The organism is Rickettsia aeschlimannii (genome assembly GCF_047973405.1).
GTDB lineage: Bacteria > Pseudomonadota > Alphaproteobacteria > Rickettsiales > Rickettsiaceae > Rickettsia > Rickettsia rickettsii.
The window spans coordinates 115,344-173,014 of the sequence record NZ_JBFQGO010000004.1 but is presented as its reverse complement, the minus strand read 5'-3'; the positions used below and the strand labels follow the sequence as shown (position 1 = coordinate 173,014).

Below are 57,671 nucleotides of genomic sequence, written 5' to 3'. Positions count from 1 at the left end.
ATCAATCAACATTATAAATTACCTGAACCACCTAAATTACCTGATATAATTGATAATCTTAGAGAATTAGTAAACAATGATGATATTATAGCTCATTTGAAACAAAGTAGAAAACACATTGAATTTAAAGAAAAAGTAAATAATATTATTCAGATTTATGATGATAATAAACATAATCCAGCTGCTATAGCTAAAGTTGAAGCAAAACTGAAAGAGGTAGGTAAATGGTGTGAAGAAACTACAAAAATGGATAATAATCCTATTTGGAAAAATATTGGTAATTTTATAAAATATTCTTTTACCGGAGATAAAGCTAAAGCTGCTTTTTATAAAGATGCTATAAAAAATTCTAATCAAAATACTAAAAAGGCTATAGCAGAAATACAAAAATCTCTTACCAATCCTTCTCCTCATTCATCTAATATTCCACCGTCGAAGAATAAAGGAGAAAGATATAGAAGCTAATAAGAACTTTTAGGATCTATATCTATTTTTAGATGGCAAAAAGAAGGAATTTTTATAAGGCTTAGCCAAAATTTTAAATATTTCTGCAAATTAAATTTCTTATCGGCTATAATAAGTATCCGGTAACGATATTTACCAGCGAGCTTTGACATTAATGAGCTTGCTGGTCCTAAAATTTTCACGTTTGCTTTTGGTGCAATTCGGACCATATCCCTAGCAATTTCTAGAATTTTAGCCTCTCTGGAACCTGATAAAATTACCGATGCTGTTTTGGAAAATGGCGGCATATCTGCTGATTTTCTTATTTCAAGTTCATTTGCAAAAAAACTATCTTCATCACCGGCTTTAACATAACTAAAAATTGTATTATCAGGATAATAGCTTTGTAAATATACTACACCTTTACTATCTCCTCTACCCGCTCTACCACCTACTTGATGTAGTAGCTGAAAAGTTCGCTCAGATGCTCTAAGATCAGCATTATTGCTTCCAAGATCGGCATCTATTACTCCAACTAAAGTAAGATTCGGAAAGTGATAACCTTTTGTTATTATTTGCGTGCCTATTAAAATATCAATTTCTAAATTTTCCATTTGATGTAGAAGCTGTGCTATTTTTTCTGGGCTTTTAGCATGATCTTTACTTATCACCGCAATTTTACTCTCAGGAAAAAGTGCTTTTGCTTCTTCCTCTATTCTCTCTATACCTGGACCACAGATAGTTAATGTTTCATCCTCTAGACATTCAGGACAAGAACTAAAAATTTTACTTTGATAACCGCAATGGTGACATTCAAGTTTTTTAGTCGCTTTATGTACTACCATCCAAGAAGAGCAGAATTTACAGGTAAATCTGTGACCACAAGCTTTGCATAGCATGAGCGGAGCATAACCACGCCTATTAAGAAATAATAAGACTTGCTTTTTATTATCTAAATTACCTTTGATAGCTTCTATAAGAATCTTGGATAAATAGGAATTCTTAGATAGCTTTTCTTTAGTCATGTCGATTATTTCTATATTTGGCAAATCGACATTTTTGTATCTATTAACCAATGTAACCAATTGATATTTACCAATTTCTATATTATGTATCGTTTCAATAGACGGTGTTGCCGAACACAAAACAATCTGTGCTTTATCAAATGTACCTCTTACGATAGCCGTATCCCTAGCATTATATAATATACCGTCATCTTGTTTATAGGAATTGTCATGCTCCTCATCTATAACTATTAAACCGAGATTTTTAAAAGGTAAAAACAAACTACTTCTAGCCCCAATTACTACTTTAACTTTATCGCTTAATATACCTCTTAAAATCATTTTCTTGTGAGCTTTGGTAACGCTTGAGTTCCATATGATAGGCTCAAAACCGAATCGCTCTATAAAACGATTAATAATTTGTGTACTTAAAGCAATTTCAGGCAACATAACAAGCACTTGTTTACCTTTTGCTAAGTAATCTGCTATTAGATGAAAATATATTTCTGTTTTACCTGATCCCGTGACACCTTTAACAAGTGTTGGCTTATTACTTTCATTTAAAATTGTTACTGCTTGTTTCTGCTCTTCTGACAAATCAGGTAGCACAAAGTTATTATTGACTTTCTGCTCCTTAACTTTAATCGGTTTTTCAGCAATATCTATAGGTAATACTAACTTGGCTATGCTCCCAAGCTCTGACATATAGTAGCTACTCATCCATTTAATTAATTCTAAAACTTCTGAAGTAATATTTAAATTTAACGGTACTTTCGCTCTAATAGTTTTTATTTTTTTTGCCTCGGAACTTGAAACAAGTTCCCATACTATGCCGGTTAATTCCTTATTTCTAAAAGGCACTACAACAAGATCACCTATGTTTAGCTCTAAATCTTCAGTTATTAAATAATCTAGCGGAAATAATTTTGCTACCGGTAATAATATTTTTGCTATTCGCATATATAATGTATTTTATAATTTTTTTTTTATTATATACTAAACTGATAAATTATAGAAACCTAGATGAATAAAGAAACAAAAATTGTTATAGCAATTTCTGGAGCTTCAGGAGCAATATACGGTATTCGTTTGCTTGAAGTACTAAAGCAACAAAATATCGAAACTCATTTGGTTATTTCAGAGGGAGCAACTCTTACTATAAAGCTCGAAACTAAATATTCTATAGATAAAGTTAAGCTACTGGCTAATTATTATTATGACGATAAAGATTTAGGTGCTACTATTTCAAGCGGCTCTTTTAAAACTTCAGGCATGATAATAGCCCCTTGTAGTATGAAGACCTTAGCAAGTATTGCTCACTCAATGGAAGATAATTTAATTAGTAGAGCGGCAGGTGTTGTACTTAAAGACAGAAGAAAACTTATTTTAATGACCCGTGAAACTCCTTTGCATATCGGACATTTAGAAAATATGTTAAAAGTAGCGAGTTACGGCGGCATTATATCGCCGCCCGTGCCGGCTTTTTATAATGACCCTGTAAGTACAGATGATATAGTGAATCATTCTATTACTAGAGTTTTAGATTTTTTCGATATCGAAACTAATTTAATTAAACGCTGGGATAGTTATGAGCAATAAAGTATCAACTTTACTATTAAAACTTGTATTAAAAAAAGCCCGTAATATCATTAATAAATATTTTTCACCGGAAGAAAATTTAGTAGATAAATTAATCGCTGAACGTAGAAATGAAGCAAAGAATGAATAATGTAAAATGTTCTGTTTTGGGCTTTGTTGTGTGGATCGGTTTTAACGTCATTGCGAGGAAATTACATAAGTAATTGACGAAGCAATCCAGTAAAAATTCTGATTTACAGAATTTTTTTATTATTCTTCTAGATTGCCACGCAGCCTACGGCTGCTTGCAATGACGACTCGGTATCCACGAAACAATACCTCGTGGGAATTAAAGGGCTTCTTTTTTCAAACCATATAATAATTATTAACACAATGGCACGTAATAAAATAAATAACGAAACAAATAATATATTAGCTGATAACGAAGATAATTTACCTATACCAAGGGTTTTACCTTCAAATGTTCAAGCAGAGCAAATGCTACTTGGGGCGATTTTAACCAATAACGAATTACTAAATTACGTATCGGAATTTTTACGTGATGAACATTTTTTTGAACCTATTCATCAAAAAATCTATAAGGCAATTGAGAAAATTACTGAAAAAGGGCTGACAGCTACACCTATTACTTTACGTAGTATGTTAACTCAAGATGAACTATTTCAAGAAGCAGAAGGAGCGGAGTATTTAGCAAAATTGATAACTATGTCAATGATGGTAATAAATCCGGTTGATTATGGTAAAATAATATATGATTTAGCAATAAAGCGTAATTTAATAAATATCGGTGAAGAAGTAGTAAATAATGCCTATAATTCTTCATTAGAAGTTGAAGCAAAGGAACAGATTGAACATGCCGAAGCTAAACTTTACGATTTAGCTAGCGAAGGCTTAAATGAAAAAAGTTTTACCAAAATCGGTATATCTATTTCAGAGTCACTAGCTAGTATTAATAGGGCTATGAAAAATAATGATCATGTAATTGGTATATCTACCGGTTTGATTGATCTAGATAATAAATTATGCGGCTTTCATAATTCCGATCTTATAATTCTTGCAGGACGTCCGTCGATGGGTAAAACGGCATTTGCTATAAATCTTGCACTTAATGGCTGTAATAATATGCGTCTTAAAAATATTAGAGATAATCAAGAAATTCAGTCAGTAGGTTTTTTCTCTTTAGAAATGTCCTCAGAACAGCTAACCACACGTCTACTTTCAATGTGTGCAGAAATTGATTCTACTTCTCTTCGTACGGGGATTCTAGGTGAAGAAAAATATAACCGTCTTCGCAAGGAAGCAAATACTTTATCGGAATTACAATTTTTTATCGATGATACCCCTGCTCTATCTATTTCCGCTATAAGAACAAGAGCTAGAAGAATGAAACGCAAGCATAATCTCGGTATATTATTTATTGATTATTTACAATTAATTAGAGGAGTAAGTAAATCTGAAAATAGAGTTAGCGAGATTTCAGAAATAACCCAAGGTTTAAAAGCAATGGCAAAAGAGTTAAATATTCCGGTTATTGCGTTATCTCAGCTTTCAAGAGCGGTAGAACTACGTGAGGATAAAAAACCTATGCTATCCGATCTTCGAGAATCGGGAACTATAGAACAGGATGCTGATATAGTAATGTTTATTTATCGTGAAGAATATTATTTAACTAGAAAAGAACCGGCAGCAGGCGATGCTAAACATGCCGAATGGTTAGATAAGCTCAACAAAGTATATAATATTGCCGATATAATTGTTGCAAAACATCGTAACGGACCAATTGGAAATGTTCTGCTTTATTATGATAGTCAATTTTCTAAATTTGGTAATTTGGAGACAAGAACTTTTAACTCTAATTAAATCAGAATTGCTTTACGTCATTATTGCTTGGATACCAAATCGTCATTACGAGCGAACGTTAGTGAGCGTGGCAATCTCAGGAATTCCCCCGAGATTGCTTCGTCAGTTACTTCGTACCTTCCTCACAATGACGATGTTTATCTTTTATTTTTTTCTGTCCATCCTATTGCTTTATCAAGCATCTCGTTTGTTCCTATAAAGAAGCCACATCTCATTATCAGGAATGAACTTACCGGACTTTATTATTTTATAGTACCGTCACTTAAGGTTAAAACTTGTATCTATTTTCCTGCATATTTCTTCCCCAGGGATATTTGTCCGTTATTTCCTACATGTTTGATTATTTCTATATTATTTCCTATTATCGTAATATTTATATTTACAAAATTCCTATTTTTCAATATTACTAGTATTAGTATTTTATAAATAATAACCTTACTATTTAGTTACTATATTAACAAGTTCATAGCTCATTATAAGCATTTCGACAATCACACACATAATAATTAGATATTGTTTTTGTAATTCAAGATAATAAATTATTTATCTTTGCTTTATATAACAGATAAACCGGTAATAAAATTGCAATAATTACAATAATCATACCAGCAAATCCTAAAATTGTAATAAAAGCATTAGGTACTTACTACTGCTACAATATAAGCTGGTAATTATAGTAACGATAGAAGCGGTCATATTACGTATTACTACATTCGGTATCGAATTCATAAACATAGTTTTAAGGGAATCACATAACTCCTACTCCGAGTATTGATGTAACGATAGCAAGAGTTGAAATTATCTAAACTAATAATTGTACGATCGGCCATTTTGCTATATTACTTAATTCCTTAATTAAATCTCCAACTTGTACATTACTGGTAATCATATTATGATGTGCTACAATAAGAATACCACAAGTCCAAATTATATATACTATTCCAGGAATTAAGCTTCCAAATAAAAACATCGTTTTTAGCATTTTTGTTACAATAATTAGTTAAGGTATGGAAGATTACTTGGAAACCAAATGAAGTAAAAACTGCCGGAGTTACTACACTCCATATAGATATTTCTTTATGATTTGGTGAGAATAACGGTAAATTATCCCACTGAATCATAGAACCAAGTCCAATAACTAAAATTGCAATTATTATAAGCAATCCGATTAAATAGTACCCGATTTATATAATCTACTAACTTTAGAGGTAATAATAATATTAGAATACTAATAATAATACACCATGCTCCTATATTAAGTTATACTTGTATTTAAAGCTAATAACTTCTATAATATTGAAGAGCCTCAGTATATAAATGCTGCAAGTAAAGCATATGAAAGGAGCTTAAGGCTTACCGTACCGATGATTTGAGCAGTATGTCCTGAAAAATATTTTTCCAATGCCCAAGTGTTAAGCCTTTACCAGCTTGAAGATTAAACTCTAGGTTAATTAAAGAAGTATAATACATTATAAACCAAATTATAAACATCAATATTATACTAGGTATTATGCCTAATTTGCTAATACCATGGGTAGTGCTATCATACCGCTACCTATTATATACAAGGACCTGAAATTAACAGGATTGAACCAATAAGTTTTTGCATAATTTAATGAAGTTTAGATTAAAGCAAAGGACTTAATTTTTGCTAAAAAGAAAATCAGCTAAAAAAAGAAGATAAGAATTTTAAAGAATAAAAAGTTTTGATAAGTAAAATTAACATTCGTATAATTTTGTTAAAACATATGTAGCGGTATAGTATAATTATATAATAATTTATGTAATAATTATTAATATTGCTTCTTAAGGGTATTTTTATATATTCTTATTAGACCTCTTCCCAAGCGTCGCTTCTAGAGGTAATTTATACATCGATCCGGTACTCGCATCTTCACGTATTTCTATATATGCTGTGGTGCTGTATTCCGTGTCTCCTTTAAATTCCTCTCTATAAGCTGGTTTGAGAAGAGGTCTATTGAAATTTACTATATTTTAAAATGCATAGATTAGCTAAAATAATTAGTAATGCAGGAGTTTGTTCTAGGCGTGATGCTGAAAAGCTGATAGTTGAAGGACAGGTAAAAGTAGACGGCATTACAATTTTATCACCGGCTACAAATGTTGATATTAGTAATCAAATTGAAGTATCAGGCACATTAATCAATAATATACACAAACCAAGGCTTTGGATTTATTACAAACCTGTTGGTTTAATTACCACTCATAAAGATCCTTTATCTCGTAAAACGGTGTTTGAACAGCTAACCGGTTTACCTCATGTTATTTCAATAGGTAGGCTGGATTTAAATAGCGAAGGTTTGTTATTACTAACTAATAGTGGTGATTTAGCTCGTCAGTTTGAGCTCCCCTCAAGTAGGTTAAAGCGAGTATATCATGTTAGGGCGTATGGGAAGTCTGATATTCTACTAAAAAGCAATTATAAAAATTTAGAAATTGATGGGATATTTTATAACCCTCATTCGATAAAATTACTTAAGCAAAATAAGAGTAATTCTTGGTTTGAAGTAGTTTTATTTGAAGGAAAAAATCGTGAAATTAGAAGAATATTCAAGTATTTTGGACTAAAAGTTAACAAATTAATTAGGATTCAATATGGTAGTTTTACAATAGATAATCTAAAACCCGGAGATTATAAAGAAATAAATAATAAAATACTGGAAAAATAATTAGTAATGTGTTTTAATGTATTTTAACTAATCATATAGAATACATATGACAAATCTTAATATATATAAATGTGAAGAAAAAGACCTAAACGATTACCTTGGTTATATAAAAGATAACCCTAGTGTCTCGCTAAATGATTTTATCAAAAATAAATATTTCGCTGAAGATAATGATAAAATTATCATTACTAGTTTAGAAAATATGGAAATTAACGCAGATTTAGCCAATGCTAATTTCCAAGGTACAATACTAACAGATGCCGTATTTAATAATTGTGACTTAACAAATACCATATTATGTGATTCAGATTTAACAAATGTAAAATTTAATGATTGTACATTTATCGGTACCGACTTTAGAGGAGCAAATCTTCATTATACAGATTTTAATTATAAAGACTATGATTATGATAACTATAAAATTCCCAATCTCAAAGATAAAATACGAGATATAAAACTATCTTTTTCAGATCTTGAAAGATTAAATCAATATATAGATAAAGATTTAGAAAAAGAACATATCAAAGAAATAGTGATAGATGAAGCTACGAAGAAAAAGAAATATATTTTGGCTGGCGAAGACGAAAAAACTTTATGGGAAATCAAATCAAAAGAGCTAAAGACTAAGCAAGAAGAGTTAGAAACTCTAAAGCAAAATTTAGATAATCCTGGGATTACTACCAATCTTTTAAATGCTTTTTGGAATAGTGCAGAAACTATTGCTAGAAACCGACAAAACGAACTAGAAAAAATCAACAAGTTACAGCATGAAGTAAATAAATTAGAAACTGAAGTATATGCTTTAGATAATCTTAGAATGTTCTGCGGTAAGGGTTTAGATGGTATTTTTGAGCAGTTAAAAGACGAAGAAATAGAAATAAAACTAGACCCATCATATATTATAGGTTCGACTGCCAAAGAGCGAGATATACCGAAAGAATATATAAAATTAACTTCTGCCGAATTTGATCTATATTTAGCTGAAGCAGCAAAACAATCCAATACAAAATTATCTCTTACCGAATTTGTTAGAAAGCAAAAAAATCTTTCAGAAGATTTAAATATAGTTCCTGATCTTTCAGCGATTAATTTATCAGGTAAAACTCTTATTAATCTTAACCTGAAGAATACATTATTTGCTTCAGCCAACTTAGAGAATATCAAAATCTCAAATTGTAATTTAGATTTTACTAATTTTGAAGGAGCTAATTTACAAAATGCCGTTTTTCAAAATGTTACGGCTCGTAACGCAGGATTTCTTTTTGCTGATCTTAAAAAGAGCAAAATTGAAAATAGTGATATGTCGAGATCTTACATGCCTAAAGTAGATTTATCTGAAGTAGAGGTAACAAATAGCAAATTTAATGCGGTTATGATGGTTAATGCCGATGCCGAAAAGTTAATTATTAAAGATTCAGAATGGAAAAATTCTAATCTTACCGGTATATCGCTTGCTTATGCAGATATGCAAAGAGTTCAAATGCAGGGGGTAGTTTTAAATAATGCACTTCTAGATCAAGCAAATATTGTTTCTACTGATCTTGAAAATGCTTTTATGAATAAAACACATGCATTAGAAGCAAAATTTAAAGAGCAATGTAACATGCAAGGCATAACTGCAAGAAATGCCTATTTTAGCGATGCTGAATTTGAAAATATACTATCTTTAAAAGAAGCTGACTTAAGAGAAGCTATAATGCAGCGTGTTAAACTTAAGAACGCTGATTTAACAAAAGCACAGCTTGATAAAGCAAATCTTGAATATGCCGATCTTACAAACGCTACGCTTACTAATGCAACTGCACAATTTGCTAAGTTAAGTAATGCTACTTTAAAAAAAGCAGAAGCCGAAGGATTAAATATTTTGGATGCTATTGCTAAAAATATTAATGCTAAGGAAGCTAACTTTAAAAATGCAATTATGCAGCGTGCCGATCTTACTAAAGCCAATTTCACTAAAGCAGTGTTGGAAAATGCCGATATGCAAGCAGTGGAAACAGCCGAGGCTATATTTAAAGAAGCAAATCTAAAACAAGCGAATCTAAAAGCAGCAAATCTAGCTGGAATTAATAAAGAAGGAGCAGATTTTGATAAAACAAAAATCAACAATGCTACAAAGATGCATGATACTAAAGGTGAGGCTAAAGGGAATTTAGATCATCAAGATAAAGACGGTAAAAAAACATCTGTCAATGTTAACGAACATGCTAAATTACAAGATAAAATTCATGCAAGAGAGAAAAGCGGTTGGTTTCTGAAAACCGGGGTGGGACAGCTTTGTACAAAACTTGCTAAAAGTACTACATCAGGAATTAGCCGCATAACAAATTTTTTAGCAAGTAAAAAATTTTTAGTAGGACTTGCCATAGTAGCTGGTCTTGCAGTAGCAGCTGCACCTTTCGTAGCAATGCCTGTGTTATTGGTCACCGGCACGGCCCTTACTACTAAAGCTGTCATTCTAGGGGCAGGTATTTTGGCCGGAGGGCTAATCACTACCGGAACTTATAAACTTACTCAAAAACCTTTACGCAATCTTCAGAAGTCATGTGAAAACTTAACTAGTAGTATAGATAAATATATCTCACCGCCTCCTGAAAATATTGATGAATTAGTAACAGAAAAACAACAAGCAAGACAAAAATCTGAGACAGAAAAATCTAAAGAAAGGGAAGAAAATTTAAATAATGTAAATAACAATATTGATAAAGCTAAAGAACAAGATCTTTTAAAACAAGCACAAAATAATTTAAACCAAGAAACGCCAAAAGTAGAAATAAAAGAAAAGAAAGATAAAACTGTAGAAAAACAACAAGCAAAATCTAATACATTCGCAGCAAAATTTAAGCCTAACACTAAAGGCAAAGGATTTGCCACAAAAATAAAAGACGAAAAAAAATTAAGCTTAACAAAAGAAGTATATAACTAAATAAGTGTTAAAAATAATATCCGGTAAATATAGAAACCAAATTATACCTACCGCTAAAAATATCAAATATCGACCTTCCACCGGTAAGCTCAAAGAGGCAATATTTAGTATATTAACCTCCGGTGAGTTTACCGGTAATAAATTATTTAACGAAAATACTCACATTCTCGATTTATTTGCCGGTAGCGGTAGCCTTGCTTTTGAGAGCCTATCAAGAGGAGCAGGTTTTGCTACCTTAATTGATATTGATACATCCTCATTAAAAATAGCAGAAGGATTTGCTAAATCTCTAAACATTGAAAATAATGTTAATTTCCTTAATATTAATGCTTTAAATCTACCGAAAGCTACTAGATATCTTTTTAAACCAGCTTATAGAGAGGGATCTAAAGGAGACACGGAACACAGCACCGCAGCGTACGCACTAGTACGTGAGGATGCGAGTACCGGATCGACGTCTAAATTACCTCTAGAAGCGAAGTTTGGGAAGATGTCTAATAAATCATTTGATCTTGTCTTTATAGACCCTCCTTATCATAAAAATATAGTGCCTAAAGTAATGAAACTGCTGATAAAAAATAATTGGCTCAAAGACGGTGTTGTTATAGTTATTGAGATGGCTAAAACAGATAATTATGTTTTAGATGAAAATATTGAAATTATACGTGAAAAACTATATGGTAAGAGTAAGCTGTTGGTTTTAAGCTTTACCGTCATTCCAACTTTCGTGGGAATGACATAGAACCGCGTAACAAGACATTAAAAAACAAACATGACCAAAAAGCATTACATATGTTCTAACTGTGGAAATATTAGTTCTAAATGGTCAGGGCAGTGCTTTGATTGCGGTATATGGGGTAGTATTGTCGAAGAGATAGTAAGTGCAAATCAAGCGATTGTTAAAGTCGGTAGCAAGCAAGACTTCGATAAGCTTTCAGGACATGTAACCGAGCAGTTACGCATCCCTACCCCTATAGGTGAATTTAATAGAGTACTAGGCGGCGGTTTAGTGCTTGGTTCTGCTATATTAATAGGAGGAGACCCTGGTATAGGTAAATCTACTTTGTTACTACAGCTAGCAGCAAGTAACTTTGCATCAAAGATGAATTGCTTATATATAACGGGCGAAGAATCGTTAGACCAAATAAAATTAAGGGCCACAAGGCTAAACCTAACTAACTATAATACTGATATTTTAGCAACTAGTAATTTGGAAGATATTATTGCGAGTATAGAAGCTAATAAAAATAATATTGATTTAATAGTGATTGATTCTATTCAAACAATTACCACAAAAGAATTATCATCGCCTCCAGGCACTGTTACGCAAATTCGTACATGTGCAAATGAGCTTGTTAATTATGCTAAGCAAAACAATATAATTATTTTATTAAGCTGTCACGTTACTAAAGACGGACAACTAGCAGGTCCTAAGATACTTGAACATTTAGTTGATACCGTGCTATATTTTGAGGGAGATCATAATAATCATTTCCGTATTTTACGCTCATATAAAAATCGTTTTGGCGGTGTGGGTGAAATAGGAGTATTTGAGATGAGCGGCAGCGGGCTTATTGAAGTAACAAATCCGTCTGAACTATTTTTAATGAAGCGAGAACAGAACGTTATAGGTACGTCTATTTTTGCAGGAATCGAAGGTTCAAGACCGTTACTTATGGAAGTACAAGCCCTTATAGTACCCTCAAATATGGTAACTCCTAGACGCTCTGCGGTGGGCTGGGATGCTAATAGGTTATCAATGATACTTGCCGTGCTTAGTAGTAGGATAGGACTTAATCTTGCTAATTATGAGGTATATTTAAGCATTGCGGGGGGACTTAAAATTGCCGATCCTGCTTCTGATTTAGCAGTAGCAGCAAGCTTAATATCTGCTGCAACCGGCAAACCTGTACCCGAACATAGCGTCTTTTTCGGCGAAATAAGCTTATCGGGTGAAATAAGAAAAACTGCAAAAACAGAAACAAGAATAAAAGAAGCCGTAAAACTTGGATTTAATAAGATTATCTGCTCTAAATTTGAAAATTTAACGTATGACTTTATATCTTCCGTCTCACATTTAAAGAACCTAAAAGAGATAATTAAATGAGTATAGTTTATGAAATAAGAAATTTGGAAGAAGCACGTAATTTTTTATCTAGTGTAGAAGAGCAGCTGATATTAACAAATCATGCCTCTAGCGTAAAATATTATGGTATACTAGCAATTGATTACATGTTTAAAACTCTAAGTAAAGAATTTCCGAAAAAAGTTTTAGATCTTACCGTAAATGTAGGAGAGGATCACGCCGCTTTATTTACTGCAATCAAACTAGGCTATAAGAATATATCATATACAGGGAATTCTGATGAAGCTAGGGGATTATTGTACGGATATCAAACCGTCATTGCGAGCGACTGAAAGGAGCACGGCAATCCAGAAAATAATTAAAAAAATGCTAAAAATTAGCATTTTTAACTGGATTGCTTCGTCAATTACTCCGTAATTTTCCTCACAATGACGGATAAACCTATCCATGCAACAAAGCCTACATTTCCTCATAATGACGAAAATTTAATAATAAAAACCATGAATATTAAAGATATAGGAGTAATAATTGCTAAAAAACCTTTGAAAGAAAATACATTTATTATTACGGTTTTTACTAAAAATCATGGTTTATATTCGGGAGCTGTAAAAGAATTTTCTAGAAAAAGTAAATTTATATATCAAGAAGGGAATATTGTAGATTTTCTTTGGCAGGCAAGATTACATGAACATATTGGCATGGCTAAATGTGAACTCATTAAATCTTACACCGGTTATTTTATCACAAATAAAGCTAAATTATATGCCTTTAATTCCGTTATATCTTTAATCAAAGAGTTATTTCATGAAAGAGAAAAACATTCTAAATTTTTTTCATTTCTAATTAACTATTTAAATAATTTATCAAAGAATTTTTGTTTTCGTGATTATATTAATTTTGAGCTAGCTTTACTTGCCGAGACGGGTTATAAGCTTGATCTTACCAAGTGCGGCGTGAGCCATGTTACAACTGATTTAATCTATGTATCACCTAAATCAGCTAGAGCATTATCATATGAAGTAGGAAAACCTTATAAAGATAAATTATTGATGTTACCAAGATTTTTACTTTCAGATAATAGTGAAATTACATTAGAAGAAAAACAGCAAGCTTTAGCTCTAACAAACTATTTTTTTAATAGATATTTATTTCATAACAATAGGCAGGTTGAAGCACGCCAAACTTTTATTGAATATACTTTAAATAATTTTTAGAGACTATATTTTATTTTTCTTATTTTATGATATACTTACTTAAGTAAGTATGTAATATGACTAGACTAAGCATAGATATACCAAACGAATTACATCATTTTCTTAAAGTTTACACTGCACATAAAAATGATACTATTATTTTGTAAGAGAAGCGATATATCATAAAATAGAACAGGAAAAAGAATTAAATGCAAAATCAATAAAAATATTAGAAGAATCAGCAAAAGGTTTAAATATTAATAAATATTCTTCGTATAAAGAAATGTATAAAAAGCTTAATTTTTTATTCCATGTCATTCCTGCTTTCGCGGGAATGACATAAGGGCTTTTCAAAAATTTCGGTACACTATATACATACTGGTACACATAGTGACTTATTCAAATAATAATCCATGAAAATACTAGCATTTGACACAGCCAATAATACTGCATCAGTAGCAATATCCGAAAATGAGAATATCCTTGCATGTATAGAAGAACTACGTCCTTCTATGCAAGCAGAAAATCTAATGCCGATGATAGAAGACGTGATGAAATCAGCTAAATGTTCATATGATGATTTAGATTATTTAGCGGTAACTAACGGACCAGGTAGCTTTACCGGCATTAGAATAGGACTTGCTAGTGCTAAAGGTATATTATTTTCCAAGGAGAATATTAAAGCAGTAGCGGTTAGCAATTTTGAATATGCTTATTTTAGAGCCATAACTCAAGTTAAAGATTATGATAAAATATATGTCTTTTTAAACGCTTATCGCTCACAGCTTTATATGCAAGTTTTTCATAAATCAAGAAAAATAGAAGAGCCGTTATTGATAGATTTCGAGTATGCTATAAAACTGCTTACAAATGAGAAAGGGAATATAGTTTGTTGCGGTAGCGGACTTGAATTTATATATCACCAAATTATGCATTTGCCGAATATAATAACCTTGCCACGTTTTGCACGAGTTAAAGCTTGGGTTACCTGTAGATACATTGCTAGTAGATTGTCGAGCGATATAAAATTAAACAGCTCTATCGAACCACTATACATACGCCCTCCTGATGCTAAAATCGCAATCAATTATGCCATTCCTAGTAAAAAGTAGGAATCCATTTACTAGATTTCTGTAATCAACGAAATGACATAAGAGCTTTATTATACGTATACTACATCATCTTCATAATTAAAGACTCCAAAATAATTATAAGATAATTCCACCTGATAACTTATAGTAAAATCACTATTAGAGTGTTCTACTTGATTATCTGATACTTCTATTTCATCTTCACAATCAGAGAATCCCGAATCACTATCAGATACTGCACCTGATTCTTGCTTTACACACTTCTTGTCGTGTATTAAGGCTATTATTTGCCCAACTGATGATTTCGATAAATCATGATTATCCGAGTCAATAATATCAATGATTCTTACTAGGCTTTCATCTGAGGCGTGAGAAATTATTGTTGCTCGCTTATCATTTGAAATATTACTCATGATTCTTACTAAATTTTTATTTGGAATAATATCAAAATTTTCTGCAAGTGTTTCTTCTCCTGCTAAAATAATTATATTTTCAAGCTGTTCATCAGAAATATCCTCATCTGATAATTTTTTTAGTTCCTGCTCGGTAAGCTCTTCTAAAGAAAGGGTCGTATCTATATATGTATTTAATTTATCTAATGGAATAAATTTCATTAATTTTTCAAAATGCTCCGGCAAAATATAATTAACTAATTTTTGTGCTTGTTCATCGGAAATATTATTAATTAATTCTACCAATTTTTTATATGTCATCTTTTCAAAAACTTCATCTAATTCATTTTCAGACGTGTTTAAAATTTCTTCTACTAACTCATTATCAGAAAGAGTTTCAAGTTGATCTAAGAGATTAAATGTTTCTTCAGCGTTATTATTTAAATAAGAAAAAACTTTATTACTCACAAAATTAAAAGTTTCAGCAACTTTAGAAGAAAGAACACTAGATGTATTTTTTATAATATTAAAACTCTTTACTCCAAAATCATAAACTATTTTTAATGATGAACTAAATGTACTAAAAAAACCTTTACTTTTAGGTGTGTTAGTTACTTTTTCACTACCATCAAGCTCATTTAAAATATCTGTAAATCTGATTTGAGAGATACCTAGAGTATCTGGCTGACCTTTTACTGCTTCTTGGAAGATTATTTTAGAATTTAAAAAAGGATATTTAGCTTGAGCTTCTACTATTTTTTTATTACATCTTGCACTTTTTTCGTCATACTGCTTAATTGAATTATCTAACGCTGCTAAAAAATCAGTATTTTCTTCTTGATTAGTAGTTTGCTTTGGAGAAGTTATAAACTCAAATTCATTGTTAGCAAGATAGGAGGCTGACTTTGGAGCAGTATTATGTGGGATTAAATTTTGTAACTTATTAAAAATTGATGTTATTGCCATAATTCTTCCTCATTTCTAATTATAATAATCAGCGTTGCATTATAATAGAAATTATGAGGAGGTCAAGACAAAGGCTAATAATTATTAACTTTTTATTATATTTTACTTAAAAGGGATATTCTACTAAATGTCATGCCCGCGAAAGTAGGAAGTTATTGCGTGGTTCTCACTTTTCGTCATTGCGAGGAAACTACGAAGTAATTGACGAAGCAATCTCAGGAGTTTATTATTATTTCATGAGATTGCCATGCAGTCTACGACTACTCGCAATGACGATTTAGTAGTATCCATGCAACAACGCCACAGTACTTGTATGATAATGTAGCCAATTTTTGAAGTTCAACGAGTATATTATAATTGTCTTTGTTCTTGAATTAGCTCAAAAACTTCAACTGTGTCTCCTTCTCTAATATCTTCGTAATTTTCAAATGCTATACCACATTCATATCCTTCTCTAACTTCTTTAACTTCATCTTTAAAGCGTTTTAAAGTTTTGAGTTTTCCTTCATGAATGACTACATTATCACGTAATAAGCGTACGCCCGCTCCTTTCTTAATAATTCCTTTAGTTACATAGCTACCGGCGATTTTGCCGACTTTGATAATATTAAATATTTGTCTAATTTCTGCGCTTCCGATATACTGCTCTCTAACGATCGGATCAAGCATACCGCTCATAATGGCTTTTATATCATCAATTAAATGATATATTATACTATAATATCGAATATCGACTTTTTCTTTTTCTGCGGCAGTTAAGGCATTTGCCCCTGCTCTAACGTTAAAGCCAACAATAATAGCCGAAGAAGCATGTGCAAGAGATACATCGGATTCCGTTATCGACCCTACGCCGCTATGAAGTATACGAAGCTTTATCTCATCACTCGGTAACTTTAATAAGCTACCTGAAATAGCTTCAACCGACCCTTGAACATCACCCTTAATAATTAAAGGTAATTCCTTAATTTTACTATTACCGGAAGCTTTTAAAAACAAATCTTCTAAACTTGAACGCGGTGCAATAGATATTTTTTTTTCTTTAGCAAGACGCATTCTATATTCGGCTATATCTTTTGCTTGTTTCTCATTTTGTACTATGTTAAATTTATCGCCGGCAAAAGGCACTTCATTTAAACCCTGAATTTCTACAGGAACAGACGGAGTTGCTTCTACTATTTCTAGTCCCTTATCATTAGTCATCTTTTTAACTTTACCATAAGAAGTACCAGCTATTATAATGTCACTGTTTCTTAAAGTACCTCGCTGAACTAATATAGTGGTTAGCGTTCCTCTTCCTTGTTCAATTTTTGACTCGATTACAACACCGGCAGCTGAACCGAAAGGATTTGCCTTTAAATCCTGCATTTCTGCAATTAATAAAATTGCTTCTTCAAGTTTATCTAAGTTAATTTTCTTTAGTGCCGAGATAGGAATAACCATAACGTCACCACCTGCATCTTCGCCGATAATTTCGTGGACATATAATTCGTTCTTTACACGCTCAATATCAATATCAGGCTTATCAATCTTATTAATAGCTACAATTATAGGAACGCCCGCTGCTTTCGCATGATTAATTGCCTCAACAGTTTGCGTTTTGATTCCATCATCTGCTGCGACCACTATAATAACTATATCCGTTACTTTAGCACCTCTTGACCGCATTTCCGAAAAAGCTTCATGCCCCGGAGTATCAATAAAAGTAATTGCTCTACCGTCTGCAAGAGTTACTCTATAAGCTCCAATATGTTGTGTAATTCCGCCTAGCTCACTTGCAGCAATATCTGTAGACTTAAGAGCGTCAAGCAATGAGGTTTTACCATGATCGACATGACCCATTACCGTCACAACCGGAGCACGCGTTCTTAAATCCTCAACCTTATCATCACTAATTAAAACATTTTCAACATCTGACTCTTGGACTCTTTTTACCGTATGCCCTAAATTTGTTGCAACTAGTTCTGCCGTATCGGCATCTATTGTTTGGCTAGCATTTGCAAGAATACCGAGTTTCATTAATTCTTTAATTACATCAGCCACTCTTTCAGACATAGCGTTTGCAAGATCGCCGACTCCGATAACTTCTGGGATCGTCACTTCTCTATATACTTTCTCAGGTGCTTGTGATACTAATTTACGCTTTTCTTTTTCTCTAGCTCTTTTTATAGAAGCAAGACTTCTAGTTCTACCGCTGCCGCTTTCGTCGTCGCTACTAAGCATATTAAAAAGATCGGCTTTTTTGAATTTTTTTGGCTCTTCTAACTTAATTTTTGGTGCGACTATTTTACTATCTGCTGTTTTATCTAATTCTTTCTCTGATTCTATACCGTAACGTGTTCGCATTCCTACTAAAGGAGACTTTACAAAAGCTTCTTCTTTCTTTTTAGGTATTTGTGACGGTATATCTTCATCATCTACGATTTTAGCACTAACTTCTACTTTATTTTCTTCGGTATTTTGCTGTTTTTGTTCAACTTCTTTATCAGTTTCTAGCGGTTCTATTTTTGAGTTAGCAGACTGGTTAATACTTGCAAGTTTACTTAAAGTGCTTATTTTTGAAGGGTCATTTAATTTAGATTGCTCAGCAGCTTTTTTAAGAATAGATAAACGTCTGTTAAATTCTTCCTTATTAGCATCAATAACAGTTTGATCTAAGCTATTCCTTCCTTTATTTAATGAAAGGGTAGTAGCACTACCAGTAGAGCTTTTTCTAACTTCTACTAGCGTTTTAGATTTAGCATTAACAAAGCTCTGAGCTCCTGTAAGAGAGTTAAAAGACTTATTAAGCGATAATTTTGAATTGCCAAGTGTCAACTTTTTGGGTTTGATTTCCTGGTTATCCGTCATATTTAAAACCTTTGTGTTTCTGTTTTTTCCGTCTACTACTTGATTATGTCATTCCTAGCTAAAAGCGGCGTTGCTCGCATGGCTCGTGTATGTCATTCCCGAGAAAGCGGGAATCCACTAAAATCTATAAAAAACTTGTTTTTACAGGTTTATTTTATCAAGGACGCCCTAAAATTACTAAGCTATTTATTCTGGATGCCTGCTTTCGCAGGAATGACATACACCCTACATTCAACCCACTAACTATCCTTCAATTCACCATGCTGTCTAGCAGTTTTAATCAGCAATTTAATATTTTCGTCCGTTATATTAGAATTTGGAGCTAAATTTTTAAATTCATTTACGCTCATCTCTCCTAAATCTTCTATGGTCTTTATACCATATTCAGCAAATTTTAATATTAATTCAAGCGATAATTCTAATATATCTATTAATTCTTGCTCAACTCCTAGATCCTCTAGCTTTTTGATAATCTTTTCATTCTTAAGGTCGACGTAATTAATAGCTCGATTTTTAATCTCTACAGCAAGTTCTTCCTCAAAGCCTTCGATTCTTGTTAAAGTACTAATCTCACTACTAGCAATTTGTTCTACTGAATTAAATCCCGTTACCGATAAAAGCTGACCTATAACTTCTTCAACATCTAAAGCTTCCATAAATAATTCCGTAGAAGTTAAGAACTCTTCATTTCTTCTTTTTGATTCTTGCTCTTCGGTCATTATATCGATATTCCAACCTGTAAGCTGAGAAGCTAACCGAACATTCTGCCCTCTTCTACCTATTGCAATACTTTGATTTTCTTGCGAAACTACTACTTCTACCTTATGCCTATCCTCATCAATCAAAATTTTTGTGATTTCCCCAGGTGCAAGCGGTGCAAGAGCATTAACTATAAACTGTGCAAGATCATTACTCCATAATACTATATCAATTTTCTCTCCGTTTAATTCATTTGTTACAGCTTTTACTCTATTACCTCTAATACCTACGCATGAGCCTACGGGATCTATACTACTATCGGAAGCAAATACCGCTATTTTTGCTTTTGAACCGGGATCACGTGCTACTGATTTTATTTGAATAATAGCTTCAAGAATTTCAGGTACTTCTAGCTTAAATAGTTTAACTAGCATCTGGTTATCTACTCTAGACAAGAAAATCTGCGGTCCTTTTGTTTCTTGCCTTACATCCTGTACATATGCTTTTATACGATCATTAGGTTTAAAATTCTCACCCTTAATTAATTGATCTTTTTTTATTATTGCTTCAGCACGACTCAAGTCAACTATTATATCACCGTATTCTATTCTCTTAACTATCCCGTTTATAATTTCGCCTTTTCTATCTTTAAAGTCATGATATTGTTTTTCACGTTCAGCTTCTATAACACGTTGAGTTATAACTTGTTTTGCAGCTTGAGCCGATACTCTAGCATGATCAATCGGCGGTAAATATTCATATATCTCATCACCGATTTTAGCTTCTGGATTCTTTATTAAAGCTTCTTCAAGTGAGATTTGCGTTAAGTAATCTTCTACATCTTCTACTATTTTTAAGGTCCTTAAAAGATTTATCTCACCGGTTTTCCTATTTATCTGAGCTTTAATATTATATTCATTACCGTATTTTTTCCGTCCTGCTGCTTGTACCGCTTGTTCAACCGTTGAAATCAAAATTTCTTTTGATATTCCTTTCTCACGGGCTACAGAGTCTATAATTTGTAAAATTTCTACATTACCTATATTAGACATACATTATCTCTTATTGCTTTAGCAATTTTTTAAATACTTCTTCAGTTAAAACTAGATTAGCATTTTTAATTAAATCATAATCAATTAGTACTTCTTGTTCTTCACATTTTAAATATATTTTATTATTTTCGGCTTTAATTATTTTACCCTGATAACGAGTTTTGTCGTTCAATAATTCTTTAAGTTTGATTTTAACTTCTCTTTCTAAAAATCTATTATAATTTTCAAACTTTACTAACGGACGTTCAAGACCGCTTGATGCTACCTCTAAAGAATATGCAGCTTCTATTAAATCTTCAATATCTAGAATAGCGGAGATAGTCCTACTTGCTTTAGTACAATCTTCCACAGATATTCTTTCGCCGTTTAAGCTATCAATCAATATCTCGACTACTTTAGGATTAACACCTTTAAACTTAACAAGAACTAACTCAAACCCCATATCCGTCAAGGATTCTTCTATTACGTTTGTTATTTGTTGTTCAATAGTTTGCATATTTGATATTTATAACAAAAAAGGTGGGATAAACCCACCTATCTATAATTTTTATAATGCTTATCCGTAATAAAAATATACTAATTAGAATATATAAGCAATATTTAACTTTATATTTTTGTAAAACTACATATTCATAAATGGGCAAATACTCGATAATCCCTCTTGTCCGCTTAGAGATGGATCATAGTCTCCTCCTGATGAACAAAATGCTTCTACATGAATCTGAGTATACATAACCCCCATTTTCGCTTCTAATATATGCCGCACATGATCGTTAAAAGAATGAGGACCACAAATTTCATCAGTTTCACCTTTTAAAATGCCTAATAAAAATTCTTCAGCTATTCACCGGTATGATAATGTATCACTGTTTTTATTTCTAGTAGAGTGAATAATGTGCATAACGGCGGGAAACTTAACATTTTCTTCATTTGTTATACTATTAATTCTAGAAATAGAATGGCTTTCTCCCGACCCGCCGCTGATAAGAGCGAGATCTTTATTATTTTCTATATCTGATTCAATATATGAAGGGTGTACTTTTACCAGCTGATTTTCAGAATCAAATAGATAATTTGTTACAGTTCCATTAGGATTTTTCTTTATTAAGCATTCATAATAATGACCTTCTTCATCATGACCGGTTTTTATAACTGTAAATTCACTGTATTTTTCTCCTACTTTAACAGTAATAATTTGCCCATGTTTGTGCGGTATTACTTTTTGTTCATTTTGTCTATAAAATTTTATTTTTGCCATATTTTTATCAGCACTTTCTATTTCGATTTTTATTTTATGACTTTCAAAACTCTCTATATTATACTTTGCTTTTAATTCATCATATTGCTTCTTTTCAGCACTTACAAAATGCTTTCCTATTATATTTAATATTTCCGTTACCAGCTTGTTACCATCATCTACATTTGATATAAGCTCTTCAGCAACAGGTTGATATAACGCTGAAGGAATATTACGCCCTACATGTATACCAACAATTTTTGATACCGCCCTTTTAAATTTATGATCATTCTCTAATGCTGATTGGATCACTTCTAAAAGATCTATTTCATCTGTTTCGCTATATGAACTTAAAAACTTTAGAATACTACTGCCGGTAAGATTTAAAAAATTTTTCATTGCATTTGGCTGTATTCCTTTCTCAGGTTTTTTAGTATTAAAACTATTACTATTAAAAAATTCATTTACCACTGCTTCATATCTAGTTGCTAAATTTCCATAAAAATTTAAAGATTTAGTAATATCAAAATTCTTAAATAGCTCATCAGCTTTTCTTATTTCTCTCACTATAGTTGTTCCAGACATGATTACTCCTTTTTTAATAATATAACTTTTACTATAATATGCATTTAAAATACATATTATAGTAACTAGACTTATATAGACGTTTTTTTATATATTCAAGGTAAAAATAAATAAAATTTTTATGCAGTTAACAAGTTTTACCGACTACGGGTTACGTAGCCTTATATATCTTGCTTCAAAACCGGAAAGAATTTGTAGTGTAAAAGAGATATCAGAATACTATAATATTTCCCTTAATCATTTGATAAAAGTGATTCATAGATTAGCACAATTAGGATATATTAATAGTAGTAAAGGAAAAGGAGGAGGAATTAAGCTAGCATTTAGCCCTTCTTCCATGAAGTTGGGAGATATAATAGAAAAATTAGAACCTAATATGGATATAGTAGAATGTTTCAATAAAAATACTAATAGCTGCAGAATTACAAATTCATGCCAATTTAAACATTTTATTAAAGAAGCAAGTGAAGCATTTATAAAAACATTGAATAATTATACATTAGAAGATGCAATGATTACTAAAACAATTCAAATTAAGGATAAACTATAGAAAAATAACCGTTTTTCTTTTTCCGCATATTAAAAACTCTTGATTCCCCTTAGCTCCCAGTATTGGACTTGCTATTATACCGAATATTTTAAAATTATGCTCTTTCTCAAGCCAATCTTTGATTTTATCGCATACTTTTTGATGTAAGAGAGGATTTTTAATAATTCCTCCCTGCTCTACTTCATGCTTTTCGACCTCAAACTGCGGTTTTATTAAAGCAATAAGCATGCAATCTTCTTTAACTAAATTTAGTGCAGTCGGTAATATAGTAGTTAAACTAATAAAGCTGGCATCACAAACAATTAAATCAGGCTTCGTTATTATTTGTTTATCGGTCAAATATCGTGCATTAGTCTTCTCAAGCACCTTAATGTGTGGATTGTCGCGTAATTTAGGATGAAGTTCGCCATAACCGACATCTACGGCAAAAATTAATGTTGCTTTACGCTCAAGTAACACTTCTGTAAAACCGCCGGTGCTACTACCGATGTCAATACAAACTAAATTTTCGGGATCAATTTTAAAATAATCCAAAGCGGCAATTAATTTTAATGCCCCTCTTGAAACATAATTATGCTTCGGTAGCTTTACCTTAATGTCGGTGTTATTTATATTAACCTGTATCCCAGACTTAATTAATTGCTCATGCTTATTATGTACTTTACCTTGGATAATCAAGCTTCGTGCTATGGTAATATCTGTTACAAAACCTTTTTGCAGCAAATATTCATCAAGCCTTATTTTAGTCATTACTTGTTTAAATTTGAATTTAACTTATGTTATAAGGGCTCATGAGATAGAAAATATACAATTTGTCTAATTGAAAGTTACAGTTTCAATTAGACATAATATATTTGAGCCATACAATAATGCTGCAACTGAAGGGAGCATGGTAATCTAGAAAAACATTCAAACCCTAACCAATATATGTCTTTTCTTACCGGCAGAGAGCTTTATAACATTTTTATCGAGTAAGAAATTAGTGTTAATTATCATATTTTCATCTTCGACTAATCTATCATTTATCTTAGCACCATTCCCTCTTATAAGCTTGCGTGCTTCCGATTTAGAAGTAGCAAGCCCTGCTTCATGAAATAATTCATATGCACTAATACCTACTTGTAATACTTCCTGCTCTAAAACAACGGTAGGTAAATTCTCATCAATTTGTCCTTCTTCAAATATCTTTACTGCAGTTTCTAGAGCTGATTTTGCTGCCTGCTCCGAGTGACAAAGCTTAGTTAGCTCATAAGCAAGCTGTTTTTTAGCTGCATTAATATCTTCTGCCGCTAAACTCTCAAACCTATTAAGCTCTTCTTGAGTGAACTCGCTATATAATTTGGCAAATCTAACTATGTCGGCATCTTCGCAGTTACGCCAATATTGGTAATAATCATACGGGCTTAGCAAATCTTCATTAAGCCATACCGCTCCCGCAGCAGTCTTGCCCATCTTAGCACCGGAACTAGTCGTAAGTAGCGGTGTCGTCATACCGAATACTTCTTTGCCGCTTATTTTACGAATTAAATCTACTCCCATTACGATATTGCCCCACTGATCACTACCGCCAAGCTGCAAGCTGCAATTGTAATACTTGTTTAAATAGTAAAAATCATAGGCTTGCAATAACATATAGTTAAATTCTAAGAAGCTTAAATGCTGCTCACGCTCAAGCCTTAGTTTTACCGAATCCATAGTCAGCATACGGTTTACCGAGAAATAGCTACCGAAATCCCGTAGAAAATCTAGATAATTGAACGAATCTAACCACTCTGCGTTATCCAGCATAATAGCATCACTTTTACCGTCACCGAATTTGATAAACTTCGACAAAGATTTTTTAATACCTTCGGCATTTTTAGCTATATCTTCTTTGCTTAAAATTTTGCGCACTTCGTCTTTCCAAGTAGGATCACCGATTTTACTCGTACCGCCGCCGATAATTACAATAGGCTTATGCCCGTGCTGCTGAAGCAATCGCAGAATCATTATCTGCATTAAACTACCGATGTGGAGTGATGTAGCAGTACAGTCAAAGCCTATATACGCAGCTATTTTTGTTTCTTTCGTTATAGCAGTTAACCGCCCCAAATCGGTACATTGATGAAAATATCCTTTATTTATAAATTCTTCTATAAAACGCATAATATATTATTTCTTATTTTTTAAAAATTCCTTTTTTGCTTTTCTGCTAGGAAATAAAGTGTTAAGGAAAATAGCATCTTTATCACCTCTTATATAAAGTACTGCATATACTTGTGCAATCATTCGAACATATAAAATTTTTTGACCTTTATATTTCTCTTGATTATGATGTAATTTAATATCTAATAAATTACCATCAGCAATCGACTGTATTATTTCTTCAAAGCCTATACCACGCTCATGCAATAACTTAACGTTCTTTTCATGATTATATCTATACTTGGTCATAATATTTAGAGTTTAGTAGCGTCTGAATGAATTAGCATATTAAGATAGGTCTGATAAGGCAAACCATGCTTAGAAGCTTTAATTTTTATTGCTTCTATGTCATGTTCTGCAATCCTAATAGTAACAGATCTTTTTTTACTAAGATGTGCTTTTGCAAATTTTTGAAGCAAAGCTATTTCACTTCTATCATCAATTTTTTGCTGCTTTTCAAAATTATCTTCAATATCTTGTTCGCAAGAATCTAGTTTGATACTCATAATACAACCATTTTCAATGTTATATTTATTATAAAGAATGTGTAAGTACTTTGTCAATACTTGATATATTAGATTATCATGCGAATAGTTGTAAATCTGTACATTGGATTTTGTGAAAGAAATTTAATCTATTTTTTAGTTCTCTTTGCATCATAAGAAGTAAAATATAAATCAAAACAGGTAATAAAGCAAATTTAAGCAAAAGTGTAAAATTAAATAATATTGTTGAATTTTTTATTATAGGAAAAGTTTTATAAAAAAGAATAACAGAATGAAACTAATAATTATACCTATAGTTTTTTGAGCATTATTTAAGATCAAATCAGTATTTAAAACAAATATATACGATACCATAACCCAATAAAGTTCCTATTGGTAATAAAAGCAGTAAGGGAAAAGGACTTTCTTTACATAAAAAGAAACATATACCTATCACAAAAGCCAATATACAATAATAAGATTTAGCACTATTTTCCCATCTACTTATTTGTGCTTGCATAAAATTACTTCTATAAACTAAAACAATTAACACTCCAAAAATCATACCGCCTATAACATCATATATACTATGTACTCCAAGATATAGGCGTGAAAGCATAATATTAATAATCATTGTGATAGATATTATTTTTAACGTTTTTGAATTAAATGATAAAAATATTATCATAAAGAAAACAGTAGCCACCTGTACATCTCCACTAGGGAAACCAAATGATCCATCATTAATAGGTAACATATGTAATATACTAGGCGGACGAGGAATAGAAAAAGCCTTTTTAATAATAACATTCAATAATGTTGCAAATGATATAAGCCAGCCTAAATCCAAAAATAATCTCTTTCTTGGATTTAACCAGTAAGCAATCGCAATAATTGTAATGTAAAAATAATCACTAGCGAAAAAGGGAAATATTTTAAACCAACTAGTTAACATTTCACTTCTAAAATTCAATATACATTCAGGATTTATTTTAAATAACATCATTACATATAATATTTTTTAGAATAGTATAGACATAACCACATATGAGATAGACGGTCAATGATAGAATATGGTTGTTAGGTATTGTAGTAAAAAATTTATTTTTTAAGAAATAATTAATATTCTCTCTTGACATACGACAGTCTATTAGTGCGTAATGCACTTAAGACAAAAAAGGAACTATCAATAACGCATTATAATATTCAGTCTATTTAAATACAGTTTCTAATAACATATCATCTGAAAAAGTAGTAAATAATTCGACTACATATGCAGGAGTAAAAGTGTCTGAAGCAACATTTGAGTATTTTGCTAACGCTACAGCTCATTTTGCAAATGCTATAGAAACTGCTGTAGGTTGTGCAACGTCTGCTGCTACAGCAAGCCGGTTACGGTTATAAAGTACTTGGTAGTGCTTTTATGAGTGCTTGTGCTTATGAAGTAATAGCCGGTAAAGTAATGACAGGACAAACTTTTGGATGGACTATGCCTACATTTGTAAAAGCAGTAATATCAACGGCTGCATGGAGATTTTATGCTCATCCTACAATTGCTATGAGGATTTGTGTTGGAGCAGCTCTTGCATATTCGCCGGAGAACACATTTGAGTTATTAAAAAATACGACTTATACAGGAATAGAAGCAGCAAAATTTGCTTATGAAAATACAGCAGGGATAGAGTAAACGGATAGCCGGCTTAGCTCATCTTGTGTATGATAACTTACCCAAGCTACAGCAAAACTCCTCAAGTGGATCTAACCAGTAGCATAGAAATTTCATGGGTAGATGCTGTTGCATAAATCTCTAAAATAGCCAATAACTAAAAAAGCTGATTATGTCATTCCTGCAAACCAGAGACGTTGTTGCATAAATCGGCGTCATTCCCGCAAGACATTGTTGCGTGAATCAGTAAAACCCACTGTGTCATACCGTGGTTTGACCACGGTATCCCAAAAAATAACTTAAAACACTGGTGGTTCCCGCTACTGCAGGAAAACATTGCCTGCGTAGATCGATTCCACCATTGTCACCCTGTAGCCTGTACCTGCTGGGTCCAGTTAAAAATACTAGTATTTTTTTATCATATTTATGGATCCCGTGGTCAAGCCACGATATAACAACAGGAAATCGATCCACACAGGCAATGCCCCACGGGAATGACACAGAATAAAAACTGTCCGGTTACCTTACTGATATCTGTTATATTTTATAATAATAAAATTTTATTTCGTTGTTTTTAAATGCATCTTTTTTATTCCTAAAACCCTTTTTCAAAGAGCTACAGGAAAAATTAATATTACCGGCTTGAACCGTGTCCGGTCCTTCATTTTTTATTTTCTCTATATCCTTACTACTTGGTACTACAACGGCAATATGCCCTGCTCTTTTTGGATTAGCATTTTTATATACGGATACAACAAAATATCCTTGATTAGCAAATTTTTGTGCTTGAATAAAACTATCATTATGATTTCCTGCTTTAACAAAATTCCATCCGTTCTTTATTCCGTCTGTTTCCAAGCTACTCAGCTTGCTTATTTGATAAAGTAGGTATAAATTCTTTATCGCTTTCAGTATGAGGAAGTAAAGACTGATTTGGAAGCCCCAAGGCTGCACTAGCAGCATACGCAAAACAACTACAATGAGTCAAACGCTTTAACTTAGAAGAGTTATATTTTTCTGTTTCTTCTAATAAATTTTCTCCTGACTTACAATTTATTACATTACCTTTCTGCCACTTTTCCTCAACATTTAAAGAGTTAATTACCGCTAAATTTTTTTAGCACTTTCTGATATATTGTCTGCTTGTGCAGTCATATTAATCCAAAGTTAAGTAAATTATGATTAATTTTATTTTATTCATTTTTTTCTCATATCAATTTATGAACCTCTATATACAATATATAATATAATAATTCAATTATTAATTGTAATTTTTTATATTTTATTATTCAGAGAAACATAAGAACATTCTATGTTTCTTGACAAATGCTATGCTTTTATATATGCTTCTTCGTATGTTAGCAACAAGAAATAAGGCTTAGAATAAGTACTGCAAACTTAGCACCCGTAGCTCAATTGGATAGAGTATATGACTACGGATCATAAGGTTAGGGGTTCGACTCCTCTCGGGTGCGCCATTCTTCAATTTCTTTCACTTTTATGAATAAATCAAACGACGGACGCAGCATAAAATCAAGCTTTTCAGGTTTAAGTATTAGGTTAGCAAAAACTAAAGGTGGTAGAAAAACGATGCGGGCAGCATTATATATGGCAGCTGTTACGTCTGTAAGATATAACTCTGCAGTTAAACCTTGTTATAAAAGACTTGTAGAAAAAGGAAAAGCCAAAAAGTTAGCTCTTATCTTGACTTCTTAAACACAATTACCTATGTAAAGGATAAAGAACTTAAAGGCTTAGTTAAATGCCGTAAGCTGGAACGTGCTATATTTTGAGCAAGGTGGATTTAGCTTTACCAAATGAGATTTAAGCAAGAAAGAAACACATTTATTCCTGGGAAATAAAGATTTTTCTTCTATATAGAGTTATCTCCCAGTTGAGATATTTCTTTTTGACTGATCGTTTAAAGCTTTCCGTTGTACCATACTATTACCTTTAGTGCTTGCTCTTATGTTAACCATTCCTGTTGGAATGACACTTCCAATATTTAAAGCCTTCTGTAGTATTTTTCTAGGTATGTGACTAAATCCTATATCATGTTTTTTACTGTTTTCTAAGTTTTTCTCTAAACTAACCAGATGACTAGAGCCGACACTTGCAATTACATTATATCCTTTACCACGAATCTCATTAATTACGCTCGTCATATATTGTTCACGATTCTCATTATAAAGCGTTGTATCTTTTAAGTGTTCTAGATTTTTACCTTCTAAACTGATAATTTTAATTTTATTTTCTTTAGCTACCTCATATAAAAGAGCATCTTGTAATATAGATGTATTTTCTAGTTCTGCAGGTAGTTTTATAGGAGTATCAGGATTTTTTTCATTATATTCTAATATAGTTGTTATTTTAATTACGTCTTTCATACCGAGATTTTCGCCATATTGCTTACGTTCAATAGCTATTACCGTATTTTTATTAATAGTACCTGCTTGAATTTCAGCGATTAGTGCTTTAGTGTTATTAGTATGATCAGTTAAATGATTATGTTCTGCTCTAATTTCTACTGAGCCTGTTTTTGCAGCTGCTTTTGTATCAATTGCTTTAAAATCTATATTTGCCCCTTCCCTATCAAACTTATTCAGTAACTCTTTATTATCATTTACAGCCGCTAAACGCTTGGTTCAATTATATTTTCCATTTACATTTAGCTCTTCTTGTAATAATAAATTAGTAAGGTTTTCTTTTTCGACGCGAGTAAGATTACTAAACTTCAAGTTTTTGACTAGATCAAAAAGTATGGGCATCACCTCATCAAAGTTGCTTACTTTAAGTTTTTTACTTAACTGCTTCTTAACAATGCTATTAAGTGCCTAATCTTCGCTATCACTTAGCGTTAACTCTTCATTCTCACTGGCACTATGTTTGCGTTTATTTGTATTTATGCTAGATAACTTTACTGCCCTCTTGTACCACTTCGATTGCTACTCCACTTGCAGTGATTCCAGCACGAGCAACTCTAGCACCGTAAAGTGCCGTATCCTCTTGCAGCGTTTTTTCCTGCTGGCTTATTTTACGATTGCCGTTCCTGTGGAGGCTCAGAAGCTTTTGTTTGTGCTGCTTCTAAAAGCTCTACTCTTTCGTATTTATTGAAGATTTAAGCTTATTATCTTCTGCTGCATTTTTTATTCCTTCTTCAGGAGTATTAATAGATGATTTACTGCTTAAATTTTCTTTACTCATGCATATCTCATAAAATTATGTTCTATGTATTTCACATTCTATGTCATTCCCGCAAAAGTGGGAATCCAGTAATCAAGAATCGATAAAAGCATTGTTTGTTTATACTTTTTAAAAGATGGATTCTCGCTTTCGCGGGAATGACATCAGCACTAGCTAGAAATGATACAAAAGAACACTCACCTCTTCCCCATCGCATAGCTAGTAATCAAGTTTTTTACAGGTTTAAAATTATTTATCACCTTAAATCCTATTTGTCTTAAACATCTTAAATTTTTGGAATAATTTGAAAAAATATTATTTAACTCATCAGTCAGCTTATACATAATAAAATTATCCTCTTGCCTTAGCTTTTGATATTCTTGTAATGTGCCATTATTACTAACTATCATACTCAAAATCTCTATATCCTTTATGCCCTGATTAAGCCCTTGTCCGGCAAGCGGATGTACTGTGTGGGCAGTGTCGGCAATAAGCACTATACGGTTATGAAAATATCTATTTGCTATACGGGCTTTTAGTGGAAAGCTGCTAATCTCACTATCAATAGTAATTTTACCTAGGGAATTACCGGCATTTCTTTGAGTTAAAAATCTAACTTCTTCTACAGGCAAATTAACAATTAAAGCAGCCTGATCAGAAGAAGTGGACCATATTACGGATGAAGCATATTGATCTTTTAAAGGCAGCAAAGCAAAAGGACCAAGCGGCAGAAAATGCTCCATAGCACAATTTTCATGCGGCTTTTCATGCTTAATATTAAATGTAAGAGCAGTTTGATACGATTTCTCAATTTCATTAGCAAAGTAATGAGACCTCACTTTTGAATTTGCTCCGTCACATATAATTAATAAATTACACTTAATTTGTTTATCATCAAATTTTATAATCGAGTAGTCATTATGGCTTATAACCTCTTGATATTGATTATTATCAATTAATGTTATCAACGGATTATTAGTTATTTTTGACAATAGCATTTTTTTAAAGTCGCTATTCTTAACCACATATCCAAGTACAGAGTCAGCGTCATTTCGTAAGTCTAATATCTCTGAAGCCTTATTATCTACTACATATATGTCTTGCATTTCTGCTACACACTTCTCAAGCTCTTCCCATATATCAATAGAGAATAAGAAATTTTTAGAATGCGGAGTTAAAGCAGTAGTTCTTATATCTTTAAAAAACTCTGGGCTTTTTACCGATTTACTCTCGAATATATTAGTTTTTATACCCTTTTGTGCAAAAGAAAGCGCCGTTAGCATGCCGCTAAGACCGCATCCTAAAATTACCGTATTAGACATCTTCCCAAACTCTACTTCTAGAGGTAATTTGTGCGTCGATTCGATACTCGCATTCTCACGCACGCTTGTGTACGCTGCAGTGCTGCGTTTCGTGTCTCCTACAAGTTCCTCTCTATAAGCAAATTTGGAAAGATGTCTATCAATCTGTTTTTTTTTCATTCGATTCATTTATGAAATATTTTAAATATCCGTTTGTTGCTATAAAGCTTAGAAGAAAATAAATAATTGCTATATCCAAATATGAACTATTGCCTGAGTATAAACCTAAACAACAAATAAATAAACTCGCTAAAGTCGTGAAGCTATTTAAAATCAATAAATTTGTAAAAATATCCGTTTTGCTGATAAATAGGTAGGTTATTAAGCAAATAAATAATGAAATAATAATTAAAAAGATGTTAAGCATAATTTTTAAAATCGGTTTTACTGTTGGATACACAATTGTCGTCGTCATTGCGAGGAAATTGCATAGCAATTGACGAAGCAATCTCAGGAGCTTGTTATTATTTCATGAGATTGCCACGCTCCCTACGGTCGCTCGCAATGACGACTTGGATATCTTACCCCTCTCCTCATTATATATAATCATTTATAACACTACAAACTGCAAATAAAATTAATTAAAATTCCTTAAATAATTTTAATATTATGTAATCTTAGCCAACCTTTACATTATAAATAGCTATTGTGACAAAAATGTTATAAAAAAATGTTGCTTTCTTTTACATTCGGCATTAACGTATATATATTTAGGTTTTCTTGCGTACGATTTCTAATTGATTCACTATTTTACGATGTTTTTTAGCGAGAATTAATAAGATTTTGAAAGAATTAGTTATTCATATTTCAAAAAAAATCTTATAATTTGCAGCAAAAAATATCGTAAAATAGTGAATCAATTAGAAATCGTACGCAAGAAAACCTAGTATTAATATTTTTAAGGTAAATTGTAATGTCACAACTAGATGTTTTAATAGTAGACGATGAAGAGAGTATACGAAATCTCATTGCTGCAAATTTGAAAGATGAAGGTTTTAACCCTAAGGTTGCCGCTAATAGTACTCAAGCCCTTAAAATACTTTCCGAAAAACCGATCTCTGCAGTTATACTTGATATTTGGCTTCAAGGAAGCGAAATTGACGGGCTTGGGATTTTAGAGATAATTAAAAAACGCTATCCTTTAATGCCGGTAATAATTATTAGCGGTCACGGTACTATAGAAACAGCAGTAAATGCTATAAAAATGGGTGCTTACGATTATATAGAAAAACCGTTTAATAATGATAAATTAGTTATTTTACTTACAAGAGCTTGTGAAGTAACAAAGTTAAAACGTGAAAATATAGATTTAAAATCAAAGGTTATAGATAAAACTGAATTAGTAGGCAGATGTTCGGTAACTTTAAAATATAAAATGGAAATAGAAAAGGCAGCTAGCTCTAGCAGTCGTATAATGATTCACGGTAAAGTCGGTAGCGGTAAAGAACTTGCAGCAAGGTTAATTCATAAACAATCTAAAAGGGTTAATAATCCGTTCATTATTTTCAGCCCTACCTGTATGACTACGGAAAAAATCAATCAAGAATTATTCGGCGAATCGGAAAAGCAGGCAAATAATAATAAACGCCCTACTATCTTAGAATTTGCCAATAACGGTACTTTATATATAGATGAGGTCAGTAATATTCCTATTCCTATCCAAGTAAAATTATTAAAATTCCTTAAAGATCAAACTATTACAAAACCTTGCGGAAAAAATATTAAAGTTGATATAAAAATTATCACCGGTACTTCTAAAAATATCCAAGATGAAGTTAATAACGGCAAATTCCTAGAAGATCTATATTATCGCCTTAATGTATCCTCTCTAAAAGTACCTTCATTATATGAAAGAAAAGAAGATATACCGCTACTCGTTAAATATTTTGTTAAGCAACTTTCAAAATTTTCAGGTTTAAAAGAACGTAGCTTTGCCGATGAAACTATCGCTGCTCTTCAATCCTATGAATGGCCAGGCAATATTAGACAATTACGTAACGTTGTTGAATGGACTTTAATTATGAATCCGTTAACTACAGGTAATAATGAAATTATCAAACCTTATATGATACCTTCTGAAATATTAGCAAATAGCGCTAATCTTACAAAACTTGAAGATAGCTTTGATATGTTATCTATGACGCTTAGAGAAGCTAGAGAAGTTTTTGAGCGTCAATATCTATCGGCACAAATGAGTCGTTTTAATAATAATATTTCAAAAACATCCTCATTTGTCGGTATGGAAAGATCGGCTTTGCATCGTAAATTAAAATTATTAAGCTTACATATACCTCCTACAAATAGAATAAATGAAAAAGAATATGAGGAAGCAAATGCTTAAAGTCATATCAATAATTACTATTTATTTGTTATTAGGCAGCTGCTCCCAATCTACTCGTGATGCGAACGGATTACTTACGGATAGCCAAAGCACGGTAATTCGGAATTATATAATATCGCAAAATTCTAAAAACCTTAAAGTGAACCTTAAAGAGAAGTTCGGTTCAAATTTAAAAGGAGTAAAATTAATAGGAGTAAAGCTAATAAATGAAGATTTATCAGGAATAGATTTAACTTCCTGCGAAATATTACGTGCTGATTTTGCAGGTAGCAATTTAGAAAAAGCAATACTTACAAATGCTATAATTCAAGAAAGTAATTTTGCAGATTCGGTAATAAAAAATATTTCCGGATATAATTCTGACTTTCAAGGTTCAATTTTTCACAATATAATATTACAAAATACAAATTTTGTTCAATCAAATTTTAGCGATACTGCTTTTAATAAAACTACTATAATAAATGTCAACTTTGAAAATTCTAAATTTAGTCATGTATTATGGAGCAATAATACTATCGACGGTGTTAATTTTCAAAAAGCTAACCTAAAGAATAATAGCTTTAAAAATACTAATATAACAAATTCAATATTTTACGGTACGGATTTAGAAAAAAGTGTAATAAATAATACCAATTTTACTAATAATTATTTTGAATCTAGCGACCTAAGTCAAACTAAATTAACAGCAGTAATAATTAAGGATTCTAACTTCTCACAAAGTATTTTTAATGAAGTAAATTTTAATAACGTACAAAGTAATAACTCTTTCTTTTCATACGCTTCCTTTCAAGATTCAACATTACAAAATATTAGCCTTACTAAATGTGATTTACAAAATAGTACGATTAGTAGTTCAGTTTTAAATCATTTTAAAATCGATAATGCTATATTAAATAATATGAATCTAAACGATAATAAATTTAATAATTTATCAATAAAAAATAGTAATGCTAATTTTGTAAGGATTAATAAAACTAAAGGCTCAAATATTACTTTAGATAATATTAGCTATACTAATAATATTTTTAGCAATAATGATTTTAAACAATTTATAGTGATTAATACTGACTTAAACAGCAGTGAAATAATAAACTCAAATATAACTAACGGACAATTTAATAATATAAATTTTTCTAAATCTTTAATACAAAACGTAAATTTTTCAAATGTTAAAATTACTTTAGGCAATTTAAACCAAATAGCTCTAATAAATTCCAATCTAACAAATACTGCGGTTATTAACTCCGTCCTTTCTAATTCGCAAATAAATAATATTAACTACCAAGCGTATTCCGGTTTTATTAATACTAATGTTTCTAATAATATTATTTTAAATAGTGATAATTTGAGCAAAATTCTACCAAATAATATAGTAATAAATTCGGTAAAAGATTTGCAAAAAATAACTCACTTAGCAAATATGAATTTAACAAATTTTGACTTGAGCAACTTAATATTTGATAGAGTAGATTTTTCAAATAGTATCTTTAAAAATGCTAACCTAACAAATACGGTAATAAAAAATTCTATTTTAAAAGAGGCGAATTTTTCTGCAGCAATACTTACTAAAACAGATTTTTCAAACTCAATATTAACAGATAGTATATTTAAATCAGCTAAAATTGAGCAGGCTGGCTTTAATAACTCCGACCTAACAAATGCTGATTTTACCGAAGCAGCAATTAAAGATACTTCGTTTGATAAAGCTAAGACAAACGGGATGAAAGGAGTAGAATAATCTTTTAATACCTTGGTCCTTATACGAATATTCAGTATGTCATCCCCGCGTGACATTGTTGCATGAATCAGTAAATGCTATGTCATTCCCCGCGAAAGCGGGAATCTAGTAAAACATATAAAAAATTTTTTATATGCTTATTTTGTTAAAGGTATAATTTTGTCTATTTTTCTAGATTCCTGCTTTCGCAGAAATGACATAGCATTTACCTTTGGTTGCTCTTTGAAGACCTTGCTTTATTAGTAGGAGTATTAGATGGTGTAAATGAATTATTATTTATAAAAGCAGTAGGACTTTGCTGCTTCATTCTATTAATAATTTGTTGTTGTTTAAGATTATTTATCTTTTGTTTTCCGGCTATCCTTATATATTTAGTAATTTTGGCAGTTTCTACAAATATTTCCTTAGGAGTTTGTAGCTGATCAATTCGCTCATAATGTTTTTTAAGAAACTCTTCTTTTATCTTTGGCTTTATTCCTTTCAAATCAACATATGCTCTATATAACTTCTTTAATTTTATTTGTTGCTTGGAAGATTTTTGAGGAAGTGATTTAATCGAATTAACAAGACTACTACCTATTTCTTTTATAATATTAACTGCAGGCGAAGCTATTTTCTTTATTCCTTCATAAATTTTACCTAACACACTAGCGATAACATCTAATAGTTTAGGCGCATATTCTTTAGATATAGGCGGTATATCTCTAATAATATCTCTCGCTTCAGTTAGATTATTAGCTAAATGGAGTAATGCTTTTTTCTCCTCTAACTCGGTAGAGCGATTAGCATATGAACTAGCTATATCTGCCTGAGCATCTATAGTATCGGTAATTATTGATTTAGTATCATTAAAAGAAAGATCTATAGATGTCTTTTTTTGCGTTATAGGGCTGTCTTCTCTTAATTTATCTAGCCTATCACGTATTGCTTGGTCTTTTTGATCATTAAGGCTTTTACTTTTTTGTTCTAGTTTAAGCTCAGATTGCAACTGCTCAATTAGATCGTCTACTTCATTACCAGATTTTTTTGTGGGGATATAAAGTCTATCTTGGAGCTTTGCAAACCTTTCTTCTAATTCTTCAAGTGATGGAGGAGTGCCTTTAAGTTTTGCTAGTCTTTCTTCTAATTCTTTTATTATTTGATCGTCCTGCTTTTTCTTAGACATATATACCTCTATAATAATTCCTAGGTTTTGTAAAAGAAAATTAATAAGATTTTTGCAATAATAGTTATTCCTATTTCAAAAAAATCTTATGATTTACAACAAAAAATAGATTAATTTAATTTTCCGCACGCAAGGCCTAGTTATTAATAACACAAACTACTAACTAAAATAAAGTATTTTTTGATATGAGTTAAGATATAATTATATAAAGCTAGCCATTACCCGCGTGGATCAGTTCTGCCATTGTCACCTAGTTCCTTGATCACGTGGTCTAGTTAAAAATACTAATACTATTAGTATTTTAAGTTGTTTTCTGGATACCGCACAATTCAGCTAATTCTGCACATGCCTTATTTTCTCATATAACTTTAAACATTTTTCTTTTTTAACCATTCCCTAGCTTCGTCAGTAGTGTAAGTTTTAAAATCAGGGGCATTAAATTCTTTGCAAAGCAATTTTAGCATCTTCTGAATCTTCTTGCATTTCCTGTAGATAATATTCAATTGCTTTACGTACTATATCCCCTTTTGATCTGTCTAAGTTTTTTGCTGACTATGTAAACTATTATTTAGTTCGTCCGGAATAGTTAAATTCAGTCTTGCCATCTTGTGACCTATCTTTAATTAATAACACATTACGACACATAATAGCACAAACTATAAACTGAAAAAAGCTATAAATACTTATCCAACACGTCCGACATAATTTTACGAGCTACAGGGGCGGCGGCTTTACTACCACCTCCGCCATGATCAATAAAGACGGTAACGGAATAACTAGGATCGTGATAAGGAGCGAAGCCTAAGAACAAGGCATGATTACGCCTCTCCCAAGCAATCGATTTACGGCTTAAATCATCTTTAGCATTTAGTTTGCCTTGCACCTGCGAAGTACCGGTTTTACCAGCGAGCTGCCTATTTTTGCCTAAAATTCTATTATAATACGCCGTACCTCCCGCAACATTAACGGTATTATACAAACTTTCTTGGATTATTGTGATATTTTCGGGCTTAATATTGACATTATAAAATTCCGGATCATTTTTTAATATTCTAGGCGTATACAGTTTACCGTTACTTGCAATAGCCGTAATAAACCTTGCAAGCTGCATCGGCGTTACCCCTAAAAACCCCTGTCCGATTGCTAAATTAAAACTATCTCCTATTGACCAAGGAAGCTTGAATTTTTTCTTTTTCCACTCTTTTGACGGTACAAACCCGCTACTTTCAGGAGCTAAATCAATACCAGTTTTTGAGCCGAGGCCAAATTCTCTTGCAACTTCAAAAATTTTATCTGGACCTATTATTCTCGCTAATTCATACATATAAATATTACAAGAATGCTTTAAAGCAGAAATCATATCTAAAGTTCCATGTCCGCTATGATTCCAACATCTAAAACTATTAGTACCAAGAGCAGAGCTACCGTCGCAAAAAACGCTTTTATTAGGATTAATGCCTACTTCAAGGGCTGCAAGTACGGTAATTATTTTAAAAACCGAGCCTGGAGGATAAGAATTTTGTATTACCTTATTAATTAAAGGCTTATAAGGATCACTCGTTAAACTTTGCCAATAATTTTCTGATAATTTACTGAAATAATTTGATTCAAAACCCGGGGTAGAAGCACAAATTAGTACATTTCCAGTTTTAGTATCCATAACTATTGCCGAAGAACCTTTAGGATTTAAATATTGCTGGATATTTTGCTGAAGAGACGCATCGATATTTAAATGCATATCTTCACCCGATTTAGTAGGGGTTCCTGCTATTTCTCTTACCTGCTTACCGTAAGCGTTTACTTCAACTTTTTTATAACCAAATTCTCCTCGTAGTTTGTTATCGTAATATTTTTCAATACCGGATTTACCGATATTAAAATTGCTTAAACTATGTATATTTAATTCCCGCTTCTCTTGCTCATTTATTTGACCAAGATAACCGATTAAATGAGAAGTAACGCTTGAAAAAGGATAAAACCTTAAATAACCTATATCAATAAATATTGAAGCGAGTTTATGCTTTTGTTCTTCAATCATTGATACTTGCTGCCAATCAAGCTGATCAAATATTATTAAAGGAGTGTGGCGACTAGATTTTTTAATTTTTTGCTTAATATAATTATATTTTTCCGGAGATAAATTTAGAATATTACTAATTATTTCTAATTCATCCCTATAATTATTATTAATGCTCCTATCTATTACTAGCTGATAACATGGTTTATTAGTAGCTAAAATATTGCCGTCTAAATCGTAAATTCTTCCTCTAGTCGGCGGAAGTACAACGAAATTAATACGATTCTTATCCGATAAAGTCTTATATTCTTCGCTTTTAATAAGCTGTAAATAAAACATTCTTATTCCAAGCAACGATAAAAATCCGAGTTTACCTAATCCGATTATAAAGGCTCTTCGTGAAATTAACTCACCATGTAGTATTTTCTTATTTAGCATACTTTTTAAAGTAATTCATAGGAGAGTCAAGTATAAGACGAATTATATTATAAGAAAATATAGTTGTTAAAAATTGAAAGAAAATTATTAAATATCCGTCTACTTCTAGCTTCTTGATTGTTATTAGTAAATATTTAAAATTCAATATAAATAAACAATAAACGCAAAAAATAATGAAATTTATTAAATAGTTTTTAGCTACAAAATATTTTGAAGATAATTTATAAATCGTATATGCCGATAAAAAAACTAGCGAATTTGTACCGATAGGCATACCGTTTATTTGATCTATAAATAGACCGAGAAAAAATATGCTAAAAATATTTAAGGAATATAACGACATAAAATAATAAATAAATATAATTTCCATCGCCGGAAAGATTCTGCTTTGAATACTTATTTTATAACTCACTAACGGAAATAATATTATAAAAAAACATAGCAAAGCAAACAACAATTTTAATATTATTTGTAAGCTATTTTTATATATTTCCTGTTTTATCTTTAACATAAATAGTTTTTTGTTATATAGTTTTGTACTATGTCATACCGTGGCTTGATCGGCAATTAGGTTGCCATCCCACAGCTTGATCGCAGGATCTATATAAACAACATTTTGTGTGGTCATTTTTACTGGACCCGGTGTAAGGTCATAAGCCACGGGGTGACAATAGAAAAATCGAAGCCACCCAACGACCATATCAACCGTATACAAAATATAAATTAATTTTCTATTTTTGTACAGTTTTAAAAAATGAATATGGATTCTACAATAACTCACAACAACTAGGGTTAGGTCTTTTATCATTACCGCTAAGCTCTAATTCTTCTTGTTCCTCGGAACTTGTGGATATAAATAGTTGTTTTGATATAATATTATTTATTGTTGTCGTAGGATCAAAATACTTAAGCCGTAGGATAGGTATACTAGGTTTATCTGTTATATTTTTATTTTTTGACATAAAAACCTCCTTTTTAGCTTATAAATACGTCATTGCCAGAAAATTTAGGCTTTTGTTACACAGATCGTTTTATGTCATCCCCGCCTATGCGGGAATGACATCAAGTAGGTTTTACCGATCTACGCAACAATGCCTGCTCGCAATGACAAAATCTATAATTATTAGGTAATATTTTAACTTTCTTCCTCACTTTGCTCTATCGGTTCTAAACCATATAAAGATATCATACGTTCAAATACTCTACCTGCAGTAGGGGCAGCCGTCCAGCTTGCGGTTGCAAAGCCAAAGCTTTCTTTAGTCGGTTTCGGCTCATCAAATCTAATAAAAATAATATATTGCGGGTTAGATGCAGGCAACATACCTAAAAACGATGACGCTCTACTATTTTTTAGATATTTCTTTTTTCCCCCTGCCCCTTGTGAAAGTTTTTCTGCCGTACCGGTCTTACCGCCAATAAGATAGCCTTTGACCTCTGCTCTTTTACCATTACCTTCTTTTACTACCGATCTAAATAATTTCTTCATTTGGGTAGAGGTATTTTCACTAAAAACTTTTGTACCTATTACTTTTTCATCCTTTCTTTTTAATAAAGTAAGATCATATAAAGTACCGCCGTTAACAACCGGTAACATTGCTCTAACAAAATGCAAAGGGCTAATCGAAATGCCGTAGCCATACGACATAGTAACACTCGTTAACTCATTCCATCTTTTCTCGGAAGGAAATAACGGAGTACCTCGTTCAGGTAATTCTATTTGTAACTGATCTAATAGACCTAATTTCTTTAGGTATTTTTTAAAATTGCTTTTACCGATTTCAAGCATAATTTGACTTGTGCCAATATTTGAAGAATATAGAAAAATCTCAGGTACACTATGCCATCCTTGCCTTGGCGTATAATCCTTAAGCTGGAATCCTCCTACTTTCATATAGCTTATATCATAAGCATCATTCATATTTATTGCACCGGTATCAAAGCCGACTGCCATAGTTAATGCCTTAAACACCGAACCCATTTCGTAAATGCCGAGACTTGCTATATTAAACAGCTCTTCCGGTTTGGCTAAACTCGGATAATGCGGATCGAAATCAGGCTTATTTACTAATGCTAAAATCTCGCCATTATTTGGATCAGCAATAATGCCTACTGCTCCTATGGCCTTAAATTGCTTTAAAGTTTTATCAATCTCCTCACTTAAAATACTTTGTAATCTGATATCAATAGATAATTGAAGCGGTTCTTTCCGATTCTTTGGTTCGTTTAATTCATAATCAGAATTAGTTAAATACTTATCATAAGCGAGCTCTAAGCCACTAAGCCCTACTGAGTCTCTACCTACATAACCGACAACATGCGACAATAAATTAGAAAAGGTATAAATTCGTTTCTGCTCTTCTTCAAATTCAAAACCAAGTAACCCAAGGCTAGTTATCTTTTCTTGCTGACTAGGTAGTAAATCCCTTTTTACCCATATAAAGCTTTTATTTGACTTAAGTTCTGCAAGTAATTTGGCTTTATTAATATCAGGTAGAATTTCTGCTAGCTTTTTTACGGAAGTTTCAGGATCAAGTACTATTTGTGGATTAGCAAATAATGAGGCAGAAGGTAGGTTCACTGCTAATAAATTACCGTTTCGATCAACTATTTCTTTTCTAAATTGATGATTTTTTTTAAAGGAATTAATATTTTTATCGTAAACATTCGTAGCAACGATTATCAATCTGTAAGATAAAGTACAAAAAAGAAAAGAAAAGCCACAAATAACCATTAATAATCGGATTTTTATATTTTTACTACAAACATTCCAAATTATTAGACTTTTAATTGCAGGTTTCCATTTTCCCAAAATTTGTTTCATTATGTTATTTATGGTGTTTCAAACACTAATATTTCTACAATCCTTATGTCATTCCCGCGAAAGCGGGAATCCAGTACTTATTTTTTGAAAAGCTCGATTTATCTCGCTTTACCCTAGATTCCCGCCTACGTGGGAATGACATCGAACGCTTTTTCCAAGCCATGCAACAATCCTACCAAGATACGAAGATCAACTTCAAAAAGAGCAAGGAATCGACAAGACGAGGAACAGAGCGTATACTTTAATACGTGAGTACCGCAGTGCTTGTAGGATGACGTAGCCAATTTTTGAAGTTCATCGAGTATCCTTCACTCTACTCGAAACAGTCTGTATATACTTATTATTTGTAATTCTTTTGTAACGCCATTTACTATTCTTGGAAATACTAATATTATGATTAAATTTAATATTTTGATCGATATTTGGCCCTAACGGATCTTTTATCATTTGATAAGATTTAACTGTTTCTAATTTTAAATAAGCCGCCGCAAGTTTTTCCAATCTAGCCGGCAAAAGTAGATAAGCTTGCTCTGCTTTTAAAATATGAATATTATTATTCTCACTATTTATCTGTTTTACAACACTACTTAATTGATAATCAAGAGTTGAGACTCGCTCCTTTATGCTAAACAAACTACATATTGCTATAATTGTTATCAATAATGTTAAATAGTGAAGCTTTCTTATACTCATAATTAATTACTCATATATCGCTTTTGCTGCTCGCAGTTTTGCCGATCTCGCTCTAATATTTAGCCCTACTTCTTTATCTGACGATGCTAGAGCTTTGTTAGTAATAATCTTAAGCCATTTATTTGGATCAATCGTCATGTTGTCTTTAGCATATTTTGATCTTACTACCGGCTTTTCCGAATTTTCTTTAAAGAAATTCTTAACTATCCTATCTTCTAAAGAGTGAAAAGACACCACAACTAAACGTCCGTCTTTCTTTAATATATTTTTTACATTCACTAAAAACTGCTCTAACTCCCCAAGCTCATCGTTTACATAAATCCTAATGGCTTGAAAGGTTTTAGTTGCAGGATCAATTTTGCCTTTTCTAAATCCTATACTACTTCTAACAATCTCGGCTAACTTGCCTGTACTATCAATTCTCGCCGTTTTTCTATATTCTACAATTCTCTTAGCAATTCTTCGTGAAAAGCTCTCATCTCCATATTTGTAAATTACGTCAGCTAGCTCTTTTTCCTCTGCCGTATTTACAAACTCCTCAGCACTAAGCCCTTGCCCGCTCATACGCATATCGAGTGGTCCGTCATGCAAAAACGAAAATCCTCTATCTGCTATATCTAACTGCATTGATGAAACGCCTAAATCCAACACTATCCCATCAAATTTTTTTTCCTTAAGCTTTGCAAAACTATCCGCAAAATTCGTTTCTACAAAATCAAATCTCTCACCATAATTTTGCTGAATTTCTTCGACTCTTTTAATCACGTTTGGATCACGATCCAAGGCTATGACATAACAGTTACAGCTTTCTAATATTGCTTTGCTATATCCTCCTGCTCCAAACGTACAATCTAAATAAGACTCACCATCTTTTGGGCTTAAGACCTCTAACATTTCATTTAGCATTACAGGCACGTGAGATTGTATCATTAATGAGCATTCCTTAGAGTTAACCGCTTTTCATGAGCAATTTTTTGAGCGGCATTTAAATATTTCTCAAAATTTTGCGGCTGCCAAATCTCAAAAATCACCCCTTTACCTACAAAACATGCTTGCTCTTCGATTCCTGCATGCTTCATTAAAGATTGCGGCAATATAACTCTTCCCTCCCCATCAAAGGAAAGTTGTACAGCCTCCCCGAATATCATAGTCTCAAACGCATCACGCTCCTCAGAATAAGGATCAAGCGTCTCTATCATCTGCCTTAATTTCTCGATATGCGAAATACCGCACACCTCTATACAATTATTCCTAATCGACGGATAAGCAATTACACCGTTAAATAATTCTTTCCCTAGTACTGCACGGTAATTCGCTGGCACCGACACCCTATTCTTTTTATCAACACCATTTACATACTTAGATAAAAATACATTCATTGGTATAATTTGGGTTAATTTGGGATTTGATGGGGAACTATAGGATATTATAGGAATATCAAGGAGTCAAGGTTTTTTAATAAGGATGAGTTAAATTATTAAGATGTCATACCGTGGCTTGACCACGGTATCCAAAAAAATAATTTAAAATACTAATATTAGTATTTTAGAATGGATTCCGCGATCAAGTCGCGGGATAACAGAGGGGGGATTGATCCACATAACAACGCCATACAGGAATGACATCGAACCACACAACAAAGCTTAATCGAATGATTTTATGGATTTTTTTTAAGTGATTTTCACCTTGAAAATTCATATTATTTAATATATTAATTTAAGGTAAATGATTATAGTAATTTTATGGCTAAAGTTAGAGAAATAGAAACGAACATGGCTACTCTAATAACAGAACAAACATCTTCTTATGATGCAGGTATGGTGTCTGGATGTTACCTTACTAGAGCAGACGCCCCCTAATTCCTATTTCTTCTTCCAATTTTATCCCTAGCATTAGTTTATCGGCCATTCAAGAAGTACCACTGATATCTTCATCTTCTGCACAAGACTCCGGCTACATTACACTAGATAAACTATTCGAACAGTTTCATATCACTTACGAAGCATATTCTTTTTACCAATCCAAGTTTTTTCAAACCGCTCAACTAAAACATCTTATAAAAAAGGCTTTAGATCAAGGTGATGATATCAATATTCAAGATTCGTTTAATCATACAGTTCTACATAAGGCTGTTTACTGCAAACTTTATGATATAGCTGAATTTTTTTACTAGAAAAAGGAGCTTCAACAGAGTTAAAAGATTTAGATGGATATACACCTCTCCAATTAGTTATTCATGAAGGCTACACAGAAATGGTTAAATTACTAATAATATATGGAGCAGATCACCGAGATAAAAAACTAATAGAATTAGTACCCGATGACAAACCTGAATTAAAAGCTTTTTTAAGCCTTGCAATAGCGTCTCAAAATAATAATTCTAGCACAATAGATAATTCTCTTGTTACCACTAAAGATATAGAAAAATTAAATGATACTGTAAATAAAATTGTTGTGGTTGCTGATGAAAATCCTGAAGAGTTGGGACTTGAATTAGCTGGTGAAGTACATGAATAGGTTTCTTAAACATACTAAATAATGACCTATAGAACTATTTTAATATAGGTTAATTTAAAAAATATTGACTTATTAATTTTTATTATATTTTATTTGAAATAATTATTGATTAATGTTAGTAATGATTTTATTTTTTACATAAATAAAGGTTAATTATGCCGCAACTTAAAATAGGTATTTTTAAAATATATAAATATTGTAAAAATATAAAAACTACAACTCAATCAAACGCTAACTATCTCCTAAAGAAAAAAACTACTGCAAAAAAATTAAACCCCACGGTAAAATATATAAATATGATCCCAACCAAGATATTTGGACACCGGATACTGAACTTCTTGGAACAGATTATGGCACATAATTATAAATCTAGCATTCTTGACTAAATATATATTGTGAACAAATGCTAAGTTTGAGCTTTAAAATCTAATTTATGTTTAATTTACCTATTGATAATATTATCGTATTCATATACCTAACATCTATTCTACTTATTGGTATATATTACCGAGCTAAACATAGTAGTTTTAAGAACTATGCAAATGTTGAAAGTAAAGCGCAAAATAGTAAGCTATTATTAATAGCTACGATATTTGCAAGTTCTGTCGGAGGAGCCACCACTTTCGGCATTATGGAAAAGGCTTTTTTGGGGCATGAATATTATGCTTACGCTCTTATACTTACAATACCTATAGATATATTAATTGCAATCTATATAGTGCCTTTAATTGCCAAACATTACGGAGCTGAAAGCATCGGCGATATCCTGAGTACATATTACGGCAATATAGGTCGTTTTATCGGAGGGGTTAGTTCGGTTATCGTTTCAGTGGGGTTTTTGGCTGCTCAAATAAGCGTAAGCGGCTATATTTTTCAATATATCTTAGAAATAAATTATGTAAATGGGGTAATTTTAAGTTATAGTATAGTACTTATATATACTACAATAGGCGGTTTACAATCTATTGTTTTTACTAATTTACTACAATTTTTGGCGATGATAATCGCTATACCAACCATAACTTTTATCAGTTTAAATAAAATCGGTTTTGTAGATTTTATTAATAACCTACCTACGGAAAATGCAAATTTTGATCAGAGCAATCTACTTTCTTATACAATTGCAGCAGCTTTAAGCTTTAGCGTCATGAATCTATATCCTACATTTATTCAAAGAGCTTTAATTAATAAAAATCCTACGCAAACAACTAAAGCAATATATGCAAAATCCGCTATATATTTTTTCTTCTTGATTTGCATTACTTTAAATGGTTTAATTGCTTATAAGCTTTATCCAAACCAACCGTCAAATTTAGTATTACCTTATTTAATCAACCAAATCATCCCGACTTTAATTCAAGGGGTAGTAATGAGCGGACTCTTAGCTGCCGTTATGTCTACTGCTGATTCTGATTTAAACGTTACTTCTATAGCTATTGTTAAAGATATAATCAATCCTATTTTTAAGGTTAAAAATCAGCAAAAATTATTATTAATTGTTCGCATTATTAACGTTATAATAGGAAGTTTTGCAATAATTGTAGCTTTAAAATTTAGTAATGTAATTGACTTAGTAGTATTCTTCACTGGTTTCTGGGGACCGGTAATATTAGTACTGTTAATAACAACGCTTTTTGGTATCAGAACATCTAAAACTATAATGGTCTTATCATCACTTGGCGGAGCAGCTACCTTCTTAATATGGGAATATTATTCTTTATCGTTGCAATATTTCAACCTTAGAGGAGTGTTTATAGGGACGATGGTGAGTCTTGTGATATTTATTCTAGGATGGTGGTATTCTAATGTCATTACGAGGAAAGTCATATAAAATATATTACATATTTACTTGAAGTTTTAAATAATTTAATATATTAACTCAAGGTTAATAATTGTTATGAGGATTTTATGTCTAAGCAAAATAGCATTGAAGGAAAATATAGCATAATAATTCCTATTGAAGACGAGAATGGGAGAATAAAATTTAAGCTTAATTCACGTGATGACGTTAATGGCAGCACTTTAGCTGATATAGCTACGTATTCAGAAAATATGCGTAATATGTATTACTCTACTAAGCAAAAAAATGATGCTATTAACTCTTTAATGACATGAGCTTTAAATTATTCTATTCATGGTACAATGACTCCACATTATCCTGACTTAACTAAATTTAATATTAATAATTTATCTTGGAATGATGAACCTAAATTAATAGGCGAAGCATGCCAAGAACTTAAAGATCCTATTGAGGATATAAAAAGCTAGCCTTATTGCATGAATCCAGAAACCTGCTCGATGTCATTCCCGCGTAGGCTGGAATTCAGTGACAAGTAGCACTATTTTTAAAGATCCTAACAAATTCTTTATTATTTGCATAAAGAATAGTATTTATTAGCTTTTTGATGTCTCTGCTATCATGATATAATCTTAATCCTTCAGCTAATACTAGCTCAGCACTTTTAGCAAAAAAATCATCTAATTTTGGATTATAATTACTAAAACTACTTGCTATATCATTAAAATCCCAAATTTCATGACAATCATTACACGGCAGCCATGCTGAAGTATTCTCTTGCAAGGGATTGTAGCTTCAGTATTTTTAATATACCCTTTCTCTGGAATATTCCATGAAGTGATATAATGAATAATTTTATGACTTAATATATGAATCTATTGTTTTTTTAAGCTGATAATACTGATGAATTTTTTTGCATCATATTGCTTAAATAATTGATCTAAATCCTCTGCGTCATTAACCTCTCCAAAATCATTTGTAAAAATTTCTTCTTGTTTTTCCTTACTTAATTGGTTTGCATATTCCTTAGCTTTATTTATGTCATTATTTAAGTAAAGCAGCATTTATTCCAATTTCTAAAGTTTCTTCATTTGCATCTTCTGCCATTAACGAGATGCTGGCAGCATTAAGGACTTCTGTTATTTCTTCTTTTTTTAATGTATTTGCATTATAAATTATAGAATTTGGATCAGGAAAAGCTGCTAAAGTAGATAAATTTAAACTTTTATAAATAGCAATGTTGTTAGGAATGTTATTTAATATATTACGTGCTATATCCAATTGTTTTGTATAAATGGCAACCGAAAGTACAAGTAACTCATCAGTATTATTGACATCAGTTTTTTTAATTATTATATTTAAATCCTTTGCTAAACGTATTTTTTGTGCAATTTTTCTCTCATCTGAAAGAGCAGTATATTTATAACGCTCAAACCTTTGAACGTGGTAATAAATTTTTAGAATTCATTGTCTCTAATTTTTCATTGGTGATATTATTTAAGTCTCGACCTAATTTTAGTAAAACTTTAAGGCTACCTTCAAACATTTTATTTAGTAAATTTTCTATATTTTTTGAATCAGAGTGATAACCATAGATAGCCCATAAATTATATATGATTTCTTCCTCTTCAGCTAACCAACCCTATCTATTGCACTATTATAATATTTTATAGCAAGTTCTAACTGGCCAGTTTTATAATAAACAACTCCTAAGTTATACTGACACCAACCTATATCTTTGGCATTTACTTGATCATCCTATAGTGATATTGCTAAGTGCTGCCGTAAGCAATTCTTTAGCTTCATCTAAGTGATTATTATTAATTAACATGGTAGAGAGCGGTAATATTGTAATAATGCTTTATATGAGGTGTTAAATCTTTAATAATTTTATCTCCATACTCCATTTTGATATAAACTGATTGATTAACTCAAATAAAGTATTGGTATAAGCTTTATGAATTTGAAATTCGTATTGGGAATATATTAAATTTAAATCTATATTTGCTTTTGACAATATATCTATAAATAATTTTTCTGCTACTTCCACATGGTTATTCATTATACTGCAATGTATAGCAGTGATCATCCCTTAAAGTTGAAGAAAATATTTATAAAATTAATAGTTTCGGGTTCTTTATTTACAATAGAAGTACTATAAGTTTTGGGGCTTATAAAAATGCTAATTTCTTTATTCGTTTTTAATGCAACATGATATTTGCTTAAGGGTTCTTGCTTGCAGCACTTTATGTTCTTGAATATTTTTATATTCATAATTATCAAATAAAGTTTTTAGTGTATTAAGTTTTAGGCTTGTTACTTGTGGAATACCCAATTTTTTGTTGTTTTGCTATCTAAAGAGTTTAAAAGAGTTGTTGCTATTTCTGCACTGGCATCTATAGAACTTTTTACATTTTTTAATGGTTCTATTCATTCCCCCGCTACAATCTATTATTTTATTGTGTGACAATGCTATAGGATTAAATTTTAAAGACTTTTTTGATTTAAACTTGAGACTGCTGAAGATTTAGGATTTTTTATCATAATAAATACTTATTAATAAATAGGCATATATTATATAAGTAAATCCACTATTTTGTAAAGAAAATACTAATTTTTTAATTAAAATTAATAACTTGAAGCATTTCTCTATTGGTATTTCACCTCTGCTATTTTAACTCTTAATAAACACCAATTCGTTATCGGATGAGTATTTAGTACTAAAAATGCATAACCTAAATATGAGAAATTCTTAAGTAGCTCAGGTGAGTCAATTAAGTTGTTAGCAATAACCTTGACCATTGCCACCCGAGTTTTTTTAGCATTTATACCGATTGTTGATAATTTAGCGTTCCTATTTTCTTTAAAATGAACGTTAACTAATTGATATTTAAGTTTATTACAGATGAATATTCTTGTGATGCTAGGTTGAGTAAATATTTATTTTCCTGTTTAGCAAGAATTTTATTAATATAATTAGTGACTTCATCTTGCCAAAAGTTTGTTAAATTTATTTCATTTAATTTTGTTGCCATTTCTAATCTATACGGCTTAATAAGTATCTAGCGGTTTTAAGACTCCGTAAAGTCCTGATATAATAAGCAAATGTGATTGCAGGAAATTTAATTCGTGGTTAGTTAATTTTTCTATATGTATATTATTAAAAACATCTCCTGCATAAGCAAAAATAGCCACTTTACTTCTTTATTTATAGTGCAAGTTTTGCACTTATATTCATTATTTTCGATAATTGATTCTCAGAATAGCTTTGGAGTGTAGAAAGTAATTGATTAGTTAACGTAAGGGACATTGGAGTTGTCAGCTCCGTCTTGGGAGCTAACTTCTCGAAATTTAGAGTTTTAGCAGAAGAAATAATAGCAAGCATTTCTATCTAGCCGGAGTACTCGGAAGAGATGAAGTAGTGCTAGCGATATTTCTGTTGGTACTATCGATTGTTTGCATAATTGCATAGCTTGGATCACCGTCAAGCTCTACTACTTCTTTGGGTTTTGTAGTTTTTTGACCGGTACAGCCAATTAAAGCTATAGAAGCAAATAAAATTATTAAATATCTTATCATAAATACCCTGTTTTAATTTTACACTTAAGATAGCTGCCTATTATTATAATGTCAAGTGAGAGGGAAATTTTATTACCCTACCCTATAACCTTTCAGTAATAGTCTAAAGATTCTTCATAATATTTTAAATCTAATTCTGCATAATTTAAATTAGGTTCATCTTCGCTTCTTTCTATTTCGGGTTTAGGTTTAGGCTTATCATAATTTTTTCTAGTTTTTAAATAATATTCTAAAGTTTCTTCATATTCCCATCTAGGTAGAGGGTGATTATCAGATTCTTTTTCTAAATATATCATTATTGATGATGTTTTTTCCTTTAAAGATTCATTACATAATTCTTCAACAATAGGATAATATTTTTTCTTATTCAGATACTAAAGGCATGATTGCTGGTTTACTATCATTTAAGTAATTATATGATGCTTCAAAAAAAGAATCATATTTCCTATTACCTATAATATCGTGATATATAAAAGAGTCTATATTAAGTGCTTGAATAACCAGCTGCCCATCTATCGATAATATTTTTTTGAAGAGTTCTAAATCTTCAATATGAAGACCCATGGAAAAATATTATTATGTAGTACCATGCTTTTTATTATTTATTTGCCACTTCTCTATAGTACTATATTTAGCCTATTCCATAACTTATTTACTCCTTAAATAAATTTTTAGGCATTCTGTAATAAACTGTATTATAGAATTTTTCGCTTTCAGGAAATTTGCGTTTGCGGATAGAGAAATTACCGAAATTTCTGATTTCGATACGCTTTTGTTCTTTAAGAGATTCGTTTAAATAATCTAAAATTAAATCTACTGAATCTTTAACATCTTCTTTAGAAAAAGAATTCAGCTTATCATGTATTTTATCTATTAAAAAATCGCTTTGATTCCATTAAAACTATTTTTAAAAAAACTAGGTGCTATACTGTCAAAATCTTCAAGTATTATGTCCATTAATTTTGGTTTTGGTTTTAATTGATAATCTTTAACTAGTAGATTAACATTAATTTTCTGAACTTCCTGTAACCATTTTAATGCAGTATCTTCCGAGCCTATAGCATCCACAAGCTTTAACTTTAAAGCCTGACGACCTGAATATACTCGTCCGTCTGCGAGCTTTTTTACTTCTTCTATAGGAAGATTACGCCTCTCTGAAACAAGTTCAAGGAAGAAATTATAAGTATCTTCTATATTTTCCATAATGGTTACCCGCATTGCTTCCGTCAGTTTTTCGGTAGGATTTGGTACAGCTTTTAATTCACCAGATTTGAAATTATTAAACTTAATCCCCAATTTTTGAGCAAGCTCCGTTACCTCGGCTGTTTGTAGTATTACACCGATTGAACCCGTAATAGTCCCGTTATGGCTGATAATATAATCACCTCCAAGAGAGATTAAATAACCGCCGCTTGCAGCCATTGTTCCCATAACTATCACTACCGGCTTTTTTGCGGATATTTTACGCAGAATATTATAAATTTTTTCAGAGCCGACTACCGTACCGCCGGGAGAATTTACGTTAACTATTAACGCTTTAATATGAGAATCATCGATTATTTTTTTGAGCTTTTTGTCACGCTTTTCGTCTTCAAGAATTATTTCGTCTATTAATATGGAAGCTATATAGTCTTCATTACTATTAATAGGTAAAACCTCTTTTGGAGCAAAATCTTTACCGACTAGTAAAAATACGATCACAATTAAAATAATAGCCGCTAGCTTCCAAATTAACAAACGAGATTTTATTTGTCTTCTTTCAATTAAATAATCAGGTGTTATACTCATGATTTTATATACTTTTTTAGAATACTATAGTCAATTCAGACCTATACTGTGACAGGCATGAGGAGCGAAGCCTATAATAATAGGCGAGCCGACGAACAACTAAGCACAATATAGGTATCAATTGACTATAGACCGTTCTTAGGACGTTCAGGACTCTTCATCATCTCAAAAAACTCACCGTTAGTTTTAGTATTTTCAAGTTTTTTAAGTAAAAATTCTATTGCTTCACTGCTACCCATCGGATCGATAATACGACGAAGAACCCACATTTTATTTAATATTATTTTATCTACTAATAAATCTTCTTTTCTAGTTCCTGATCTAGTTATATCAATAGCCGGATAAATACGCTTATCGGCAATCTTACGATCTAGAACTATCTCGGAATTACCCGTACCTTTAAACTCCTCAAAAATTACCTCATCCATACGAGAACCGGTTTCAATTAAAGCCGTACCGATTATAGTAAGCGAACCACCGTTTTCAATATTTCTTGCTGCTCCGAAAAATCTTTTAGGTCTTTGAAGAGCATTAGCATCAACACCGCCCGTTAATACTTTACCTGATGACGGCACTACGGTATTATAAGCACGAGCTAAACGTGTTATCGCATCTACTAAAATTACCACGTCTTTTTTATGTTCTACTAAACGCTTTGCTTTTTTGATAACCATTTCTGCAAGTTGCACGTGCCTACTTGCCGGTTCATCGAAAGTAGAGCTAACAACCTCCCCACGCACGGAACGTTGCATATCGGTTACTTCTTCAGGTCTTTCGTCTATTAACAGTACTATTAAAAATACTTCCGGATTATTGGTTGTAATTGCATGTGCTATATTTTGTAATAATACGGTTTTACCTGTACGAGGCGGTGCTACTATTAATGCACGTTGTCCTTTACCCATAGGGGCAACAAGTTCAATAACCCGTGTACTAAAATCCTTACTATCTTTACTATTATTTTCAAGTTCTAATCCTAATTTTTCATCAGGATATAATGGGGTTAAATTATCAAAATGAACACGATGATAAGCTTTAGAAGGGTCTTCAAAATTTACTCTATTGACTTTCAGTAAAGCAAAATAACGTTCTCCAGCTTTTGGAGCTCTGATCTGACCTTCTACAGTATCACCGGTACGCAGACCAAAGCGACGAATCTGACTAGGAGAAATATAAATATCATCAGGGCCTGCTAAGTAGTTTACTTCCGGCGAACGTAAAAAACCAAATCCATCAGGTAGTACTTCAAGTACCCCATCTCCCACTATTAAACCTCCCTGCTCTACGGATTTTTTCAAAATTGCAAAAACTAATTCTTGTTTAAGTAATGAATTAATATTTTCAATTTTTAATTCTTCTGCTTGAGCTTGTAGTTCCTCCGGTAATTTACGTTTTAATTGTTTTAAATTAATAATATTACCGTTCTCTGCAAAATTATTATGATTGTTATTGGATTCGGTATTGTTAAGTTCTGCTGTGGATTCTTTATTAGTTGTGTTCATTATTTTATTATTAATAGATTATAATTGAAAAGTTGAGTTAGCAATTAAGTTTAAAGGTAAGTAATATACTTATTTAAATTAGGAATCAAATTAGATTTTTAGAAAGTTTTATTTATTCTTGCGGTTTGAAGAATTATTTATCTTGTTAGCTTATAAGAGCTGTCTATGTATGTAAAAGCATACTAACAACGTTAATAGCACATTGTCAACCCAAATCGTCATTGCGAGCAGGTAATCGATAAATGGTCATTGCAAGAAAATTACGAAGCAATCTTAGGAGTTTATTATTATTTTATGAGATTACCGTACAGCTTACGGCTTGCGTAGCTCATGATGACCCTGGTAACCTCTTCTCGCAATGACGGATAAATCAATCTACGTAACTCTAGCAATCCTTTGATTTTAACAATAACACATTTGTATTAAGTAATGGGATGCATACGTTTTTAACTTCATTTAATAAGGCCTCATTGCTTATTTCTTGGTTTAATTCGCTGCGTACCGCATCAAATATTTCTCTTAAACTTTTCTCTTCTACCATATATTTAAAAATATATTTAGTGCTTCTAAATATCGACATTGAGATATTAACATTATTTAATATCCCATTATTAATAGTAAAATTAATAGCATTATTTACTGCTAAAGGATTAGATTCCAAATGCTCATAAATTTGTTTAGCAAAATTGGCAATATTATGGAAGTACGGTATATTATCAAGGTCATCAAGAGAGGCTACACTGTCTTTTTGATTTGATACGTAAAATGAATGTTTAATAATATTACCGGTAAGTATTTCAGAAATTGCTTCTCTAGTTACTTTATCCATTTTTTTAACTTTTTGTAGAAGTGAAAAATCTTTTATATAATTTTCCGGTCTTAATAAAATTTTCTCTAAAGGATCAAGGTAATCAACAAAATTTAAGCTTGCTTTTTCTACGAATTCATATAACTCAGGAACGGAATAGGCTCTATCCTGTTTGTGCAAGAACATATCATAAACTCCGACGTCACCGTAATTTTGGTAATCTGAAAATAACTCCCAACCTCTTTTATACCAGTTAGTAGCAGGCAAATTATCTAGAATTAGCTTCCCGTTCATTACTTCTTCGACACGGCTTTTAGCATCTTTATTTATCATTTTCATTAAATCCTGAATTTGATAAACACCGGTACGTCCGTATTTAGCATATACCATTAAACCCATACCGCCTGTCGGCTTTAAAGAATCTTTTAGATTTTTTAAACCTTCATCAGGATTTGCTAAATGATGAAGCACGCCGGTACAATTTATATAATCGAATTTTCCAAGTTTTAGATTAGGTATATTTAATATTGAATCATTAATCCATTTAATATTCTTAAGACCTCGTACTTCTGCACGTTTTTGTGCTACTTCCATGCTAGCCTTGCTGAAATCTAGATATATTATTTCAGCATTTTTATCTTTTAACTGCTCGGCAAGATAAATAGTCGAATCACCGGTGCCGCCGCCTGCTATTAAGCATCTAAAATTATTATTAAAATTTTCTTTTCCTTGATATAGAAAATGGTTTAATTCTCCTAAGAACTCACCGCACATTGTAAGTAAACGTTCTTTTTCTTGATTTGGGTCTCTGAAAGGATAAGGATAATCTTGATAATGCTCTTGTACTTCTGCTAAGTCTTTAGAAATTGTAGTATTTTTTGTTTTCTTTAAATTGCTCATAAATTATTATTTTTTAAGTTGTTATTGTATATACTTGCTATCTACTCTTTTAGAATTATATCTTTTATAATTAATTGAATAGTATAATTATCTTGCCAGTTATTAGTTTTTAACGTTCCTATTGCGGCAATATTTTTTGCTTTAGGACTTAATAAAACATCTTCAAATGCAGTTCCTACCGAATTAAAAGCAATAGCAGATAAGGCTTTATTACCAAAGCCTCGCTTATTTGGAACAAGCATACATTTGATATGCTTACTTCCAACGATATCCGCTTTTAATACAAATAAATCATCGAATTTAAATATAGGCTCATGATTTCCTTGGCCGAAAGGCTCTAAAGTGTTTAATTCCTCCATTAAAGGGAAATTCACACTATTAACCGTTAAATCAATATCATATTCCGCATGCTTATAATTTTCTAGTTTATTTATACTAATTCTAAAAGCATTATTAAAAAAATTCTGCAATTCTTGTAATTTGTCAGCAGTTACGGTAAAACCTGCCGCCATAGCATGACCTCCGCCTGCTATTAGCAAATTTTTGCTTTTAGCATTGATAATTTCAGCACCAAAATCAATACCTAAAATAGAACGGCATGAAGCTTTACCAATCCCGTCATTTAAAGCTATAACTGCCACCGGCTTATCAAATTTTTCTTTTAATTTACCGGCAACGACTCCTATAACGCCTGGATGCCATCCTTCTTTTACGATAAATAATAAACTACTATCTTGTTGTGTCAAAGCAATTGCCATCGCTTCTTCTATCATTAATAACTCAATTACTTTACGCTCATTATTATGTTTTTCAAGTTCTTCAGCTAATTTATTTGCTTCATTAGAACAACTAGTAGATAGGAGATTAGCCCCTAAACTTGACTTTCCTACTCTACCGCCCGCATTGATACGCGGACCTAGAATAAACCCTAAATGATAACATTTTGGTATTTCATTAAGTCCTGCCATATCATATAATGTTTTAATCCCTATATTTTGTCTTTGTTGCATTACTTTCAATCCGCTTGCAACAAATGCACGATTTAAGCCTGTTAATTTCATCATATCGCAAACAGTACCAAGAGCCACTAAATCTAGATACTTCATTAGATTAGGCTGAAGCATTGTTTGCGTGAAATAATTTTGCTTCTTTAAATTCGATAATATTGCAGTTGCAAATAAGAAAGCAACTCCTACAGCTGCCAAATGTTTATATTCGCTTTTTTCATCAATACGATTTGGATTTACTATAGCTACTGCATCAGGTAATATTTCCGTAGCTATATGATGATCGATTACTATAACATCAAGGTTAACGCCTTTTGCGTATTTTAGGGCTTCATGTGCCATAGCACCGCAATCAACCGTAATTAATAATTCTGTGCTGTTATCTTTAATTTTTTGCATAGCAAAAGGAGTTGGACCGTATCCTTCAGCTATACGATCGGGAACATAAATATCACATAG

Annotated in this window: 56 protein-coding genes, 1 tRNA gene and 10 pseudogenes (2 of these 67 cut by a window edge); 24 read left to right on the top strand and 43 right to left on the bottom strand. The window is 31.6% G+C overall.

From position 1 onward, the window contains the following. Positions 1–465, top strand: the final stretch of a protein-coding gene (locus AB4K15_RS04475; RefSeq protein ID WP_032074294.1) for a hypothetical protein. Its footprint begins 570 nt before the window's first position; the window shows 465 of its 1,035 coding nt (coding positions 571–1,035); its start codon lies beyond the left edge, outside the window; it ends in the stop codon at positions 463–465. On the opposite strand, the gene AB4K15_RS04470 is transcribed toward AB4K15_RS04475, so the two are convergent. After that, positions 462–2,408 (bottom strand): primosomal protein N', encoded by a 1,947-nt coding sequence (locus AB4K15_RS04470; RefSeq protein ID WP_032074293.1) that lies wholly within the window; start codon positions 2,406–2,408, stop codon positions 462–464. The two genes, AB4K15_RS04475 and AB4K15_RS04470, sit on opposite strands and share 4 nt — an antisense overlap. A gap of 63 nt (positions 2,409–2,471) precedes the next feature. Here AB4K15_RS04470 and AB4K15_RS04465 point away from each other — a divergent pair, with 63 nt between their 5' ends. The 3 genes from AB4K15_RS04465 to AB4K15_RS04455 all read left to right on the top strand — a co-directional run bounded on the left by AB4K15_RS04465 (position 2,472) and on the right by AB4K15_RS04455 (position 4,907). Further along, positions 2,472–3,047, top strand: a complete 576-nt coding sequence (locus AB4K15_RS04465; protein WP_032074292.1) for a UbiX family flavin prenyltransferase — start codon at positions 2,472–2,474, stop codon at positions 3,045–3,047. Then, the gene (locus AB4K15_RS04460; RefSeq protein ID WP_500224540.1) at positions 3,037–3,177 is read left to right on the top strand and encodes a hypothetical protein; all 141 of its coding nucleotides are present in this window, start codon (positions 3,037–3,039) and stop codon (positions 3,175–3,177) included. The genes AB4K15_RS04465 and AB4K15_RS04460 overlap by 11 nt, the downstream gene beginning before the upstream one ends. A gap of 242 nt (positions 3,178–3,419) precedes the next feature. Beyond that, complete coding sequence (locus AB4K15_RS04455; RefSeq protein ID WP_032074291.1) at positions 3,420–4,907, top strand: replicative DNA helicase; 1,488 nt, start codon at positions 3,420–3,422, stop codon at positions 4,905–4,907. Positions 4,908–5,044: 137 nt separating this feature from the next. Here AB4K15_RS04455 and AB4K15_RS04450 read toward each other — a convergent pair. From AB4K15_RS04450 to AB4K15_RS04435, 4 genes and pseudogenes are all read right to left on the bottom strand, one after another. Further along, positions 5,045–5,272 (bottom strand): annotated as a pseudogene (locus AB4K15_RS04450) (hypothetical protein). A gap of 161 nt (positions 5,273–5,433) precedes the next feature. Then, positions 5,434–5,642 (bottom strand): annotated as a pseudogene (locus tag AB4K15_RS04445) (aromatic amino acid transport family protein). Between the two features lie 155 nt (positions 5,643–5,797). Beyond that, positions 5,798–6,070: an aromatic amino acid transport family protein gene (locus AB4K15_RS04440; RefSeq protein ID WP_500224541.1), complete on the bottom strand. Its 273-nt coding sequence runs from the start codon at positions 6,068–6,070 to the stop codon at positions 5,798–5,800. Between the two features lie 670 nt (positions 6,071–6,740). After that, a pseudogene (locus tag AB4K15_RS04435) lies at positions 6,741–6,899 on the bottom strand (palindromic element RPE1 domain-containing protein); the annotation flags it as partial. An 8-nt stretch (positions 6,900–6,907) separates the two neighbouring features. Between AB4K15_RS04435 and AB4K15_RS04430 the strand changes: the two are divergent. From AB4K15_RS04430 to recO, 7 genes and pseudogenes are all read left to right on the top strand, one after another. After that, complete coding sequence (locus AB4K15_RS04430; RefSeq protein ID WP_032074290.1) at positions 6,908–7,597, top strand: pseudouridine synthase; 690 nt, start codon at positions 6,908–6,910, stop codon at positions 7,595–7,597. 46 nt (positions 7,598–7,643) lie between these two features. After that, the gene (gene srfD / locus AB4K15_RS04425; RefSeq protein WP_032074289.1) at positions 7,644–10,523 is read left to right on the top strand and encodes an effector protein SrfD; all 2,880 of its coding nucleotides are present in this window, start codon (positions 7,644–7,646) and stop codon (positions 10,521–10,523) included. A 4-nt stretch (positions 10,524–10,527) separates the two neighbouring features. Continuing rightward, a complete protein-coding gene (locus AB4K15_RS04420; RefSeq protein ID WP_500224545.1) occupies positions 10,528–11,265 on the top strand; it encodes an RsmD family RNA methyltransferase in 738 nt (245 codons plus the stop codon). 30 nt (positions 11,266–11,295) lie between these two features. Next, positions 11,296–12,630 (top strand): DNA repair protein RadA, encoded by a 1,335-nt coding sequence (radA, locus tag AB4K15_RS04415; protein WP_500224546.1) that lies wholly within the window; start codon positions 11,296–11,298, stop codon positions 12,628–12,630. After that, the gene (locus AB4K15_RS04410) at positions 12,627–12,941 is read left to right on the top strand and encodes a hypothetical protein (protein WP_032074286.1); all 315 of its coding nucleotides are present in this window, start codon (positions 12,627–12,629) and stop codon (positions 12,939–12,941) included. The genes radA and AB4K15_RS04410 overlap by 4 nt, the downstream gene beginning before the upstream one ends. Beyond that, positions 12,902–13,042: pseudogene (locus AB4K15_RS04405) on the top strand (zinc ABC transporter substrate-binding protein); the annotation flags it as partial. The gene AB4K15_RS04410 and the pseudogene AB4K15_RS04405, both read left to right, overlap by 40 nt. Positions 13,043–13,109: 67 nt before the next feature. After that, positions 13,110–13,823, top strand: coding sequence for a DNA repair protein RecO (recO, locus tag AB4K15_RS04400; RefSeq protein ID WP_032074321.1), 714 nt, complete (start codon positions 13,110–13,112; stop codon positions 13,821–13,823). A 159-nt stretch (positions 13,824–13,982) separates the two neighbouring features. On the opposite strand, the gene AB4K15_RS04395 is transcribed toward recO, so the two are convergent. Next, positions 13,983–14,120 carry a hypothetical protein gene (locus AB4K15_RS04395; protein WP_500224551.1) on the bottom strand — a complete coding sequence of 46 codons (138 nt, stop codon included), beginning with the start codon at positions 14,118–14,120 and terminating at the stop codon, positions 13,983–13,985. 95 nt (positions 14,121–14,215) lie between these two features. On the opposite strand from AB4K15_RS04395, the gene tsaB reads away from it, so the two are divergent. Further along, positions 14,216–14,914 carry a tRNA (adenosine(37)-N6)-threonylcarbamoyltransferase complex dimerization subunit type 1 TsaB gene (gene tsaB, locus AB4K15_RS04390; protein ID WP_032074285.1) on the top strand — a complete coding sequence of 233 codons (699 nt, stop codon included), beginning with the start codon at positions 14,216–14,218 and terminating at the stop codon, positions 14,912–14,914. A 50-nt stretch (positions 14,915–14,964) separates the two neighbouring features. On the opposite strand, the gene srfC is transcribed toward tsaB, so the two are convergent. From srfC to AB4K15_RS04365, 5 genes are all read right to left on the bottom strand, one after another. Then, positions 14,965–16,251 carry an SrfC family effector protein gene (srfC, locus tag AB4K15_RS04385; RefSeq protein WP_032074284.1) on the bottom strand — a complete coding sequence of 429 codons (1,287 nt, stop codon included), beginning with the start codon at positions 16,249–16,251 and terminating at the stop codon, positions 14,965–14,967. A 351-nt stretch (positions 16,252–16,602) separates the two neighbouring features. Further along, positions 16,603–19,098: a translation initiation factor IF-2 gene (gene infB, locus AB4K15_RS04380; protein WP_032074283.1), complete on the bottom strand. Its 2,496-nt coding sequence runs from the start codon at positions 19,096–19,098 to the stop codon at positions 16,603–16,605. A gap of 239 nt (positions 19,099–19,337) precedes the next feature. After that, a complete protein-coding gene (gene nusA, locus AB4K15_RS04375; RefSeq protein WP_032074282.1) occupies positions 19,338–20,849 on the bottom strand; it encodes a transcription termination factor NusA in 1,512 nt (503 codons plus the stop codon). 10 nt (positions 20,850–20,859) lie between these two features. After that, on the bottom strand, positions 20,860–21,345 hold the full coding sequence (gene rimP, locus AB4K15_RS04370) for a ribosome maturation factor RimP (protein ID WP_032074281.1): 486 nt from the start codon (positions 21,343–21,345) through the stop codon (positions 20,860–20,862). A 348-nt stretch (positions 21,346–21,693) separates the two neighbouring features. Beyond that, a complete protein-coding gene (locus tag AB4K15_RS04365) occupies positions 21,694–22,671 on the bottom strand; it encodes a ferredoxin reductase domain-containing protein (protein WP_500225706.1) in 978 nt (325 codons plus the stop codon). 121 nt (positions 22,672–22,792) lie between these two features. Here AB4K15_RS04365 and AB4K15_RS04360 point away from each other — a divergent pair, with 121 nt between their 5' ends. Next, positions 22,793–23,221 carry an Rrf2 family transcriptional regulator gene (locus tag AB4K15_RS04360; protein WP_032074279.1) on the top strand — a complete coding sequence of 143 codons (429 nt, stop codon included), beginning with the start codon at positions 22,793–22,795 and terminating at the stop codon, positions 23,219–23,221. Here the strand turns inward: AB4K15_RS04360 and AB4K15_RS04355 are convergent. From AB4K15_RS04355 to AB4K15_RS04335, 5 genes are all read right to left on the bottom strand, one after another. Continuing rightward, a complete protein-coding gene (locus AB4K15_RS04355) occupies positions 23,216–23,971 on the bottom strand; it encodes a TlyA family RNA methyltransferase (RefSeq protein WP_032074278.1) in 756 nt (251 codons plus the stop codon). The two genes, AB4K15_RS04360 and AB4K15_RS04355, sit on opposite strands and share 6 nt — an antisense overlap. 159 nt (positions 23,972–24,130) lie before the next feature. Continuing rightward, the gene (gene tyrS, locus AB4K15_RS04350) at positions 24,131–25,366 is read right to left on the bottom strand and encodes a tyrosine--tRNA ligase (RefSeq protein WP_500224560.1); all 1,236 of its coding nucleotides are present in this window, start codon (positions 25,364–25,366) and stop codon (positions 24,131–24,133) included. A 6-nt stretch (positions 25,367–25,372) separates the two neighbouring features. Continuing rightward, positions 25,373–25,654 (bottom strand): hypothetical protein, encoded by a 282-nt coding sequence (locus AB4K15_RS04345; RefSeq protein WP_032074276.1) that lies wholly within the window; start codon positions 25,652–25,654, stop codon positions 25,373–25,375. A 5-nt stretch (positions 25,655–25,659) separates the two neighbouring features. After that, positions 25,660–25,911: a CopG family antitoxin gene (locus AB4K15_RS04340; protein WP_032074275.1), complete on the bottom strand. Its 252-nt coding sequence runs from the start codon at positions 25,909–25,911 to the stop codon at positions 25,660–25,662. Positions 25,912–26,233: 322 nt separating this feature from the next. Next, positions 26,234–26,896, bottom strand: a complete 663-nt coding sequence (locus AB4K15_RS04335; RefSeq protein ID WP_500224563.1) for a phosphatase PAP2 family protein — start codon at positions 26,894–26,896, stop codon at positions 26,234–26,236. Positions 26,897–27,379: 483 nt separating this feature from the next. Here AB4K15_RS04335 and AB4K15_RS04330 point away from each other — a divergent pair. Continuing rightward, positions 27,380–27,693: pseudogene (locus AB4K15_RS04330) on the top strand (hypothetical protein). 400 nt (positions 27,694–28,093) lie between these two features. Here AB4K15_RS04330 and AB4K15_RS04325 read toward each other — a convergent pair. Further along, on the bottom strand, positions 28,094–28,519 hold the full coding sequence (locus tag AB4K15_RS04325) for a hypothetical protein (RefSeq protein WP_500225705.1): 426 nt from the start codon (positions 28,517–28,519) through the stop codon (positions 28,094–28,096). Between the two features lie 438 nt (positions 28,520–28,957). Here AB4K15_RS04325 and AB4K15_RS04320 point away from each other — a divergent pair. Together AB4K15_RS04320 and AB4K15_RS04315 are read left to right on the top strand one after the other, a co-directional pair. Further along, positions 28,958–29,034, top strand: a tRNA-Arg gene (locus tag AB4K15_RS04320). Between the two features lie 22 nt (positions 29,035–29,056). Then, a complete protein-coding gene (locus AB4K15_RS04315) occupies positions 29,057–29,272 on the top strand; it encodes a transposase (protein WP_032074274.1) in 216 nt (71 codons plus the stop codon). A gap of 167 nt (positions 29,273–29,439) precedes the next feature. Here AB4K15_RS04315 and AB4K15_RS04310 read toward each other — a convergent pair whose 3' ends face one another. The 4 genes and pseudogenes from AB4K15_RS04310 to AB4K15_RS04295 all read right to left on the bottom strand — a co-directional run bounded on the left by AB4K15_RS04310 (position 29,440) and on the right by AB4K15_RS04295 (position 32,467). Beyond that, positions 29,440–29,943 carry a hypothetical protein gene (locus AB4K15_RS04310; RefSeq protein WP_032074273.1) on the bottom strand — a complete coding sequence of 168 codons (504 nt, stop codon included), beginning with the start codon at positions 29,941–29,943 and terminating at the stop codon, positions 29,440–29,442. A 558-nt stretch (positions 29,944–30,501) separates the two neighbouring features. Beyond that, positions 30,502–30,760, bottom strand: a pseudogene (locus AB4K15_RS04305) (hypothetical protein). 176 nt (positions 30,761–30,936) lie between these two features. Then, complete coding sequence (gene ubiH, locus AB4K15_RS04300; RefSeq protein ID WP_500225716.1) at positions 30,937–32,220, bottom strand: 2-octaprenyl-6-methoxyphenyl hydroxylase; 1,284 nt, start codon at positions 32,218–32,220, stop codon at positions 30,937–30,939. Continuing rightward, positions 32,201–32,467 (bottom strand): monovalent cation/H+ antiporter complex subunit F, encoded by a 267-nt coding sequence (locus AB4K15_RS04295; protein ID WP_014408795.1) that lies wholly within the window; start codon positions 32,465–32,467, stop codon positions 32,201–32,203. The genes ubiH and AB4K15_RS04295 overlap by 20 nt, the downstream gene beginning before the upstream one ends. A gap of 546 nt (positions 32,468–33,013) precedes the next feature. Here AB4K15_RS04295 and AB4K15_RS04290 point away from each other — a divergent pair. Beyond that, complete coding sequence (locus AB4K15_RS04290; protein WP_032074271.1) at positions 33,014–34,441, top strand: sigma-54-dependent transcriptional regulator; 1,428 nt, start codon at positions 33,014–33,016, stop codon at positions 34,439–34,441. Next, positions 34,434–36,179 carry a pentapeptide repeat-containing protein gene (locus AB4K15_RS04285; RefSeq protein WP_032074319.1) on the top strand — a complete coding sequence of 582 codons (1,746 nt, stop codon included), beginning with the start codon at positions 34,434–34,436 and terminating at the stop codon, positions 36,177–36,179. Before AB4K15_RS04290 ends, AB4K15_RS04285 begins: the two co-directional genes overlap by 8 nt. Before the next feature lie 205 nt (positions 36,180–36,384). Here the strand turns inward: AB4K15_RS04285 and AB4K15_RS04280 are convergent, their stop codons facing one another. From AB4K15_RS04280 to mraZ, 8 genes are all read right to left on the bottom strand, one after another. Beyond that, positions 36,385–37,344 carry a hypothetical protein gene (locus AB4K15_RS04280; protein ID WP_500224572.1) on the bottom strand — a complete coding sequence of 320 codons (960 nt, stop codon included), beginning with the start codon at positions 37,342–37,344 and terminating at the stop codon, positions 36,385–36,387. 673 nt (positions 37,345–38,017) lie between these two features. Continuing rightward, positions 38,018–39,799: a penicillin-binding protein 2 gene (gene mrdA / locus AB4K15_RS04275; protein WP_032074269.1), complete on the bottom strand. Its 1,782-nt coding sequence runs from the start codon at positions 39,797–39,799 to the stop codon at positions 38,018–38,020. Further along, positions 39,789–40,310 (bottom strand): hypothetical protein, encoded by a 522-nt coding sequence (locus AB4K15_RS04270; protein ID WP_032074268.1) that lies wholly within the window; start codon positions 40,308–40,310, stop codon positions 39,789–39,791. The genes mrdA and AB4K15_RS04270 overlap by 11 nt, the downstream gene beginning before the upstream one ends. 256 nt (positions 40,311–40,566) lie before the next feature. Next, positions 40,567–40,761, bottom strand: coding sequence for a hypothetical protein (locus tag AB4K15_RS04265; protein WP_032074267.1), 195 nt, complete (start codon positions 40,759–40,761; stop codon positions 40,567–40,569). 173 nt (positions 40,762–40,934) lie between these two features. Next, positions 40,935–42,620, bottom strand: coding sequence for a peptidoglycan D,D-transpeptidase FtsI family protein (locus AB4K15_RS04260; protein ID WP_500224577.1), 1,686 nt, complete (start codon positions 42,618–42,620; stop codon positions 40,935–40,937). A 294-nt stretch (positions 42,621–42,914) separates the two neighbouring features. Continuing rightward, the gene (gene ftsL / locus AB4K15_RS04255) at positions 42,915–43,313 is read right to left on the bottom strand and encodes a cell division protein FtsL (RefSeq protein ID WP_032074265.1); all 399 of its coding nucleotides are present in this window, start codon (positions 43,311–43,313) and stop codon (positions 42,915–42,917) included. A 6-nt stretch (positions 43,314–43,319) separates the two neighbouring features. After that, positions 43,320–44,243 carry a 16S rRNA (cytosine(1402)-N(4))-methyltransferase RsmH gene (gene rsmH, locus AB4K15_RS04250; protein WP_032074264.1) on the bottom strand — a complete coding sequence of 308 codons (924 nt, stop codon included), beginning with the start codon at positions 44,241–44,243 and terminating at the stop codon, positions 43,320–43,322. After that, on the bottom strand, positions 44,243–44,692 hold the full coding sequence (mraZ, locus tag AB4K15_RS04245) for a division/cell wall cluster transcriptional repressor MraZ (protein WP_014365648.1): 450 nt from the start codon (positions 44,690–44,692) through the stop codon (positions 44,243–44,245). The genes rsmH and mraZ overlap by 1 nt, the downstream gene beginning before the upstream one ends. 781 nt (positions 44,693–45,473) lie before the next feature. Here mraZ and AB4K15_RS04240 point away from each other — a divergent pair. The 5 genes and pseudogenes from AB4K15_RS04240 to AB4K15_RS04220 all read left to right on the top strand — a co-directional run. Continuing rightward, positions 45,474–45,563 (top strand): annotated as a pseudogene (locus tag AB4K15_RS04240) (ankyrin repeat domain-containing protein); the annotation flags it as partial. 3 nt (positions 45,564–45,566) lie between these two features. Beyond that, the gene (locus AB4K15_RS04235) at positions 45,567–45,830 is read left to right on the top strand and encodes a hypothetical protein (RefSeq protein ID WP_032074263.1); all 264 of its coding nucleotides are present in this window, start codon (positions 45,567–45,569) and stop codon (positions 45,828–45,830) included. Between the two features lie 433 nt (positions 45,831–46,263). Continuing rightward, positions 46,264–47,661, top strand: a complete 1,398-nt coding sequence (locus tag AB4K15_RS04230) for a sodium:solute symporter family protein (RefSeq protein ID WP_032074261.1) — start codon at positions 46,264–46,266, stop codon at positions 47,659–47,661. Between the two features lie 77 nt (positions 47,662–47,738). Further along, a complete protein-coding gene (locus AB4K15_RS04225; RefSeq protein ID WP_032074260.1) occupies positions 47,739–47,945 on the top strand; it encodes a hypothetical protein in 207 nt (68 codons plus the stop codon). A 27-nt stretch (positions 47,946–47,972) separates the two neighbouring features. Continuing rightward, complete coding sequence (locus AB4K15_RS04220; RefSeq protein ID WP_500224585.1) at positions 47,973–48,098, top strand: hypothetical protein; 126 nt, start codon at positions 47,973–47,975, stop codon at positions 48,096–48,098. 67 nt (positions 48,099–48,165) lie between these two features. Here AB4K15_RS04220 and AB4K15_RS04215 read toward each other — a convergent pair. From AB4K15_RS04215 to AB4K15_RS04195, 5 genes and pseudogenes are all read right to left on the bottom strand, one after another. Continuing rightward, positions 48,166–48,417, bottom strand: a pseudogene (locus AB4K15_RS04215) (type IV secretion system DNA-binding domain-containing protein); the annotation flags it as partial. A gap of 86 nt (positions 48,418–48,503) precedes the next feature. Then, positions 48,504–48,692, bottom strand: coding sequence for a hypothetical protein (locus AB4K15_RS04210; RefSeq protein ID WP_500224588.1), 189 nt, complete (start codon positions 48,690–48,692; stop codon positions 48,504–48,506). After that, positions 48,673–48,909 (bottom strand): hypothetical protein, encoded by a 237-nt coding sequence (locus AB4K15_RS04205; RefSeq protein ID WP_500224590.1) that lies wholly within the window; start codon positions 48,907–48,909, stop codon positions 48,673–48,675. The genes AB4K15_RS04210 and AB4K15_RS04205 overlap by 20 nt, the downstream gene beginning before the upstream one ends. A 351-nt stretch (positions 48,910–49,260) precedes the next feature. Next, a complete protein-coding gene (locus tag AB4K15_RS04200) occupies positions 49,261–49,362 on the bottom strand; it encodes a tetratricopeptide repeat protein (RefSeq protein WP_084698838.1) in 102 nt (33 codons plus the stop codon). Between the two features lie 139 nt (positions 49,363–49,501). Next, complete coding sequence (locus AB4K15_RS04195) at positions 49,502–49,717, bottom strand: hypothetical protein (RefSeq protein ID WP_500224593.1); 216 nt, start codon at positions 49,715–49,717, stop codon at positions 49,502–49,504. Positions 49,718–49,975: 258 nt separating this feature from the next. On the opposite strand from AB4K15_RS04195, the pseudogene AB4K15_RS04190 reads away from it, so the two are divergent. Beyond that, positions 49,976–50,188, top strand: a pseudogene (locus AB4K15_RS04190) (hypothetical protein). Between the two features lie 114 nt (positions 50,189–50,302). Here the strand turns inward: AB4K15_RS04190 and AB4K15_RS04185 are convergent. The 9 genes and pseudogenes from AB4K15_RS04185 to recJ form a co-directional block, all read right to left on the bottom strand. Further along, a pseudogene (locus AB4K15_RS04185) lies at positions 50,303–51,013 on the bottom strand (YaaA family protein). A 2-nt stretch (positions 51,014–51,015) separates the two neighbouring features. Then, positions 51,016–51,207 carry a hypothetical protein gene (locus AB4K15_RS04180; RefSeq protein ID WP_014014380.1) on the bottom strand — a complete coding sequence of 64 codons (192 nt, stop codon included), beginning with the start codon at positions 51,205–51,207 and terminating at the stop codon, positions 51,016–51,018. A gap of 92 nt (positions 51,208–51,299) precedes the next feature. After that, positions 51,300–51,503, bottom strand: a complete 204-nt coding sequence (locus tag AB4K15_RS04175; protein ID WP_032074257.1) for a hypothetical protein — start codon at positions 51,501–51,503, stop codon at positions 51,300–51,302. A gap of 67 nt (positions 51,504–51,570) precedes the next feature. After that, positions 51,571–51,771, bottom strand: a complete 201-nt coding sequence (locus tag AB4K15_RS04170) for a hypothetical protein (protein WP_032074256.1) — start codon at positions 51,769–51,771, stop codon at positions 51,571–51,573. Positions 51,772–51,859: 88 nt separating this feature from the next. Continuing rightward, on the bottom strand, positions 51,860–52,081 hold the full coding sequence (locus tag AB4K15_RS04165) for an HU family DNA-binding protein (protein ID WP_084698837.1): 222 nt from the start codon (positions 52,079–52,081) through the stop codon (positions 51,860–51,862). Beyond that, a complete protein-coding gene (gene sppA / locus AB4K15_RS04160) occupies positions 52,081–52,995 on the bottom strand; it encodes a signal peptide peptidase SppA (RefSeq protein WP_032074255.1) in 915 nt (304 codons plus the stop codon). The genes AB4K15_RS04165 and sppA overlap by 1 nt, the downstream gene beginning before the upstream one ends. A gap of 125 nt (positions 52,996–53,120) precedes the next feature. Further along, on the bottom strand, positions 53,121–54,497 hold the full coding sequence (gene rho / locus AB4K15_RS04155) for a transcription termination factor Rho (protein ID WP_032074254.1): 1,377 nt from the start codon (positions 54,495–54,497) through the stop codon (positions 53,121–53,123). A 385-nt stretch (positions 54,498–54,882) separates the two neighbouring features. After that, positions 54,883–56,205: a class I SAM-dependent methyltransferase gene (locus AB4K15_RS04150; protein ID WP_032074253.1), complete on the bottom strand. Its 1,323-nt coding sequence runs from the start codon at positions 56,203–56,205 to the stop codon at positions 54,883–54,885. Positions 56,206–56,246: 41 nt separating this feature from the next. Further along, positions 56,247–57,671 carry the 3' portion of a single-stranded-DNA-specific exonuclease RecJ gene (recJ, locus tag AB4K15_RS04145; RefSeq protein ID WP_500225714.1) on the bottom strand. The gene runs 339 nt beyond the window's last position, so 1,425 of the gene's 1,764 nt are visible here — the last part of the coding sequence; its start codon lies off the right edge, out of view; the stop codon is at positions 56,247–56,249.

What these genes read in the sequence shown, in the direction of transcription:
- rsmH (WP_032074264.1), bottom strand. Translation starts at nt 44,243, where the DNA reads ATGATACAATCTCACGTGCCTGTAATGCTAAATGAAATGTTAGAGGTC.
- AB4K15_RS04220 (WP_500224585.1), top strand. Translation starts at nt 47,973, where the DNA reads ATGACTCCACATTATCCTGACTTAACTAAATTTAATATTAATAATTTA.
- AB4K15_RS04150 (WP_032074253.1), bottom strand. Translation starts at nt 56,205, where the DNA reads ATGAGCAATTTAAAGAAAACAAAAAATACTACAATTTCTAAAGACTTA.
- AB4K15_RS04260 (WP_500224577.1), bottom strand. Translation starts at nt 42,620, where the DNA reads ATGAAACAAATTTTGGGAAAATGGAAACCTGCAATTAAAAGTCTAATA.
- AB4K15_RS04360 (WP_032074279.1), top strand. Translation starts at nt 22,793, where the DNA reads ATGCAGTTAACAAGTTTTACCGACTACGGGTTACGTAGCCTTATATAT.
- tyrS (WP_500224560.1), bottom strand. Translation starts at nt 25,366, where the DNA reads ATGCGTTTTATAGAAGAATTTATAAATAAAGGATATTTTCATCAATGT.
- AB4K15_RS04455 (WP_032074291.1), top strand. Translation starts at nt 3,420, where the DNA reads ATGGCACGTAATAAAATAAATAACGAAACAAATAATATATTAGCTGAT.
- AB4K15_RS04340 (WP_032074275.1), bottom strand. Translation starts at nt 25,911, where the DNA reads ATGAGTATCAAACTAGATTCTTGCGAACAAGATATTGAAGATAATTTT.
- radA (WP_500224546.1), top strand. Translation starts at nt 11,296, where the DNA reads ATGACCAAAAAGCATTACATATGTTCTAACTGTGGAAATATTAGTTCT.
- tsaB (WP_032074285.1), top strand. Translation starts at nt 14,216, where the DNA reads ATGAAAATACTAGCATTTGACACAGCCAATAATACTGCATCAGTAGCA.
- AB4K15_RS04325 (WP_500225705.1), bottom strand. Translation starts at nt 28,519, where the DNA reads ATGCTGCTAGTGCAGCCTTGGGGCTTCCAAATCAGTCTTTACTTCCTC.
- rimP (WP_032074281.1), bottom strand. Translation starts at nt 21,345, where the DNA reads ATGCAAACTATTGAACAACAAATAACAAACGTAATAGAAGAATCCTTG.
- AB4K15_RS04355 (WP_032074278.1), bottom strand. Translation starts at nt 23,971, where the DNA reads ATGACTAAAATAAGGCTTGATGAATATTTGCTGCAAAAAGGTTTTGTA.
- AB4K15_RS04290 (WP_032074271.1), top strand. Translation starts at nt 33,014, where the DNA reads ATGTCACAACTAGATGTTTTAATAGTAGACGATGAAGAGAGTATACGA.
- ubiH (WP_500225716.1), bottom strand. Translation starts at nt 32,220, where the DNA reads ATGAAAAAAAAACAGATTGATAGACATCTTTCCAAATTTGCTTATAGA.
- infB (WP_032074283.1), bottom strand. Translation starts at nt 19,098, where the DNA reads ATGACGGATAACCAGGAAATCAAACCCAAAAAGTTGACACTTGGCAAT.
- AB4K15_RS04235 (WP_032074263.1), top strand. Translation starts at nt 45,567, where the DNA reads ATGGTTAAATTACTAATAATATATGGAGCAGATCACCGAGATAAAAAA.
- AB4K15_RS04430 (WP_032074290.1), top strand. Translation starts at nt 6,908, where the DNA reads ATGCATAGATTAGCTAAAATAATTAGTAATGCAGGAGTTTGTTCTAGG.
- mraZ (WP_014365648.1), bottom strand. Translation starts at nt 44,692, where the DNA reads ATGAATGTATTTTTATCTAAGTATGTAAATGGTGTTGATAAAAAGAAT.
- AB4K15_RS04225 (WP_032074260.1), top strand. Translation starts at nt 47,739, where the DNA reads ATGTCTAAGCAAAATAGCATTGAAGGAAAATATAGCATAATAATTCCT.
- AB4K15_RS04230 (WP_032074261.1), top strand. Translation starts at nt 46,264, where the DNA reads ATGTTTAATTTACCTATTGATAATATTATCGTATTCATATACCTAACA.
- AB4K15_RS04460 (WP_500224540.1), top strand. Translation starts at nt 3,037, where the DNA reads ATGAGCAATAAAGTATCAACTTTACTATTAAAACTTGTATTAAAAAAA.
- AB4K15_RS04470 (WP_032074293.1), bottom strand. Translation starts at nt 2,408, where the DNA reads ATGCGAATAGCAAAAATATTATTACCGGTAGCAAAATTATTTCCGCTA.
- sppA (WP_032074255.1), bottom strand. Translation starts at nt 52,995, where the DNA reads ATGAGTATAACACCTGATTATTTAATTGAAAGAAGACAAATAAAATCT.
- AB4K15_RS04270 (WP_032074268.1), bottom strand. Translation starts at nt 40,310, where the DNA reads ATGTTAAAGATAAAACAGGAAATATATAAAAATAGCTTACAAATAATA.
- AB4K15_RS04195 (WP_500224593.1), bottom strand. Translation starts at nt 49,717, where the DNA reads ATGATCACTGCTATACATTGCAGTATAATGAATAACCATGTGGAAGTA.
- AB4K15_RS04180 (WP_014014380.1), bottom strand. Translation starts at nt 51,207, where the DNA reads ATGATAAGATATTTAATAATTTTATTTGCTTCTATAGCTTTAATTGGC.
- AB4K15_RS04395 (WP_500224551.1), bottom strand. Translation starts at nt 14,120, where the DNA reads ATGACATGGAATAAAAAATTAAGCTTTTTATACATTTCTTTATACGAA.
- recO (WP_032074321.1), top strand. Translation starts at nt 13,110, where the DNA reads ATGAATATTAAAGATATAGGAGTAATAATTGCTAAAAAACCTTTGAAA.
- ftsL (WP_032074265.1), bottom strand. Translation starts at nt 43,313, where the DNA reads ATGAGTATAAGAAAGCTTCACTATTTAACATTATTGATAACAATTATA.
- srfD (WP_032074289.1), top strand. Translation starts at nt 7,644, where the DNA reads ATGACAAATCTTAATATATATAAATGTGAAGAAAAAGACCTAAACGAT.
- mrdA (WP_032074269.1), bottom strand. Translation starts at nt 39,799, where the DNA reads ATGCTAAATAAGAAAATACTACATGGTGAGTTAATTTCACGAAGAGCC.
- AB4K15_RS04170 (WP_032074256.1), bottom strand. Translation starts at nt 51,771, where the DNA reads ATGGGTCTTCATATTGAAGATTTAGAACTCTTCAAAAAAATATTATCG.
- AB4K15_RS04345 (WP_032074276.1), bottom strand. Translation starts at nt 25,654, where the DNA reads ATGACCAAGTATAGATATAATCATGAAAAGAACGTTAAGTTATTGCAT.
- AB4K15_RS04295 (WP_014408795.1), bottom strand. Translation starts at nt 32,467, where the DNA reads ATGCTTAACATCTTTTTAATTATTATTTCATTATTTATTTGCTTAATA.
- srfC (WP_032074284.1), bottom strand. Translation starts at nt 16,251, where the DNA reads ATGGCAATAACATCAATTTTTAATAAGTTACAAAATTTAATCCCACAT.
- AB4K15_RS04265 (WP_032074267.1), bottom strand. Translation starts at nt 40,761, where the DNA reads ATGTCAAAAAATAAAAATATAACAGATAAACCTAGTATACCTATCCTA.
- AB4K15_RS04210 (WP_500224588.1), bottom strand. Translation starts at nt 48,692, where the DNA reads ATGCTGCTTTACTTAAATAATGACATAAATAAAGCTAAGGAATATGCA.
- AB4K15_RS04315 (WP_032074274.1), top strand. Translation starts at nt 29,057, where the DNA reads ATGAATAAATCAAACGACGGACGCAGCATAAAATCAAGCTTTTCAGGT.
- AB4K15_RS04410 (WP_032074286.1), top strand. Translation starts at nt 12,627, where the DNA reads ATGAGTATAGTTTATGAAATAAGAAATTTGGAAGAAGCACGTAATTTT.
- AB4K15_RS04465 (WP_032074292.1), top strand. Translation starts at nt 2,472, where the DNA reads ATGAATAAAGAAACAAAAATTGTTATAGCAATTTCTGGAGCTTCAGGA.
- rho (WP_032074254.1), bottom strand. Translation starts at nt 54,497, where the DNA reads ATGAACACAACTAATAAAGAATCCACAGCAGAACTTAACAATACCGAA.
- AB4K15_RS04310 (WP_032074273.1), bottom strand. Translation starts at nt 29,943, where the DNA reads ATGAAAGACGTAATTAAAATAACAACTATATTAGAATATAATGAAAAA.
- nusA (WP_032074282.1), bottom strand. Translation starts at nt 20,849, where the DNA reads ATGTCTAATATAGGTAATGTAGAAATTTTACAAATTATAGACTCTGTA.
- AB4K15_RS04365 (WP_500225706.1), bottom strand. Translation starts at nt 22,671, where the DNA reads ATGTCTGGAACAACTATAGTGAGAGAAATAAGAAAAGCTGATGAGCTA.
- AB4K15_RS04335 (WP_500224563.1), bottom strand. Translation starts at nt 26,896, where the DNA reads ATGATGTTATTTAAAATAAATCCTGAATGTATATTGAATTTTAGAAGT.
- AB4K15_RS04175 (WP_032074257.1), bottom strand. Translation starts at nt 51,503, where the DNA reads ATGATATATTTAGAAAAAGAATCTGATAATCACCCTCTACCTAGATGG.
- AB4K15_RS04285 (WP_032074319.1), top strand. Translation starts at nt 34,434, where the DNA reads ATGCTTAAAGTCATATCAATAATTACTATTTATTTGTTATTAGGCAGC.
- AB4K15_RS04280 (WP_500224572.1), bottom strand. Translation starts at nt 37,344, where the DNA reads ATGTCTAAGAAAAAGCAGGACGATCAAATAATAAAAGAATTAGAAGAA.